The 54312-nt window shown below is 68.8% G+C and carries 60 protein-coding genes and 1 tRNA gene (2 of these 61 running past the window's edge); 35 read left to right on the forward strand and 26 right to left on the reverse strand.

Annotated features, from left to right (window positions below; all coding sequences use genetic code 11):
* Positions 1-1061 carry the 3' portion of a glycosyltransferase family 4 protein gene (locus tag NVS83_RS14430; RefSeq protein WP_258739939.1) on the forward strand. The gene continues 580 nt to the left of window position 1, outside the view, so the window shows 1061 of its 1641 coding nt (coding positions 581-1641); the start codon falls outside the window, past its left edge; it ends in the stop codon at positions 1059-1061.
* Here the strand turns inward: NVS83_RS14430 and NVS83_RS14435 are convergent.
* The 3 genes from NVS83_RS14435 to NVS83_RS14445 form a co-directional block, all read right to left on the reverse strand.
* Positions 1048-1521, reverse strand: a complete 474-nt coding sequence (locus NVS83_RS14435) for a DUF192 domain-containing protein (RefSeq protein ID WP_374115068.1) — start codon at positions 1519-1521, stop codon at positions 1048-1050. The genes NVS83_RS14430 and NVS83_RS14435 overlap by 14 nt on opposite strands.
* A gap of 28 nt (positions 1522-1549) precedes the next feature.
* Complete coding sequence (locus NVS83_RS14440; protein ID WP_258739941.1) at positions 1550-2152, reverse strand: cold-shock protein; 603 nt, start codon at positions 2150-2152, stop codon at positions 1550-1552.
* Positions 2153-2312: 160 nt separating this feature from the next.
* Complete coding sequence (locus tag NVS83_RS14445) at positions 2313-3074, reverse strand: SIR2 family NAD-dependent protein deacylase (protein WP_374115069.1); 762 nt, start codon at positions 3072-3074, stop codon at positions 2313-2315.
* 56 nt (positions 3075-3130) lie between these two features.
* On the opposite strand from NVS83_RS14445, the gene NVS83_RS14450 reads away from it, so the two are divergent.
* Together NVS83_RS14450 and NVS83_RS14455 are read left to right on the forward strand one after the other, a co-directional pair.
* Positions 3131-3553, forward strand: a complete 423-nt coding sequence (locus NVS83_RS14450) for a VOC family protein (protein WP_258733606.1) — start codon at positions 3131-3133, stop codon at positions 3551-3553.
* Between the two features lie 192 nt (positions 3554-3745).
* Positions 3746-3820 (forward strand) — tRNA-Glu (locus tag NVS83_RS14455).
* Here the strand turns inward: NVS83_RS14455 and NVS83_RS14460 are convergent.
* Positions 3808-5031, reverse strand: coding sequence for a tyrosine-type recombinase/integrase (locus NVS83_RS14460; RefSeq protein ID WP_258739942.1), 1224 nt, complete (start codon positions 5029-5031; stop codon positions 3808-3810). The genes NVS83_RS14455 and NVS83_RS14460 overlap by 13 nt on opposite strands.
* Before the next feature lie 44 nt (positions 5032-5075).
* Here NVS83_RS14460 and NVS83_RS14465 point away from each other — a divergent pair, with 44 nt between their 5' ends.
* Positions 5076-5252 carry a DNA cytosine methyltransferase gene (locus NVS83_RS14465; RefSeq protein WP_258739943.1) on the forward strand — a complete coding sequence of 59 codons (177 nt, stop codon included), beginning with the start codon at positions 5076-5078 and terminating at the stop codon, positions 5250-5252.
* Between the two features lie 10 nt (positions 5253-5262).
* Here NVS83_RS14465 and NVS83_RS14470 read toward each other — a convergent pair whose 3' ends face one another.
* The 4 genes from NVS83_RS14470 to NVS83_RS14485 form a co-directional block, all read right to left on the reverse strand.
* Complete coding sequence (locus tag NVS83_RS14470) at positions 5263-5718, reverse strand: BrnA antitoxin family protein (protein WP_258739944.1); 456 nt, start codon at positions 5716-5718, stop codon at positions 5263-5265.
* Positions 5687-5980: a HigA family addiction module antitoxin gene (locus NVS83_RS14475; protein WP_258739945.1), complete on the reverse strand. Its 294-nt coding sequence runs from the start codon at positions 5978-5980 to the stop codon at positions 5687-5689. Before NVS83_RS14475 ends, NVS83_RS14470 begins: the two co-directional genes overlap by 32 nt.
* 12 nt (positions 5981-5992) lie before the next feature.
* Positions 5993-6274 (reverse strand): type II toxin-antitoxin system RelE/ParE family toxin, encoded by a 282-nt coding sequence (locus NVS83_RS14480; protein WP_258740121.1) that lies wholly within the window; start codon positions 6272-6274, stop codon positions 5993-5995.
* A 117-nt stretch (positions 6275-6391) separates the two neighbouring features.
* Positions 6392-6652, reverse strand: coding sequence for a DUF1488 family protein (locus tag NVS83_RS14485; protein ID WP_258739946.1), 261 nt, complete (start codon positions 6650-6652; stop codon positions 6392-6394).
* Positions 6653-6709: 57 nt separating this feature from the next.
* Here NVS83_RS14485 and NVS83_RS14490 point away from each other — a divergent pair, with 57 nt between their 5' ends.
* The gene (locus NVS83_RS14490) at positions 6710-7414 is read left to right on the forward strand and encodes a DUF7146 domain-containing protein (RefSeq protein WP_258739947.1); all 705 of its coding nucleotides are present in this window, start codon (positions 6710-6712) and stop codon (positions 7412-7414) included.
* Positions 7415-7687: 273 nt separating this feature from the next.
* On the opposite strand, the gene NVS83_RS14495 is transcribed toward NVS83_RS14490, so the two are convergent.
* From NVS83_RS14495 to NVS83_RS14525, 7 genes are all read right to left on the reverse strand, one after another.
* Positions 7688-8323, reverse strand: a complete 636-nt coding sequence (locus NVS83_RS14495) for an NrsF family protein (RefSeq protein WP_258739948.1) — start codon at positions 8321-8323, stop codon at positions 7688-7690.
* 66 nt (positions 8324-8389) lie between these two features.
* Positions 8390-9025 carry an NrsF family protein gene (locus tag NVS83_RS14500; protein WP_258739949.1) on the reverse strand — a complete coding sequence of 212 codons (636 nt, stop codon included), beginning with the start codon at positions 9023-9025 and terminating at the stop codon, positions 8390-8392.
* Between the two features lie 108 nt (positions 9026-9133).
* Positions 9134-9496, reverse strand: a complete 363-nt coding sequence (locus NVS83_RS14505) for an EamA family transporter (protein ID WP_258739950.1) — start codon at positions 9494-9496, stop codon at positions 9134-9136.
* Positions 9493-10593, reverse strand: coding sequence for an NAD-dependent epimerase/dehydratase family protein (locus NVS83_RS14510; RefSeq protein WP_258739951.1), 1101 nt, complete (start codon positions 10591-10593; stop codon positions 9493-9495). The genes NVS83_RS14505 and NVS83_RS14510 overlap by 4 nt, the downstream gene beginning before the upstream one ends.
* A gap of 11 nt (positions 10594-10604) precedes the next feature.
* Positions 10605-11363, reverse strand: a complete 759-nt coding sequence (locus tag NVS83_RS14515) for a glycosyltransferase family 2 protein (protein ID WP_258739952.1) — start codon at positions 11361-11363, stop codon at positions 10605-10607.
* Positions 11360-12079, reverse strand: coding sequence for a TIGR04282 family arsenosugar biosynthesis glycosyltransferase (locus NVS83_RS14520; RefSeq protein WP_258739953.1), 720 nt, complete (start codon positions 12077-12079; stop codon positions 11360-11362). The genes NVS83_RS14515 and NVS83_RS14520 overlap by 4 nt, the downstream gene beginning before the upstream one ends.
* Positions 12080-12100: 21 nt before the next feature.
* Entirely contained in the window at positions 12101-13252 is a 1152-nt protein-coding gene (locus NVS83_RS14525) for a trans-sulfuration enzyme family protein (RefSeq protein ID WP_258739954.1), read from the reverse strand.
* 244 nt (positions 13253-13496) lie between these two features.
* Between NVS83_RS14525 and NVS83_RS14530 the strand changes: the two genes are divergently transcribed.
* The gene (locus NVS83_RS14530) at positions 13497-14090 is read left to right on the forward strand and encodes a sigma-70 family RNA polymerase sigma factor (protein WP_258739955.1); all 594 of its coding nucleotides are present in this window, start codon (positions 13497-13499) and stop codon (positions 14088-14090) included.
* Here NVS83_RS14530 and NVS83_RS14535 read toward each other — a convergent pair whose 3' ends face one another.
* Complete coding sequence (locus NVS83_RS14535; RefSeq protein ID WP_258739956.1) at positions 14091-14801, reverse strand: DUF1223 domain-containing protein; 711 nt, start codon at positions 14799-14801, stop codon at positions 14091-14093.
* Positions 14802-15019: 218 nt separating this feature from the next.
* On the opposite strand from NVS83_RS14535, the gene mtnK reads away from it, so the two are divergent.
* Entirely contained in the window at positions 15020-16285 is a 1266-nt protein-coding gene (gene mtnK, locus NVS83_RS14540; protein ID WP_258739957.1) for an S-methyl-5-thioribose kinase, read from the forward strand.
* 38 nt (positions 16286-16323) lie between these two features.
* On the opposite strand, the gene NVS83_RS14545 is transcribed toward mtnK, so the two are convergent.
* Entirely contained in the window at positions 16324-16821 is a 498-nt protein-coding gene (locus tag NVS83_RS14545) for a PRC-barrel domain-containing protein (protein WP_258739958.1), read from the reverse strand.
* A 105-nt stretch (positions 16822-16926) separates the two neighbouring features.
* Between NVS83_RS14545 and NVS83_RS14550 the strand changes: the two genes are divergently transcribed.
* The 5 genes from NVS83_RS14550 to NVS83_RS14570 all read left to right on the forward strand — a co-directional run bounded on the left by NVS83_RS14550 (position 16927) and on the right by NVS83_RS14570 (position 21838).
* Positions 16927-17571, forward strand: a complete 645-nt coding sequence (locus NVS83_RS14550) for a cytochrome b/b6 domain-containing protein (protein WP_258733618.1) — start codon at positions 16927-16929, stop codon at positions 17569-17571.
* A 10-nt stretch (positions 17572-17581) separates the two neighbouring features.
* On the forward strand, positions 17582-18370 hold the full coding sequence (locus NVS83_RS14555) for a molybdopterin-dependent oxidoreductase (RefSeq protein WP_258739959.1): 789 nt from the start codon (positions 17582-17584) through the stop codon (positions 18368-18370).
* A 44-nt stretch (positions 18371-18414) separates the two neighbouring features.
* Positions 18415-20406 carry a hypothetical protein gene (locus NVS83_RS14560; RefSeq protein ID WP_258739960.1) on the forward strand — a complete coding sequence of 664 codons (1992 nt, stop codon included), beginning with the start codon at positions 18415-18417 and terminating at the stop codon, positions 20404-20406.
* Positions 20407-20425: 19 nt separating this feature from the next.
* Complete coding sequence (locus tag NVS83_RS14565) at positions 20426-21058, forward strand: 5'-methylthioadenosine/S-adenosylhomocysteine nucleosidase (protein ID WP_258739961.1); 633 nt, start codon at positions 20426-20428, stop codon at positions 21056-21058.
* Between the two features lie 93 nt (positions 21059-21151).
* A complete protein-coding gene (locus tag NVS83_RS14570; RefSeq protein ID WP_258739962.1) occupies positions 21152-21838 on the forward strand; it encodes an SDR family NAD(P)-dependent oxidoreductase in 687 nt (228 codons plus the stop codon).
* 205 nt (positions 21839-22043) lie between these two features.
* Here the strand turns inward: NVS83_RS14570 and NVS83_RS14575 are convergent, their stop codons facing one another.
* The 4 genes from NVS83_RS14575 to NVS83_RS14590 are packed head-to-tail and all read right to left on the reverse strand — an operon-like array spanning position 22044 to position 24654.
* On the reverse strand, positions 22044-22892 hold the full coding sequence (locus NVS83_RS14575) for an alpha/beta fold hydrolase (RefSeq protein ID WP_258739963.1): 849 nt from the start codon (positions 22890-22892) through the stop codon (positions 22044-22046).
* Between the two features lie 59 nt (positions 22893-22951).
* Positions 22952-23425 (reverse strand): nuclear transport factor 2 family protein, encoded by a 474-nt coding sequence (locus NVS83_RS14580; protein ID WP_258739964.1) that lies wholly within the window; start codon positions 23423-23425, stop codon positions 22952-22954.
* The gene (locus NVS83_RS14585) at positions 23422-24054 is read right to left on the reverse strand and encodes a pyridoxamine 5'-phosphate oxidase family protein (RefSeq protein ID WP_258739965.1); all 633 of its coding nucleotides are present in this window, start codon (positions 24052-24054) and stop codon (positions 23422-23424) included. Before NVS83_RS14585 ends, NVS83_RS14580 begins: the two co-directional genes overlap by 4 nt.
* 54 nt (positions 24055-24108) lie before the next feature.
* Positions 24109-24654: a carboxymuconolactone decarboxylase family protein gene (locus NVS83_RS14590; protein ID WP_258739966.1), complete on the reverse strand. Its 546-nt coding sequence runs from the start codon at positions 24652-24654 to the stop codon at positions 24109-24111.
* 119 nt (positions 24655-24773) lie between these two features.
* Here NVS83_RS14590 and NVS83_RS14595 point away from each other — a divergent pair, with 119 nt between their 5' ends.
* Positions 24774-25739, forward strand: a complete 966-nt coding sequence (locus tag NVS83_RS14595; RefSeq protein WP_258739967.1) for a LysR family transcriptional regulator — start codon at positions 24774-24776, stop codon at positions 25737-25739.
* 178 nt (positions 25740-25917) lie between these two features.
* Here the strand turns inward: NVS83_RS14595 and NVS83_RS14600 are convergent, their stop codons facing one another.
* The 3 genes from NVS83_RS14600 to NVS83_RS14610 are packed head-to-tail and all read right to left on the reverse strand — an operon-like array spanning position 25918 to position 29475.
* The gene (locus NVS83_RS14600; protein ID WP_258739968.1) at positions 25918-27186 is read right to left on the reverse strand and encodes an ABC transporter substrate-binding protein; all 1269 of its coding nucleotides are present in this window, start codon (positions 27184-27186) and stop codon (positions 25918-25920) included.
* Positions 27183-28745, reverse strand: coding sequence for an ATP-binding protein (locus NVS83_RS14605; RefSeq protein ID WP_258733629.1), 1563 nt, complete (start codon positions 28743-28745; stop codon positions 27183-27185). The genes NVS83_RS14600 and NVS83_RS14605 overlap by 4 nt, the downstream gene beginning before the upstream one ends.
* A gap of 1 nt (position 28746) precedes the next feature.
* Positions 28747-29475, reverse strand: a complete 729-nt coding sequence (locus NVS83_RS14610; RefSeq protein ID WP_258739969.1) for a response regulator transcription factor — start codon at positions 29473-29475, stop codon at positions 28747-28749.
* 547 nt (positions 29476-30022) lie between these two features.
* Here NVS83_RS14610 and NVS83_RS14615 point away from each other — a divergent pair.
* The 22 genes from NVS83_RS14615 (at position 30023) to NVS83_RS14720 (ending at position 53789) form a co-directional block, all read left to right on the forward strand.
* Positions 30023-31330 (forward strand): transporter substrate-binding domain-containing protein, encoded by a 1308-nt coding sequence (locus NVS83_RS14615; RefSeq protein ID WP_258733631.1) that lies wholly within the window; start codon positions 30023-30025, stop codon positions 31328-31330.
* Positions 31331-31444: 114 nt separating this feature from the next.
* Entirely contained in the window at positions 31445-32320 is an 876-nt protein-coding gene (gene urtB, locus NVS83_RS14620) for an urea ABC transporter permease subunit UrtB (protein WP_258733632.1), read from the forward strand.
* Positions 32321-32365: 45 nt separating this feature from the next.
* Positions 32366-33466, forward strand: a complete 1101-nt coding sequence (urtC, locus tag NVS83_RS14625) for an urea ABC transporter permease subunit UrtC (protein ID WP_258739970.1) — start codon at positions 32366-32368, stop codon at positions 33464-33466.
* Between the two features lie 8 nt (positions 33467-33474).
* Positions 33475-34221, forward strand: coding sequence for an urea ABC transporter ATP-binding protein UrtD (gene urtD, locus NVS83_RS14630; protein WP_258733634.1), 747 nt, complete (start codon positions 33475-33477; stop codon positions 34219-34221).
* A complete protein-coding gene (urtE, locus tag NVS83_RS14635; RefSeq protein ID WP_258739971.1) occupies positions 34218-34922 on the forward strand; it encodes an urea ABC transporter ATP-binding subunit UrtE in 705 nt (234 codons plus the stop codon). The genes urtD and urtE overlap by 4 nt, the downstream gene beginning before the upstream one ends.
* Positions 34923-35104: 182 nt before the next feature.
* Entirely contained in the window at positions 35105-35545 is a 441-nt protein-coding gene (locus tag NVS83_RS14640) for a N,N-dimethylformamidase alpha subunit family protein (RefSeq protein ID WP_258733636.1), read from the forward strand.
* A 129-nt stretch (positions 35546-35674) separates the two neighbouring features.
* Complete coding sequence (locus tag NVS83_RS14645) at positions 35675-38071, forward strand: N,N-dimethylformamidase beta subunit family domain-containing protein (protein WP_258739972.1); 2397 nt, start codon at positions 35675-35677, stop codon at positions 38069-38071.
* A 69-nt stretch (positions 38072-38140) separates the two neighbouring features.
* Positions 38141-39232: a Rieske (2Fe-2S) protein gene (locus NVS83_RS14650; protein ID WP_258739973.1), complete on the forward strand. Its 1092-nt coding sequence runs from the start codon at positions 38141-38143 to the stop codon at positions 39230-39232.
* A 4-nt stretch (positions 39233-39236) separates the two neighbouring features.
* Entirely contained in the window at positions 39237-39935 is a 699-nt protein-coding gene (locus NVS83_RS14655) for a tetratricopeptide repeat protein (RefSeq protein WP_258739974.1), read from the forward strand.
* 5 nt (positions 39936-39940) lie between these two features.
* Positions 39941-40255, forward strand: coding sequence for a hypothetical protein (locus tag NVS83_RS14660; protein ID WP_258739975.1), 315 nt, complete (start codon positions 39941-39943; stop codon positions 40253-40255).
* Between the two features lie 27 nt (positions 40256-40282).
* On the forward strand, positions 40283-40750 hold the full coding sequence (ureE, locus tag NVS83_RS14665; RefSeq protein WP_258739976.1) for an urease accessory protein UreE: 468 nt from the start codon (positions 40283-40285) through the stop codon (positions 40748-40750).
* Complete coding sequence (locus tag NVS83_RS14670; RefSeq protein WP_258739977.1) at positions 40744-41427, forward strand: urease accessory protein UreF; 684 nt, start codon at positions 40744-40746, stop codon at positions 41425-41427. The genes ureE and NVS83_RS14670 overlap by 7 nt, the downstream gene beginning before the upstream one ends.
* 29 nt (positions 41428-41456) lie before the next feature.
* Entirely contained in the window at positions 41457-42140 is a 684-nt protein-coding gene (locus NVS83_RS14675) for an urease subunit beta (RefSeq protein ID WP_258739978.1), read from the forward strand.
* A 2-nt stretch (positions 42141-42142) separates the two neighbouring features.
* The gene (gene ureC, locus NVS83_RS14680; protein WP_258739979.1) at positions 42143-43855 is read left to right on the forward strand and encodes an urease subunit alpha; all 1713 of its coding nucleotides are present in this window, start codon (positions 42143-42145) and stop codon (positions 43853-43855) included.
* Positions 43852-44502, forward strand: coding sequence for an urease accessory protein UreG (ureG, locus tag NVS83_RS14685; RefSeq protein WP_258739980.1), 651 nt, complete (start codon positions 43852-43854; stop codon positions 44500-44502). Before ureC ends, ureG begins: the two co-directional genes overlap by 4 nt.
* The gene (locus tag NVS83_RS14690; protein WP_258739981.1) at positions 44499-45380 is read left to right on the forward strand and encodes an urease accessory protein UreD; all 882 of its coding nucleotides are present in this window, start codon (positions 44499-44501) and stop codon (positions 45378-45380) included. The genes ureG and NVS83_RS14690 overlap by 4 nt, the downstream gene beginning before the upstream one ends.
* 251 nt (positions 45381-45631) lie before the next feature.
* On the forward strand, positions 45632-46702 hold the full coding sequence (locus NVS83_RS14695; RefSeq protein ID WP_258739982.1) for an ABC transporter ATP-binding protein: 1071 nt from the start codon (positions 45632-45634) through the stop codon (positions 46700-46702).
* 15 nt (positions 46703-46717) lie between these two features.
* The gene (locus tag NVS83_RS14700; RefSeq protein WP_258733649.1) at positions 46718-47665 is read left to right on the forward strand and encodes an ABC transporter substrate-binding protein; all 948 of its coding nucleotides are present in this window, start codon (positions 46718-46720) and stop codon (positions 47663-47665) included.
* Positions 47666-47741: 76 nt separating this feature from the next.
* Positions 47742-49463, forward strand: coding sequence for an ABC transporter permease (locus NVS83_RS14705; protein WP_374115070.1), 1722 nt, complete (start codon positions 47742-47744; stop codon positions 49461-49463).
* Position 49464: 1 nt separating this feature from the next.
* On the forward strand, positions 49465-50565 hold the full coding sequence (locus NVS83_RS14710; RefSeq protein ID WP_258739983.1) for an MBL fold metallo-hydrolase: 1101 nt from the start codon (positions 49465-49467) through the stop codon (positions 50563-50565).
* A 158-nt stretch (positions 50566-50723) separates the two neighbouring features.
* A complete protein-coding gene (locus NVS83_RS14715) occupies positions 50724-51704 on the forward strand; it encodes a TAXI family TRAP transporter solute-binding subunit (protein ID WP_374114583.1) in 981 nt (326 codons plus the stop codon).
* A 21-nt stretch (positions 51705-51725) separates the two neighbouring features.
* Positions 51726-53789 (forward strand): TRAP transporter permease, encoded by a 2064-nt coding sequence (locus NVS83_RS14720; RefSeq protein ID WP_258739984.1) that lies wholly within the window; start codon positions 51726-51728, stop codon positions 53787-53789.
* A 44-nt stretch (positions 53790-53833) separates the two neighbouring features.
* Here the strand turns inward: NVS83_RS14720 and NVS83_RS14725 are convergent, their stop codons facing one another.
* Positions 53834-54085, reverse strand: coding sequence for a hypothetical protein (locus tag NVS83_RS14725; protein ID WP_258739985.1), 252 nt, complete (start codon positions 54083-54085; stop codon positions 53834-53836).
* Positions 54086-54096: 11 nt separating this feature from the next.
* Positions 54097-54312 carry the 3' end of an LVIVD repeat-containing protein gene (locus tag NVS83_RS14730; RefSeq protein ID WP_258739986.1) on the reverse strand. 1071 nt of this gene lie beyond the right edge of the window, so 216 of the gene's 1287 nt are visible here — the last part of the coding sequence; the start codon falls outside the window, past its right edge — the gene reads right to left on this strand; its stop codon occupies positions 54097-54099.

The raw sequence follows: 54312 nt of genomic DNA on the forward strand, positions 1-54312 counted from the left end.
ATCTGGTGGCGACCGCCGCCATGGTGCAGCAGATCACCGGGCGGCCGGTCGAGCTCAACCTGGTCGGCCGCGCCGACCCGGCAATGGGCGGCTATGCCGACGAGGTGCTGCGCCTGGCGCGCGAACTCGGCGTCTCTATCACCGACCATGGAGAGATTTCGGGCGCCGCGATCGAGCATCTCTATTGCCGCTGCGACGTGTTCCTCATGCTCTCCGAGCACGAGGGCTTCGGCCTGCCGGTGCTCGAGGCGGCGCGGTTCGGCCTGCCGGTTGTCGGCGTGCGCGCGGCGGCGACGGCGGAAATCCTCGCCGGCCACCCGCTCTGCCTCGACCGCTTCGACCATGTGGAACTCGCCCGCCGGGCGGTCGCTTCCTGCCAGCCGGCCGTGCGTCAGGCGGTGGTGATCTGGCAGCGCCAGGAGCTCGGCGCGGGCCATTCCCGCGCTCTGGTGACGCGGCAGATCGATGCCGCCATGACCGGCGCGCAGCCGCCCGAACGAGTCGGCGCCGATGCGCCGGAGGAACTGGCGGCACTCGTGGCGCAGGCGCTCGAGGCGGTGCCCGTCCCGCCGCTGCCGGAGGCGTTGGAGGCGCGCCTGCGCACGCTGCCGGCCGAGAACCCGGGACGGCTCGTCAGCCTGCACGACATCGACGCCTATTCTGCGCTGATCCGCGGGGAGCCCGAAGCCGGCGATCTCTACAAGGCGACCTGGCGGCAGGGCTTTCCGGCCAAGCGGCGCTGGAGCAGCCGCGTCTACCGGGCGATCCGGCGCTTTGCCTTCAGCCTGAACTTCGGCCTGGTGGCGGCGATCGAACGCTCGCGCCGGGACACGGACCGCAGGATCAACCACCTGTCGGAGGAACTCGGCGCGGTGAAGCAGCAGAACGCGGCCATCCTGCAGCGCCTCGACCGGATGCTTGGAACGGAAGACCGCGCAGCCGAGCCCGCCTCCTTACGCGCGCCCTCGCTCGCCACGGTGCTGCCGAACGCTCACGAGCCGGACGACGCCCCGGAAGCGGTGGTCGCGCGTAGCGCGCCGGGCGGCCTCACTCTCCGCTGAACAGGCGGTGGTGGACGCGGTCGCCGACCTCGATCCCGCGTGCCTTCGCCGTGCCGGCCGGCAGCTCCAGCACGGCGCTGACCGGCACCTGCGAGGAAATGGTTTGGGTGGAGAGCGGCACCGTGTTCGCGGCGATGCTGGCGACGCGTCCGTCCGCGCGGATGAACACCATGTCGAGCGGGATATAGGTGTTCTTCATCCACATATAGACCGGTTTCTGCACGCCGAAGTCGAACAGCATGCCGGCATCGGGCGCCAGCTCGGTGCGGTACATCAGGCCCTTGGCCCGCTCGGCCGCGTTCTCGGCCAACTCGACCTTGAAGGTCGCCTCGCCCGATTTCGTGTCGATGGTGAGGGTCTCGATGGTCGCGGCGTTCACCGCGCCGGCGGCAAGCAGAAGCACGAGGACACACGCAAAGCCGCGCATCCCCGCGGCCATCGCCCGAAAACCAGACGTCATACCGACTTGGCGCGCCGAGGCGCCTTCCCTAATGCGACGAAGGCGTCGAGGCCCCGTCCGGACGCACCTCGGCGGCCATCAGCCCTTTTGGACCTGGCCCGAAGCGCACCAGAACCATCTGCCCGGGGCGCAGTTCGGTCAAGCCGTGGCGGCGCAGAGTCTCCATGTGGACGAAGATGTCCTCCGTCCCCTCCCCGCGCGAGAGGAAGCCGAAGCCGCGCAGCCGGTTGAACCACTTCACCCAGGCCCGCTCGAACCCGCCCACGGGCTGCACCGTCACATGGGTGCGCGCCTGCGGAAGCTGGGAGTGGTGCACGGCGGTGGAGGAATCCATCGATAGCACGCGCAGGGCCTGGAAGCCGCGCTCGCGCGCCACCGCCTCGCAGACGATGCGCGCACCTTCCTGCGCGGTCACGAAGCCGCCGCGGCGCAGGCAGGTGACATGCAGCAGCACGTCGCTGCCGCCGCCATCCGGCACCACGAAGCCATAGCCCTTCGAGACGTCGAACCATTTGATGGTGCCGGCGATCTGGACGATACCGGCATCGGCCTGACGTGCGTCGCCGACCTCATTGTCCACGGGCTCGTGATTGACCAGGCCTAATCGTGGCACAGAACTGTCGGCTACCATCGGCCACCCACCTCCGGGAACGCCTCACCCCGCCATATCACATCTGGCGAGCCATGGATGATTCTCGTCGTTAGAGCATAACACCCGATTCCGCCACGAAAACACCCAAATCACGTCGCAGCGCGGGTTTGGAACAGCTTTAACCCGAGCGGCAACCCGATCAGGCGAACGGCGCGAATACCTCTCCGATCTCGTCACGGATGACGAGGTCGGCGATGTCGTCGAGCTCGGTCGGTTCGCGGTTGATGATAACGAGTATCGCACCGTTGCGCTTGGCCTCCAACGGGAAACCCGCGGCGGGCCAGACCACCAGCGACGAGCCTATGGCGAGAAAGACGTCGCAGCCCTGCGTCAGCTCCCGCGCCCGCAGCATTGCCGGCGCCGGCATGGGCTGGCCGAAGGAGATGGTGGCGGACTTGATCGGGCCGGCACACTCCTCGCAATCGGGGGCCGCCCCGCTCTCCGCCTCGAAGCGCGCGCGCACCCATTCCAGCTCGTAGCGCCGCCCGCAATCGAGGCAGGTGGCGTAGGTCGTGTTGCCGTGGAGCTCGATCACATCTTCCGGAGGCGCGCCGGAGGCCTGGTGCAGCCCGTCGATGTTCTGCGTCACGATGCCGGCGAGGCGCCCCTCGGCGAGTAGCCGGGCGAGCGCGCGATGCCCGCGCCCCGGGCGGGCCTTGGCGAACGCCTCCTCCATGGCGAAGCGCCGCCGCCATGCCTCGTCGCGCATGGCGCGGCTGGCGAGGAAGGCGTCGAAGTCGATCGGCCGGTTGCGCGTCCACAGCCCGCCCGGCGAGCGGAAATCGGGAATGCCGCATTCGGTGGAGATGCCGGCGCCGGTGAAGGCGACCCCGCGCCTCATGCCGGCCAGCAGCCGCGCCAGCGCCTCACCTTCAGGCTTGATGTCACCGACCGGCGTCATATGTTCGGCCACCCGTCCTGTCCGGCCGCCGGGCCGAAACCTTCCACGAGGTCAGCATGAAATTTCTTCATACCATGGTACGCGTGAGCGACGTCGACGCCTCGCTCGACTTCTACTGCAACAAGCTGGGGCTGGTGGAGGTCCGCCGCAAGGACGTGCCGCAGGGCCGCTACACGCTGATCTTCCTCGCCGCGCCGGGACAGGCGGGCGTCGCCGAGGTCGAGCTGACCCACAACTGGGACCCGGAACCCTATGGCGAGGGCCGCAATTTCGGCCATCTCGCCTTTGAGGTCGACGACATCTACGCGGCCTGCAAGAAGCTGCAGGACGGGGGCGTGACCATCAACCGCCCGCCGCGCGACGGCTACATGGCATTCGTGCGCTCGCCGGACAACGTCTCGATCGAGCTTCTCCAGAAGGGCAGCGCCCTGCCCCCGCAGGAACCCTGGGCGTCGATGCCGAACACCGGCAAGTGGTGATCGCTCGGTGATCGCGTGGTGATCGCGCGCTGACCGCCGCCGCGGCGGGGCCGAGGGTCGGCACCGGGCGAGCACAGCCATGCGATGACCGGCGGGTCGCCAAGGGAGAAACGGCCTGCGGCGGTGCCTGTGCATCGCTGTGGCGGAGCGCTTGTGCAAGCTGCCGCTCGCCCCTATAAGGGCCCCGCCTGCGCGCCCTTCGTCTATCGGTTAGGACGCCACCCTTTCACGGTGGAGAGAGGGGTTCGACTCCCCTAGGGCGCGCCATCTGCCTTTTTTGGCTTTGATTTTGCTGATGAATTCGGCTTTTTTCCCAAACTTCCCCGGTCAGTTTGGGAGCGTTTGTTCTTTTCCTGTTCCGAAAGGCGCTCGATAGCCGCGCGGGCGAGGCGCTTCTGGTCGGCCTCGCGGGTGTACCGTTCAACTTCGGCGAGCGTCTTGTGGCCGGTCACCGAAGCGATCTCGTTGGCCGAGCATCCGGCTTCGGCGAGGCGCCGCGCCGCCGCCTTTCGCAGGCCATGGGTGACGCACTCATCCGGCAGGCCGGCCTTGCCGATCTTCTCGGCCATCCAGTTGCCGAACCCCGCCGGCGTGAACGGCTTGCCGTACTCCGTGACGAGAATGGAGACATGCTCGCGCGGCGCTGCCGAAAGAACCCGGCGCAGGGACGGATGCAGGGGTATCCAGAGCCGGGCTCGCGTCTTGGTCTGCACCACCCGAATCAGACCATCATCGATGTCACGCCACGACATGGCGACCACGTCCGAGCGCCGCTGCCCCGTGTAGAGCAGCAGGGCGAAGGCCAGCCTCTCCCTGGTGCCGACCTTCCATTTCTTCTCGAAGGTCGCGATTTGCGGCTCGTCCCAGGTGTGAAACTCGCCGCTGCCGAAGCGCTTGATGCGCAACGTCGGATCGTCCCGGCGCCACTTGCCGTCGATCGCGAAGTGCATGAGCACCCGAATCTTCTTCAGCAGATCGTTGGCCGCGCCGGGCGTGGCGGCGCGCTTCGCCATATCGAGCCATCGCTCCATCACCCGACGGTAGGCACGCCGGGTCGATGGCGCGAGACGAAGAAAATCCGGGCTGGCGAGATAGTCGCCGACCAGCCGCTCGAGCGTGCCCTCGCCGCCTCGCACCTTCTTCGGCGCTTCCTCCTCGGCCGCGAAGGCCGCCTGATACGCCTCCATGAACACGGGCGAACCGGGAATGCCCAGGAGCATCACCCGCTTTCCGCCCGGTCGGCGGAAATAGTGGCGCGCAACGCCGTATGCGAGTTCGTCGGCTGGCATCCGGTGGACGTGCGCACCGGCAAGCCGATCGCGTCCCGCAAGGGCGAGTATTTCCACGCGTGGATCCGCACCATCCAGGCGCTCGGCTTCGAACCGGAATGGCACAAACTGAACGCGGCCGACTATGGCGACGCCGCCACGCGCCAACGCTTCGACCTGGTGCAAGGCTCTGCCGAGGGCCAGCGCCACGACATCCTGTTCCGCACGCTGGGCCGTCCGAGCGGGCGGCCGCAATGGGGTTCGACTCGGAGGAGGCGGCCTACAAATTCGCCGGCACCAAGACCGAGCAGATCAAGCAGATCGGCAACGCGGTCTCGGTCGCGAAGATGCGCGCCTGCGTCGGCGCGCTGATGGCCGATGCCGCGCCGGCCGATCGCGCTCCGGTGGAATTTCGGGAGGCGGCGGAATGATATCGTCGCCTCAGTTCTTCCCGATCGCCCGCTTCAGCGTCTCGTCGATGCGGGTCTGCCAGCCCGGGCCGGTGGCGCGGAAATGCGCCAGCACGTCGGGCGACAGCCGCAGCTTGACCGCTTCCTTTGTCGGCGCCTTCTGCCGGCCGCGCGCTCGCTTGACCGCCGCGACGAAGTCCGGCGCGACCTCGGCGCTCGGGCGCATGCGGGCGATCATCTCATCTGGCACCGGGGGATTGTCCGGGTCCGCCTCGGCGGCGGCCGTGATGGCCGCGTCTTCCTCCGGGGTGATCGCCTCCAGGCTGCGGAGCGCCCGCTCGCGCGCGGCTGCCCACTTCGTCTTCGTTTCCGGGTCGTTCATGCCATCACCCCGTCGTCGCATCGCCGGCGCGGCCGGCAGGCGCTGTACTTCTATTCCGGCGCCGCCCCTCGTTTCACGCCGCTTCGTGCGGAGCGATGTCGTCAATGTCCGGCCGCTCCTGCGCGGCGAGCGAGAGATCATAGCTCGCCTGCAGGTTCATCCAGAACTCAGGTCCGGTGCCGAGGAAGCGGCCGAGCCGCAGGGCGGTGTCGGCCGTCACCGGCGCCTCCTCGCGCGCCAGGCGCTCCACCCGCGTGCGTGGCACGTGCAGCGCCTTGGCGACGGCATAGGGGGTGAGGTGCATCGGGGTGAGGAACTCCTCCCGCAGGATCTCCCCAGGGTGGATGGGAGGGTGTGGGCCGAGCATAGCGGTCTCTCCTCAGTGATAGTCGACGATCTCGACGTCGGCGGCGTGGCCGTCGCGCCAGATGAAGCAGATGCGGAACTGGTCGTTCACGCGGATGGAATGCTGGCCGGCACGATCGCCCTTCAGAGCCTCGAGCCGGTTCGCCGGCGGTACGCGCAGCGCCTCGAGCGAGACGGCGGCGTTGACCATGGCGAGCTTGCGCTGCGCGGGGCGGACGAGATCGGCCGGGAAGCCCTTGCCGACGGTGCCGTTCCACACCGCTTCCGCCAGCTTGTTCTTGAAATTCAGGATCATCGTCGCCGAACCGCCTTCGATGAAGACAACGTATCTCATCACGATACGTTCGGCAAGGAAAAAGTATCGCGCGACGATACGTCCGCAGGCGGCGGGCGGGAGGGTGCCGTTCGGCGGCTAAAGATCGGTAGCGGAAAGGTGCACGCCGTTGCCGTCGCGCCGGTAGCGCACCGATGCGGCGAGCTCGATGGGCACGCGGTTCGTCGTGAAGGCGCGAAGCAGATTGCCCCGCGCGCCGAACTTCTTTCTCAGCGCCTCGGCCGAGATCGAGCACGTCACGTCCTGTCCCGTCCTCGTGTCCCGCATCGGAAAGCGGATCGTCATGTCGTCGTCGAACGTCGGCTCGCCCCTCACGCGCATCAGCGCCATGTCCCACATGCCCCCTGCCCCTTGGACACCCATTGTGCAGCACGGCAACAGCGGAGGAGAGGTAGCATGATCACCGCCTCCGCCCTTGACGACCTACGCGCGCGCAACCCGGTGCCGGATATCGCCGGCAGATGGGTGAGCCTGCGCCGGGGCTCGCGCGCCGGGCGCTTCATCGGCCCGTGTCCGCTACATTCCAAGGACCCGCACGCGAAGGACAGTACCTCCTTCGAATGCTGGGCGGACGGCTGGGTGTGCGCCACCTGCCAGGACGGCGGCGACGTGATCCGCCTCGTCGAGCTCTATGAGCGGCTCGACTTCCGCGCCGCGGTCCAGTGGCTCGGCGGGGCGCAGGAGGTGGACCCGGCCGAGGAAGCACGCCGTGCCCGCGAACAGGCCGAGGCAAAGGCCCGCGCGGCGCGGGACGACAACGCCTTCCGCGAGCGCGAGCGGGCGGATCTGTGGTCGCGCTGGAGCGAGGCGAAGCCCTGGCCCGGCACGCCGGTGGACGACTATCTGCGCCTGCGCCGCCTCGTCGCCCCGCCGGGCGCCCTGCTGCGGGCGCACCCCGCCCTGCCCTATGTGGTCGCGGCGCCCGATGCGCAAAGCCGCCCGGGTTGGCGGCGCCTGCATAGCGGGCCGGCCATGCTGGCGGCGATCCTTGGCCCGGATGGGCGCTTCGCCGGGCTGCACATCAGCTGGATCGACCTCGCCCAGCCCAAGGGAAAGCTGGCGCCGACCTATTCCGACACCGGTTGGCGCCAGTCTAGGTAGCAGAATCCATCGCGCGTCCGCCCCGCTCGCACCCATCGAGCGAGGCGACCATAACTTATGTGCGCCAAACGAGCATCGGAACGACTCCGCGAGCTTGCCGATAGTGAGGCCGACGGCCCTCAGCATCCCTCCCATGAGCGGGATCGGCTCGAAGCCAGACGATCGGCCGTCGTCGCAAGTATCGCGATCGCAGTTCGCGCTTTTCGACCGAAATCACGTAGCCATGCGTCGATGATCGGGTGATCGCCGGGGATGTCCGCTCGCCGGCATCGCTCACCAGCGCAGCAGCCGCTGGCCGAGGCCGTAACCGGCGGCGGCCATGACGGCGAACGCCATCGGATACCAGAAGGCGACGAATAGCGGGCTGTCGTCGTCGCAATTGGCGGCATAGAAGGTCGCGGCGATCGCGGCCGCCGTGAGGCCTGCTGCCACGCCGGCGCGCCCCGGATGCGCCGGCGCGCCCCGGCGCAGCACCGCAAGCAGGCAGGCAAGGGGCCCGAGCGACAGCAGCGGAATGAGGGTGAGGCACAGCCGGCCGTTATGGCCGATCATCTGTCCGCGCCAGGTCGCGGACGGCAGCAGCCACAATTCGCTGGCCACCGCGCCCAGCAGCAGCGCGGGCGAGGCAAGAACCCGCCAGCGCCACAGGCCGATGTCGGCACCCGGACGGGCGAGGCTCAGCAGGAGGCCGACGGTGCCGAGCGCCAGCGGCACGGTGATCACGAACTTGAACAGGAATCGCCCGGTGCGCAGCGCCCTTTCGAAATCCGGCCGCACCCCGATCGCGGTGGAGAAGACCAGGCCGGCGATCGCGACGCCGGCCAGCGTGGCGGCGAGGAACAGGGTACGGAACGCGAAGGCCGGCGCGGTGTCCTGCGCTAGAAGGTCGATAAGCTCCTCGGTCTTCACGTCGGCCTCCGCAAGCGTATCCCTCTGCCATGGATACGTGCGGGGACACCACTCCGTTACAGGGCGCTACCAGGCCAGCAGTCGCCGACCGCCGAGATAACCGGCCGCGGTCACTATGGCGATCGCCACGCTGTACCAGACCGCCACGAAGAGCGGGCTGTCGTCCGGGCAGTGCGCCGCATAGAAGGTGGCGGCAATGCCCCCGGCCGCGAGGCCCGCCAGCGCCCCGGCGCGTCCGGCGTGGGCGGGGGCGCCGCGCCGCAGCACCAGCAGGACGCACGCCAGCGGCGCGACGGCGAGCAGCGGGATCACCCGGAGGCAGAAGGCGGAGTTCTGGCCGACCAGCCGCGTCATCCAGGCCTCGCGCGGCACCACCGCGAGCTCGGCCGCGACCCCGGCGAGCAGCAGCAGCGGAGCGGCCGCAAGAAGCCAGAGCCAGGGCCCCGTGCGCACGCCCGGCCGCGCCATGGCGAGGCTCAGGCCGACGGCGCCGGTCGCCAATGTCAGCGTGATCACGAACTTGAACAGGAAGCGCACCGTCTCCGCCGCATGCGCGAAATCCGGCCGCGGCCCGATGGTCGCGAAGAATACCACCGCGCAGGCGGCGACCGCCGCAAGCAGCGCAAAGTCGAACAGCCGGCGGAACGGCCATTGCGGCGTGGCGTCCTCCGCCAGCAGCTCGATCAAGTCGTCGGTCTTCACAGTACAAGCTCCCGCCGGCAGGAACCGGCCCGGCTAGCGGACCGCCCCTTCCGACGTCTGAATTCGTCTCCGTCTCGGCAGACATAACATGGCTTTGCCGCCGTCGCGCTAGCTGCGGGCCAGGACGAGCACGCCGGCGAGAATGATTCCGATGCCGGCCATGCGTGCCGGCGGCATCGTCTCGCCGAGCCACTGCCACCCCGCGAGCGCCACCAGCACGAAGCCAAGCGCGAGAAACGGATAGGCGAAGGAAACCTCCACCCGCCCGAGCACATAGAGCCACAGCAGCAGACTCATGGCGTAGCAAGCCAGCCCACCGAGCACCGAGGGCTGGAACGCGAGTGCCAGCAGCCCGGCGGGACCCGGCTCGGCGGCCGCCCCTGCCCTCGCCCCAAGACGCAGCAGGATCTGGGCGAGCGCGTTGAGCGCCACGCTGGCGAGGATGAGGCCGACAAGGGCGAACCGGCTCATGCCCCGCCCGTCATCGCCCGTTTCATCCCGGCACCGGCCGCCTGGGGTGCGGTGTCCGCCCGGGGATGAAGGCCGGCGAACTCGGCCATCCCCTCCTCGAAGCTGACGCGCGGATGCCAGCCGAGCTCGCGCCGCAGCCGCGAGGAATCGGCGGTGATGTGGCGCACATCGCCAAGGCGGTACTGGCCCGTCACGACCGGCGGCGGACCGCCGAGCGCGTGGGACAGCGCGAGGGCCATCTCGCCCACCGTGCGCGGCGTCCCCGAGCCGACATTATAGGCGCCAACGCCCTCCCCATGCAGTTCACAAGCCAGCACGGTGGCGGCCGCGATATCGCCGACATGGATGAAGTCGCGCCGCTGGTTGCCGTCCTCGAACACCTTCGGCGCTTCTCCGCGACGGAGCGCGGAGGTGAAGATCGAGGCGACGCCGGCATAGGGCGTGTCGCGCGGCATGCCGGGGCCATAGACGTTATGATAGCGCATCATCGCCACGCAGCCGCCGGTCGCGCGGGCCCAGTTGGCGGCGTAGAACTCCTGCGCGAGCTTGCTGGTGGCATAGGCGTTGCGAGGATCGGCGGGCGTGTCCTCGCCGACGAGCCCGCTGGCAAGCGGCCGCCCGCAATGAGGACAGGGCGGCTCGAAGCGTCCTGCCGCCAGATCCCGCGCGCGGCGCGGCGCCGGACGCACCGCGCCATGCTCCGGACAGGTGGCGAAACCCTCGCCATAGACCACCATCGAGCTCGCCAGCGTCAGGCGCGACACGCCCTCCTCCGCCATGCCCACCAGCAGCTCGGCGATGCCGACATCGTTCGAGGAGGCATAGTCGGGCATGTCGGCGATATCGACACCGAGCCCGACCTTGGCGGCGAGGTGGATCACCGCGTCGACGCCCTTCACCGCCCGCGCGACCAGCTCGCGATCGCGCACGTCGCCGATCAGCGCCTCGACGCCCCGCGCCACCTGCCAGGCACCGCCATCGCGATGGACGTCCGGCCGCAGCGAATCGAGCGCGCGCACCTCATGGCCGCGCGCGAGCAGCTCGGCGAGCACATGGGTGCCGATGAAACCGGCGGCGCCGGTGACGAGGATGTGCATGCGCCTCTCCGCTAGCTGTTTCTCAAGGTCGACGCCGGGCCGGCGGGGGCCGCGCCGACCGCGCGCCGGGCGCGGGCGAGGCGCAGAAAGGTCGAGGTGATCTTGAAGGCTGCGGCAAGGCCCGCCCTCAGATTGCCCGAGACCTTCGACACGCCGCCACGCCGGCAGCGATGATCGACGGCGATCTCCCGGCACCGAAGGCCGGCGCCCGCCGCGCGCATCTGCATTTCGAGATTCCAGCCATAGGTGGTCTCGCTCATGCCGAGCGCCGCGAGCCGCTCGCGCTGCATGGCCCGCAGCGGCGACATGTCGGTGAAGCGCACGCCATAGGCGAGGCGCAGCAATACCCCGGCGATGCGTCCGGCCACGATCTGCTGGGGGGTCATCGAGCCCGGCTCACGCCGCCCCAGGATGCGCGAACCCATCACGAAATCGGCCTCGCCCGCCGCGACCGGCGCCACGATCGCCGGAATGAAGGCCGGCACGTCGCTTCCGTCGCCGTCGAGGAAGCAGACGATCCCGCAACCCGGCCCCACGCCCGCCAGCCCGGCGGCGCAGGCGCGCCCGTAGCCGCGCTGCGGCTCGCTCACCACCCTCGCGCCGGCTTCGGCCGCCCGCTCCGCGGTCCGGTCGCGCGAGCCGTTGTCGACGACGATCACCTCGCCGACGCCGACGGCGAGCACGTCACGCACGACCGCGCCGATCGCCTCCTCCTCGTCGAGGCAGGGAATGATCACCGTCACCACGGACAGGTCGCGCGGGGCGCTCATGCGGCCCTCCCGGTGCGGCGACGCTCCCGCACGAAAGCGCGGGTGCGCGGCGCCGGTGCGCCGGCCATGCCTGGCCGCGCGACGGCCGGCGGCACGCCGTCCATCTCCTGCTCGAGCCAGGCATAGGACAAGGCGTCGTCGACATCGTACCAGCCGGGCAGCTCGACCACGGGCAACCCGATCTCCCGCGCCCGCTCCAGCGTGAGGCGATAGACGTCGGCGGTGCTCCAGGGGATGTCGGCGAACAGATGCGCGTGCGGGCGCGTCAGGCCGATCAGCGTATAGCCACCGTCGGCCGCCGGGCTCAGCACCACCGGGGCGCCCGCATGCAGCGCCTCGACCGCCGCCTGCAGGATCGCCGCCGGCAAGGTGGGACTGTCGGAATTGATCAGCATGGCGCCAGCATGGCCGGCGGCCAGGAGATCGGAGATCCCCTTGTGCAGCCGGGCGCCGAGATCGCCCTCCCCCTGCAGTACCAGGCCGAAGCCGGGCGGCAGCAGCCGCCGCAGCGCCGGCTCGGTGCCGGCGGGGGTGTAGACGGCATAGCCCTGCGCTTCGGCGACCTCCGCGACCTCGGCGATGGTCGCGGTAAGATCGGCGATGAAGCAGGCGGAGATCGCCGCACACTCGTCCGGGTGCAGCGGCGGCGAGAGCCGGGTCTTCGACTTGCCCGGTGCAGGCGTCTTGCAGATGACCGCGACGGCGATCGTGCTCATGGGAGGATCCTCACTTCGTCGTCACGCCAGCAGATCGAGGGACTGGGCGAGGTCGCGGTAGAGGTCGCCTGGATCCTCGAGCCCGACCGAGAGCCGCAGCAGATCTTCGGGACAGGGCGAGCCTTCGCCCTCGATCGAGGCGCGATGTTCGATGAGGCTCTCGATGCCGCCGAACGAGGTCGCGCGGCGCCAGAGCTGCACGCGCGCCGCCACCGCGACGGCCGCCGCGCCCCCGCCGCGCACCCGCACCGACAGCATTCCGCCGAAGCCGTCCGGCATCTGCCGCGCCGCCACCGCATGGTCAGGATGGGTGGGCAGCCCCGGATAGAGCACGCCAGCGATCGCCGGGTGTCCGGCGAGGCGCTCGGCGATCAGCGCGGCGCTACGGCTCTGCTCGCGCACCCTGAGGTCGAGGGTGCGCAGGCCGCGCATCAGGAGCCAGGCGTCGAAGGCGCCGGGAACGGCCCCGTTCTGGTCGCGCATCTCCTTGATGCGCAGCCACAGGCCGGACGGGTCGGCGGTGGCGAGCGCTCCCGCGACCACGTCGGAATGGCCGTTCAGGTACTTGGTCGCGGAGTGCATCACGATGTCGGCGCCCAGATCGAGCGGCTTGGTCAGCACCGGCGTCGCGACCGTGGAATCGGCGCAGACCAGCGCGCCGGCCCGGTGCGCGATGTCGGATACCGCCATGATGTCGGTCAGCGTCCACAGCGGATTGCTCGGGGTCTCGATCCAGACGAGGCCGGTGCGTCCGGGCCGGATCGCCGCGCGTATCGCGTCGAGCCGCGACATGTCGACGAAGCTGATCTCGTGAAAGACGCTGCCGAAGCGTTCGAGCCAGACCCTCAGGCCCCAGTACATCGCCTTCGGCGCGACGATATGAGTCGGGGGCAGCGCGGCGAATACGGCGGTCGCCGCCGCCATGCCGGAGCCGAACAGCAGCGCCTCCCGGGCGTGCTCCAGCTCGGCGAGCTGGCGTTCGGCCTGCTGCACCGAGGCATTGTCCTTGCGGCCATAGACGGGGCCCGAGCTGTAGCCATTATCCGCATCGCGGGTGTAGGTCGCGCTCATGTCGATCACGGGCGTCAGCGCGGTCGGGGACGGCCGCCCGCCGCCGAGAGCCCGGGCGGCAATGGTACGCGGTGTGGGAAGGCTGGCGGGGCGGTCGTCCATGGAATCGCGATCAACCTGTGTCCGGAAACGGAGCGACCCATTCCCGGCAGGGCCCAGTGAACGTGTCATCGGCTTCTACGCGGCCGGAATGGACTTCGTTACAGCCCCGCCATGCCATCCGGTTATTTTTGCGGTCGCACGGCAGGCGGGGCGGCGCGGCACGGCTCCAGCGGCAGCTCCCCAGCTTGGGGTTTTGGATCGCCAGATATAAAATGGATCCAAGGAGGCCCACTGGGGAACATGGGTGGAAGAGTCAGCTCGCGAGGAGGAATGGGCAGCGCTGATGCGGGCCGCTCTCGCCGGTGATGCAGGCACCTACCGCCGCTTCCTCCAATCGATCACACCGTATCTGCGGCGCCTCGCCCAGCAGAGCTGCGCGCGTTTCGGCGCCTCGGCCAGCGACGCCGAGGACGCGGTGCAGGAAGCTCTGCTCGCGATCCACCTGAAGCGCGGCACCTGGGACCCCGCCCGGCCGATCACCCCTTGGCTGTCGGCGATCGTGCGCAACAAGCTGATAGACATGCTCCGCCGGGCCGGCCAGCCGGCGGTGCCGATCGACAACCTGGTCGAGGTGCTCCCCGCCGGAGAAGCGGGCTCCGCGCCGGAAGCCGGCGATATCGAGCGGCTGATTGGCAAGCTGAAGGACCAGCAGCGGAGCGTGGTGCGGATGGTCTCGCTCGAGGGCTGCTCCGCCCGCGAGGCCGCCACCCGTCTCGGCATGAGCGAAACGGGGGTGCGGGTTGCCCTGCACCGGGCACTGAAGTCGCTCGCGAGCCTCTACGAGGCGGGCGCCGGGCGGGCGATGGTGAAGCGGGCGCGCGACCCCGGCGGCGGTTGATCAGTCGGTCGCCGCCGCGAGTATCGGCCCGCCGGCGCTCTCCTGCACCAGAACCGCCGTCCGCAGGCCGTCCGGAGCCGGCGACACCTTGAACGCTCTCGCCGCGCCGTTCCAACCGCCGAGCCGAGCAAGACCATGCACCACATGGCTGTGCGGCAAGGTCCGCCCGGAATTCTCGCCGCGGCGCACCGGCACCTCGACCAGACGCGGGTCGTACCGGACCAGCCACACATCGGCGGCGCCCCGGCCCGGCCGCGCGGCCCCGATCTCGACCCGGCCCGGCCGCAGCGTCAGCGCCGGTCCGCTCTTGCGGGGACTGGCGGCGATCAGCGCCTCCATCTGCCGCCGGTCATAGCCGATCGCGCTCGCCTGCCCGTCGACCACCATCTGCGGCGTAAAGGGCCCGCTCTGGCCGAGCTTCGGCTCGTAGGTCACCTGGCGCTCGGTATATTCGGGCCGGCCGAACGCGTCCTTCCAGCCGAGATAATCCCAGTAGGTGACGCTGAAGCTCAGCGCCAGCACGCCGGGCCGATCCGCCAGCGCGATCAGCGTCGCATTGGCCGGCGGACAGGAGGAGCAGCCCTGGCTGGTGAACAGTTCCACCACCGGCTGGCGGGCGGGCGGAACGGCCTCCTCCGCCGCGAGGCGTGAGGCGGGAGCCACGAGGCCCCCGAGGGCGGCAAGCATGGCGGCGATGGCGACGCCTTTCATGGGATCACTCCGTCTGGGTTGGCCGGCGGTCCACGCGGAACCACCGACCTTCCCTTCGCGCGCGCCGGCGCCGACGTTACCGGCTCACGCGCTCGTGTCCGCCGTGATCACGAAGCCGTGAAGCGTGTAACGAGCTCTCGCTCCTCCCCGTACCCGTCCCTGCGAGGACCCGGATGGCTGACGGCGGGCCGGCTCCCCGCCAGACGCGGAGATGCCGGATGCTCACCCGACCGCCCTATGCGCCGCTCGGCGCCGACACGCTTCCCGACCGGCTCGGGCATCGGCCCGAACTGACGCGTCTTCTCGGTCCTCCCGCGCAATGGCGGGTGCGCGAGGTCGGCGACGGCAATCTCAACCTCGTCTTCATCGTCGAGGGTCGCGACGGCTCGCTGGTGGTCAAGCAGGCGCTGCCCTATGCGCGGGTGGTCGGCGAGAGCTGGCCCATGTCGCTCGACCGCGCCTTCTTCGAATACGAAGCCTCCATGCGCCTCGGCGCCCGCGACCCCGGACGCATGCCCACGCTCCACCTCTTCGACCGCGAGCAGGCGCTGCAGGTCATGGAGCACCTGACGCCGCACATCATCCTGCGCAAGGGGCTGATCGCCGGCACCCGCTACCCTGCGCTTGGCGAACATCTCGGCCACTTCCTCGCCCGCACGCTGTTCAGGGGCTCCGACTGGGCGATGGAGACCGCGCACCGCAAGGCGGACCTCGCGCTGTTCGCCGGCAATGTCGAATTGTGCGGCATCACCGAGGATCTGTTCTTTACCGACCCGTTCTTCGACTGCCCGCGCAACCGCCACAATCCGGCGCTCGACGCCGAGGTGGCGACGGTCCGCGCCGACCGCGCCCTCAAGCTCGCGGCGCTGCGACTGAAGGCGCGGTTCTGCACGGGCGCCGAAACGCTGGTGCACGGCGACTTCCACACCGGCTCGGTGATGGTGAGCGAGCAGGACAGCCGCGTCATCGACGCCGAATTCGCCACCTATGGCCCGATGGGCTTCGATATCGGATCGCTGCTGGCCAATCTGTGGATGGCGGCCTTCGCCCAGGAAGGCCTGAGTCCGGGCGACGCCGACACCCGCGCCTATCGCCGGTGGATCCACGATCTCGCCGCGCAGATCTGGCGGGTCTTCACCGACGAGTTCGCCCGCCTGTGGCGCAGCGAGCGCACCGGCATCCTCGGCGGACACGATCTCTTCGAGGCGCAGGGCGACCGCGGGGGCGCCGAACAGGCGCTCGCCGCGCGGCTTGCCGCGATCTGGCACGACACGCTGGGCTTCGCCGGGCTGGAAATGCATCGGCGCGTCCTCGGCCTCGCCCATATCGCCGAGTTCGAGGCGATCGGCGATGAGGCCGCGCGGGCCGCTTGCGAGCGGCGGGCGCTTCGCCTCGGCCGGGCGCTCGCCGTGACGCCGGAGCGCTTCGCCGATGTCGCGGCCGTGAACGCATTCGCGGTGGGACTCGCCGGGGGCGAGCGATGACCGCCCGCCCGCTCGTTCGCCGGGAGGACTCGCGCCGTTCAGCGGCGCGAGATCGCGATGCGGATGGTGTCGTCGGCCGGGATCGACGTGCCCGCCCCGTCCGCCCAGGTCGGCAGGCCCGGAAAATCCTCGCGCGGGATGTCGAGCACGTTCAGGTGCCGGGCGAGGATGGCCACGGTCTCGATCGGGACGCCGACCGGCCGGGCGCCATAGCCGAGAAAGCCGCCATACGGCATGACCAGCACGATCCGGCCGTCCGGCGTGCGGACCACCTTCTCGACATAGCCGAGAACGCGGTCGTCGTAATCCTGCATCGGCAGGCCGATCAGGTCGCCGACCCGAACCTTCTGGGGGAAGCGCCGGTTCATGCGCTCCTGCGGCGTCAGGCCGTCGGCGCGCGCGCCGGGCTGGGTATGCGCCCCGCCTTCGGCGCGCATCGGCTTGGGGTCGGGACTGGTCTCGTCGGCCCGCGCGGCACCCGCCGCGGCGCCGAACGCCAGCCCCCCGAGCAGAACGGCGCGGATGATGGTCTTCATGGCTCAACACTCATCGATGAAGGCAATAATGAGTAAATAATATCAATATTCACCTTCGTCAAACCATGAATGTAGGTAATTCTATTCGTCGTGAGGGGCAATACGATGAATACGTCCAGAAAAATGCATCCTCTCGCGATACGAATGATGCATTGGACAAACGCTATCGCCATGATCATCATGATCATGAGCGGATGGAAGATCTACAATGACGAGGTGATCTTCGGATTTCTCCATTTTCCCGATGCCGTCACCCTGGGTCCGTGGGCGCAGCACGGGCTGCAATGGCATTTCTTCGGCATGTGGATCCTGGCGCTGAACGGCCTCGCCTATCTCGCCTATGGCTTTCTGTCCGGCCGCTTCCGCCGGCTGCTCTGGCCGATCCGCCCGCGCGAGGTGATCGGCGAGGCGCTCGCAGCCCTGCGCTTTCGGCTGCCGCATGCCGACCTCACCCAATACAACGCCGTGCAGAAGACGCTCTATGTCGGCGTGATGACGGTGATCGTGCTGCAGGTGATCACCGGCCTCGCCATCTGGAAGCCGGTGCAGTTCGCCGGCCTGACGGCTCTGTTCGGCGGCTTCCAGGGTGCGCGGCTCGTCCATTTCTTCGGGATGACCGCGATCTGCCTGTTCCTCGTGGTGCATGTCGCGCTCGCGCTTCTCGTGCCGCGTACGCTCCTCGCCATGTTCACCGGAGGTCCCCGGCTCGACGAGGCCGCCGCCGCTCCCACCCACGCCTCCCATTCGTGACGGACGCACCATGTCGCTGAAACGCCCGATGTCGCTGTTCCGGCCGCGCCGCGGCCCCGACCCGTCGATCCTCGCCGAGCACCGCGCCCTGATCGAGGAGATCGACCGGCGCAAGCTGCTGCGCGGCGCGGTCAGCCTCGGCGCGCTGTCCATGCTCACCGGCTGCAACATCGCCGAGCAGCCCCAGGTGCAGAGCGTGCTGCGCGCCGTCTCCTCCTTCAACGACCGGGTGCAGGAGGCGATCTTCGATCCCAATAAGCTGGCGCCGACCTATTCGGTCGATCAGGTGGTCAAGCCGCCGCGCTTCAACGCCTATTACGAGATCGAGAATGTCCGTCCGGTGGACGTCAGCGGCTGGAAGCTGGAGCTCGCCGGCCTCGTCGCGGACAAGCGGCCCTGGACGCTCGATCAGATCTACGCCCTGCCCGAGCAGGAGGAGATCATCAAGCACATCTGCGTCGAGGGCTGGGACTATATCGGCCAGTGGTCGGGGCCGAACCTCAGGCAGTTCCTCACCCGCGTCGGCGCCGATCTGAGCGCGAAATACGTCGCCTTCCACGGCAATGACGACTATCTCGAAGTCATCGACATGCCCTCGGCGCTGCATCCCCAGACCATCCTCGCCACCAAATATGCCGGCGAGCCGATCACCGACCCGTTCGGCTATCCGCTGCGCCTGCGCACCGCGGTCAAGCTCGGCTTCAAGAACCCGAAATGGATCCGCGCCATCGAGGTGACCAACGTCTACCAGGAGGGGTTCTGGGAGAAGCAGGGCTTCAACTGGTTCAGCGGCCTGTGAGCCGCCCGCCATGCCGGCGGCGCGCCACAGGGAGCCGCTGAGCCATGTTCTCCCTCGCCACCGCCGCGCTGGCGGCTGCCCTCGGCCTCGTGCTGTGGAGCCTCGCGGGCTACAGGCTGGCGCGCCGGCTCGGCTTCGGCCACGCCTTCGCCCTGCCGGTGGCGCCCGCTCTCGGCTGGGCGGCGCAGAACGTTCTGGCGCTCGCCCTCGCCGAGGTGATCGGCTTCTCGGCCCTCGCCATCCTCGCCAGCCTCGCGCTGATCCTCGTATCGACGCTGCCCACGGCAGCGACGGACGGCGCCGAGGACGACGAACTCCCGCCCTGGTGGATCGCCCCGGCCGCCGGCCTTCTCGCCCTCGTTCCGGCGCTCGCCGTGGTGCCGAAGCACACCGCCGACGGCGTGATCCTCGCCGCCGCCGTCTTCGACCACTCCAAGATCGCGCTGATCGACGAGATGCTGCGGGCGGGCGTGCCGCCGGTCAATCCGTTCTACGGCCCGGCCGGGCAGCCGGCGGAGATATCCTATTACTATCTCTGGCATTTCGGCGCGGCGCAGATCGCCCGCCTCGCCGGCGCGACCGGCTGGGAGGCGGATGCGGCGGCGAGCTGGTTCACCGCCTTCTCGACCGCGCTGCTGATGGCGGGGCTCGCCTTGCGCCTCGGCGGCAACCGGCTGGCGCCCGCCCTCGCTCTCGCCCTGTGCGCCACCGGCTCGCTGCGGCCGCTGCTCGAGTGGCTCGCCGGCGCCGGGCTCGATCAATGGCTCGCACCCGCCACGGGCCTTGCCGGCTGGCTGTTCCAGACGAGCTGGAGCCCGCATCACGTCGCCGCCGCCGGCAGCCTCGTCATCGCGGCCCTGCTCGGCGTGCGCCTCGCGCGCCGGCCGGATGCGCCGACCTGCCTCGTGCTCGCCCTCGTGATGGCCGCGGCCTTCCAGAGCTCGTTCTGGGTCGGCGGCGTCGTGCTCGCACTGGTGGCGCTCGCCCTCGCCCCGCTGCTCGTGTGCGCCGCGCCCGCGCGAGGTCGCGTCCGCTTCGTCCTCGCGGCCGCCGTCGCCGGGCTCCTCGCCCTCGCCTTCGCGGCGCCGCTGCTGCTCGCGCAGTACCATGCCGCGCTCGGGCGCGGCAGCGGCAGTCCGGTCGCGCTGCGGGCCTATGAGGTGCTCGGGCCGATGATGACCGCCCATTTCGGCCGTGCGCTCGATCTGCCGGCCTACTGGCTGGTGCTGCTGCCGGTCGAGTTCCCGCTCGTGGTCATCGCCGGCGCGCTCACCCTGCTGTGCCGGATCTGCGCGCCCGACGCGGCGCCGCGGCGCCTCGAGGTGCGGGCGCTCGCCCTGGTCGCGGCGGTGAGCTTCGCCACGAGCTGGCTGCTGGTGAGCACGGTCGGCGACAACAACGATCTCGGCTGGCGCGCCGTGCTGCCGGGGCTGATGGTGCTGACGGCGGCGGCCGCGGCCGGCCTTGCCGGACTGGTCGCCCGGCGCGCGCGCCTCGCGCTGGTCGCGGCACTCGCCCTCTTCGCGGCGAGCCTGCCGGCCGCTGTGATCATACTGGCCGGCAATGCCGGCGGCGACGCCTCGCCCTCGGCCGCCGCCTTTGCACGGGCGCCGGCGATGTGGGCGGCGGTGCGGCGCGCCGTGCCGGCGCAGGACCGCATCGCCAGCAATCCAGCGCTGTTCGCCGACATGACGCCCTGGCCGGTCAACATCTCCTGGGCGCTGCTGGCCGACCGCCGCTCATGCTTTGCCGGCAAAGAATTGGCCATCGCCTTCGCGCCGCTGGCGCCGGCGGCGCGGGAGACGATCTCGCGTCAGTTCCTCGCCGTGTTCGACGGCCGGGCGAGCCCGGACGACGTCCATGCCCTGGCGGAGCGCTACGGCTGCCGGGCGGTCCTCGTCACCGCGCGCGACGGAGCGTGGACACGGGACCCCTTCGCGGCGAGCCCCGACTACCGGCTGGTCGAGACGGAGCCGGACGCCTGGCGGCTCTATCGCGCCACCGCGCCGGCCTCTTCACCGACCGTTCGTCCCTGAGACCCAAGGAGCCGTGCCCATGCAGGACCCCCACCGGCATCTCGCCGTGCTGGGCGGCATCACCGTCCTGCCCATCATGGCGACGCCGCACGAATATGGCCCACATCTGCGCGCCCGCATCGATCCGTTGATCTGCGGTGTCGGCCCGGTCGAGGCGGCGGCGGCGACCGCCATCGCGCTCGCGCGGCTCGAGGCCGCCGGCCGGCTGCCCGATCTCGTCGTCACGCTCGGCTCGGCCGGCTCGCGGCGGCTCGATCACGCCGCCGTCTACCAGGTCGCCAGCGTCAGCTATCGCGACATGGACGCCTCGCCGCTCGGCTTCGAGAAGGGTGTGACGCCGTTCCTCGACGAGCCGGCGGTGATCCCCATCGTCCTACGGATCGAAGGCATTCCCGCCGCCTCGCTCGCCACCGGCGCCTCGGTCGTCTCCGGAGACAGCTACGACACGCTCGCCGCCGACATGGTGGACATGGAGACCTTCGCGGTGCTGCGGGCGGCACGACGCTTTGGCGTGGAGATCATCGGGTTACGGGGGATCAGCGACGGCCGCGACGAACTCGCCCGGCTCGGCGACTGGACGGAGTATCTTCACGTCATCGATGCGAAGCTCGCCGACGCGCTCGACATGTTCGAGGCTCAAATGTCACGGTAATCGTTCGATCCGGACGTGGGCCGAGCTTCGAGACCGTCGAAACGCGCGGCGATGCGAGCTGCCGAAAGGTCGAAACCAGCAGACGGTGTTTCCATGACGGACATTCCCTACAGCAACGCTCTGATCATCGGCACCGGCCCAGGCATCAGCGCTTCGCTTGCGCGGACCCTGCGCACCGCCGGCCTTTCCGTGGTGATCGCCGCGCGCAACGTCGAAAAGCTGAAAACACTGGCGCAGGAAACGGGTGCGATGGCCATTCCGGTCGACGCGACCGAGGCGCGGCAGGTCGAGCGGCTGTTCGCCGAGACCGAGGCGCGGATCGGCGCCCCGGAAATCGTCGTCTACAATGCGAGCGGTCGGCTTCGCGGTCCGATAGCCGAGCTCGACCCCACCGAGGTCGAGCGGGCCGTCGCGGTCTCGGCGATGGGCGCCTTCTATGCCGTCCATCAGGCAGCCCGGCGCATGGTCCCGGCCGGCAAGGGCGCCATCCTGCTCACGGGGGCCACCGCCGGCGTGAAGGGATTCGCGCTTTCGGCTCCCTTCGCGATGGGCAAGTTCGCGCTGCGCGGATTGGCGCAAAGCGCGGCGCGCGAGCTGATGCCCAAGGGTATCCATGTCGCGCACATCGTCATCGACGGCGGCGTGCGCCGCGAGGCCGACCCATCGGACGGCACGCTCGATCCGGATGCGATCGCCCGGACCTATGTCGACCTGCTGCGCCAGCACCGCAGTACGTGGTCGTGGGAACTGGAGATCCGTCCCTGGGTCGAGCGATTCTGAGAAGCGACGCCCGACCGGGGATGTGCGGTTGAGACAGACGGGACAAGCCGGGGCCGCAGGGTCCCGACGCCCGCCCCGCGCGCGATGCGTCGTCAGATTTCGACGACGCGGCCCGCGATCCGGGCGCCACCGGCGAAGCAGCGGCGGCGAGACAGCTCCGCTGCCTCACGCCCCGTTGCCACATCCGTCGGCGTGAGGCCCGCGCCTAAAGAGAAGCGCGGATCGCGTCCGCGATTTCGCGCGCATGCGTCTCCAGCGCGAAATGGCCGGTGTCGAGGAGGCGGATGTCCGCACCCGGAATGTCGCGCCGATAGGCTTCGGCGCCCGCGGGAAGGAAGAACGGATCGTGCCGCCCCCACACCGCCAGCAGCTTCGGTTGATATTCCCGGAAGTAGGCTTGGAAGGTCGGGTACAGCGCGACGTTGCTGGCATAGTCGAGGAACAGATCGAGCTGGATCTCATGCACCCCGGGCCGCCCGGTGTACCAGGCATCCAGGCTGTATCCGTCCGGGGAAACCCGGGTGGTGTCGGCGACGCCATGCTCGTACTGCCAGCGGATCGACTCCGGCGTCAAAAGCCCGCGCAGCGCCTGCCGGTTGGCGTCGCTCGTGTCGCGCCAGTAGCGCTCGATCGGGTTCCAGCCATTGCTCAGGCCCTCCTGATACGCATTGCCGTTCTGCGTGACGATCGCCGTGATCCGCTCGGGATGGGCGAGCGCCAGGCGAAAACCCGTCGGCGCGCCATAGTCGAACACATAGAGCGCGTACCGATCGAGACCGATCACCTCGGTGAATCGGCCGGCCACCTTCGCGAGCTTGTCGAACGTGTAGGCGAACGCCTCCCGCGGCGGCAGGGCGGAGCGTCCGAACCCGGGAAGATCCGGGGCGACGAGGTGGAACCGATCCGCGAGCAAGGGGATCAGGTCACGGAACATATGGCTCGACGAGGGGAAGCCGTGCAGCAGCAGCACGGTCGGGTTGGCCCGGTCGCCGGCCTCGCGATAAAAGACCTCGAAGCCGTCGACGTCGACGGAGCGATAAGACGTGTCGGACATGACTTTCTCCTTGCCGTGTTCGCGCAGCCGATGGGAGCTGGATGGACGGGGCGAGCGGCCTAGAGGCCGAGTTCGCTCAGGCCGGGGTGATCGTCCGGGCGACGTCCGAGCGGCCAGAAGTAGCGGCGGTCGGCTTCGCGGATCGGCAGGTCGTTGATGCTGGCGTAGCGCCGGCGCATCAGCCCGTTCTCGTCAAATTCCCAGTTCTCGTTCCCATAGGACCGAAACCAGCTCCCGCTGTCGTCGTGCCACTCATAGGCGAAGCGCACGGCGATGCGGTTTTCACCGAAGCTCCACAGTTCCTTGATGAGGCGATAGTCGAGCTCACGGCGCCATTTGCGCTCGAGAAAGGAAATGATGGCTTCCCGGCCTTCCACGAACTCGCTGCGGTTCCGCCACGAGCTGTCGAGGGTATAGGCGAGCGCGACCCGCTCCGGATCCCGGCTGTTCCAGCCGTCCTCGGCGAGCCGAACCTTTTCGATCGCGCTCTCACGTGTGAAGGGGGGCAGCGGCAGGCGCTGGATAGCGGTCATTTTGATGTTCCTTGCGGTGCGAGCTGAGCGCGAAGCGCTGCGCATTCCGCTTCAAGGGCCTGCAGGCGGTCGCGCAGCGGCTTCACCGCCTCCGCAACCTCCAGCTCCGTGAAGCGAGGGGTTATGTGCTGCTGGCAGTTCCAATCGAACGCCTGCAGCTTCAGTCGAAATATCCGTTCGGGCCTTGCCCGATAGCCGGAAGGCGCGACGAGCTCATCGAGCTCGGGCTCCGCGCCCAGCGGGAGCACCGTGACGTGGGCGTAGATCTTCAAACGCGCACGCCTCGGATAATCCATGAGGATCAGGCAAGCGCGATCGTCCGCCGCCAGGTTGCCGACGCTGATGTATTGGCGGTTGCCCCGGTAGTCGGCGAAGGCCAGCGTGCGATCGTCCACGACCTTGAGGAAACCGGGCGGGCCGCCCCGATGCTGCACGTACGGCCAGCCGCTTTCCGAGACCGTCGACATGTAGAAGCTGTCACGCGTGGCGATGAAGGCCGCCTCGTCCGGGCTGAATCGGTCGGAAGGCCGGTTCCCCTTGAAGTCGGACCACAACCCGTCGGCGCCCATCGCCGCCTGGGCGGCGCGGACACTCGGCGTGACGGCGATATCGAGGAAATCATAGGGCATGGCAGCCTCCGCTGCGTCACGTGGCGAACCGGGGTGCGCCCAGCCCGGCCGAATTCAGGCCGCCTCGGCGGCGTGAACGACGGGGAAGTCGATGTCGGTCTTCGCGACCTCGTTGAGGTAGTTGGTGAACGTGTTCTCCACGACCAGCGCGACGATCTCGACGATCTGGGCGTCGGCGAAGCCGGCGGCGCGCACGGACGCGATGTCCGCGTCGGAAACGTGACCGCGCTCGCTCGCCACCTTCGCCGCGAAGCTCACCGCGGCATCGGCCGTCGCATCGCTCGAGCGGCCCTTGCGGTTCAGCGTGATCTCGTCGGGGCCGATCTTCGCGAGGTTGAGGCCGAGATAGGTATGCGCCGAAAGGCAATAGTCGCAGCCGTTCACCTGGGCCACGGCGAGGGCGATGCGCTCGCGGGTCTTCACGTCCAGCGCCTTGGTGAGCGGCCCGCTGAGGCCGGCATAGGCGTTGATCGCAGCCGGACTGTTGGCGATCAGGCGAAACAGATTCGTCACCACGCCGAGCGACTTGTGGATGGCATCGAGCACCGGCTTCGAGGCTTCCGGGGCGTCATCGAGGTTGGGGACAGCGAGGCGGGACATGGAGCATCTCCTCAGGGCCGAGCCGGGACTGGCTCGTGTGAGGAGGAAGATGTTGGATTTCGGTCAGAAGGATAATCCGGTATCCATGAGAAGGATTTCACCGGAAATCGGGAAGATCGATGGATCGCTTCGAAGCCATGTCGATGTTCGCCGCGGTCACCGAGAAGGGAAGCTTCTCTGCGGCGAGCCGCGCGCTCCACGTGCCCCTGGCAACGCTCAGCCGCAAGATTTCGGACCTCGAGACCCTTCTCGGCGTACAGCTTCTGACCCGGACGACCCGAAAGCTCGCGCTCACCGAGGCCGGCATCGCCTATCTGGCGGCGGCACGTCGGATTCTCGAGCAGGTGGAGGAAGCCGAGCGCGAGGCCGCGGGCGAGTTCATCGCGCCGAGGGGCGAACTGGTCATCACAGCGCCCATCTCGTTCGGTCGGCGGCACCTGCTCCCGATCGTCTCCCAGTTTCTGGCGACCTTTCCCGAGATCAACGTCCGGCTGCTGCAGTCCGACCGCAACCTTCACCTCGTCGATGACCATGTCGACATGGCGGTGCGCATTGGCGCGCTCCCGGACAGTTCGATGGTGGCGACGCGGGTTGGAAGCATGCGAACCGTGACCTGCCTAAGCCCCAGGCTCGCCGCCGGCCACGGACGTCCCACCGAGCCGAACGATCTCCAGCGCATGCCTTGCGTGGCCTTCGACATGGGCGTGCCGTCGCCGCACTGGAGCTACCGCTCGCCGGGCCCGGGACTGAGACTTGAGGTCGCCATCCAGCCCCGGCTTTCGGTGACGACGGCGGACGCTGCGGCGGAAGCGGCGATCGACAATGTGGGCGTCACGCGGCTCCTGCACTACCAGGTGGCTGACGCGGTCGACCGGGGGCAGCTGGACATTGTCCTGGAGGCGTTCGAGCGCGAACCGGCCCCCGTCCACCTCGTCCATGTGCCGCGCGGGCAGATGCCGCTGAAAATGAGAAGGTTCCTCAGCTTTGCCGCGCCGCGCCTGCGGCAGGCGCTCACCCGGTTCAGCGGCAAGCCTGCCGCCGATGCTCCCTCCGACGATGAGCCGGGGACGTCGCCGCAGGAATAGCCCCTTGTCGAATACGCTGGACCGCAATGTCGCAGCCGCACGCGGCACGGCGCGTTCCTTCCGCTGCCATCGACGCACTTCCTTGCCCCCGGAATGGATCTCCAGCCGAAACGGTCATCTAGACGTTTGCAATAGTCGCCTTCGCGGGACGATGGGCGACCCCGCCCGGCCGTTCGCCTCAGAGGCCGACCAGACCGCGTGGATTCGCCGTGGTCTGCCGCGCGGCGGTGCGCCCGCTCATCCAGGGCGGCGATATGAATCGCTCGGTGTTGTAGGGCTCCGGCGCGATCATGGAGAGCGGCTTACGGAAGTCCTGGATCTGGTAGAAGATGTGCGGCATCCCGAGCGAGGGATCATGAGTGACCACCGGATAGGGCACGACCGCCTGCCAGTCCGGGTGATAGCGGATCGTGCCGTGCACGCTGCGGTAGATCATGCCCTTGAGGGCGAAGGCGACCTTGCGGTTCTGCTCGAAATCGCCCGGCGGGCCGGAGCCGCCCGCCATCGCCGCCGCCACCGCGTAATGGTGCATGTTGCTGTAGGACTGGCAGCCGATGGTCGCCGTCGAGCCCTCGCCGAAGCGGGCGATGTAGCGGGCCTCGAATCGCTTGCCCATCTCGTCGCGCAGGAGCCCGATGACGGATGAGACGATCACCCCGTCGCACGCTTCCTGCGCGATGTCGTTGAAGGTGCGGTGCATCGCGCCGTATTGCAGATAGACTATGCAGTCCATCGGGTTGGCACGGAACTGCCGCTGGAAATGGGCGAGGTCCACCGCATAGAAATGCGTGTTGGCGAGCACGGCCGGATTGGTGGCGCGGGCCTCTTCCAGCACGTCGCGCCAGTGATGTGTCGGCGTTTGCACGATCTTCGGCCCGAACGCCACCTCCCAGCCGAAATCGGCCGCCGCGTTCGCCATCGCGTTGGCGATGACGATGCTGTAGGGCTTGGAGCCGGAAATGATGGCGATGCGGTTGGAGTGTGGCGTCCATTGGCCGGAATCGCGTAGCCAGGAAATGAACTTTATGAAGCCGGGCCCGTACCAGTAGTCGGCCGGGTCCGCCATGAAGCAGCCGAAATAGCGGTCGGGATCGCTCATCACCGTGTCGTGGTGCTGCAGCAGCGTGTTGGCGTGGACATAGATGATCCCCGCATCCGCGATCGGCTCGTATTCGGAGTTCTGCGGCCCGATATTGTAGCCGTTGACGATGGCGTGGACCTTGTGCTTCTCGATCAGCCAGCGCGCGGCGGTGACGACCTCCTCCGCCGTCTGCCGGCACGTATCGGCAAAGATCGGCTGGATCGGGCGTCCGAGCAGCCCGCCGCGGGCATTGAGCTCCTCGACGGCGAGAATCATTCCCTTGCGAAATTCCGCACCGTCCGCCGCCGACGGACCGGTCAGCGGCACCATGCTGCCGATGGGCACGGGTTCCATGCTGCTGGTCACGGGGCATCTCTCCTGGACTGGGAGGCGGGCGGTTCGGCGACGGACACCAGCGAGGGTTCGAACAGCAGGTTGTGCATCAGTACGCGCAGCCGCGGCGGGCTGACCGGCTTGATCAGCACCGGCAGACGGGCGGCGCGGATGCTCTCGATCACGCGCGGCTCGGCGTCGGCGGTGACGATCATCGCCGGCACCTCGGCGCCGATCGCCTTGCGCAGCCTGTCGACGACGTCCACGCCCATCTGGGTCTTGAGATTGTAGTCGGCCACGATCAGCCGGGGCGAGACGCCGCTCTCGATCAGCCGGATCGCCTCCCCCTCCTCCGCTGCCGCGTGCACGTCGATGCCCCAGCGGCGCAGGAGCTGGGTCATGGTCTGGCGCAGGATGTCGTCGTCCTCCACCAGTATGACCGGCGTGCCGACGAACTCGCCGGCTACGGTCTCGCTGATCTCGATCTCGTTGGCCTCGCTGTGCCAGATGTTGCCCATCGGCACGGTGACCGAGAAGATCGAGCCGCGGCCGACCTCCGAGCGCAGGCGGATCGGCAGTTCCAGCAGGCCCGCCAGCCGCTTGACGATGTTGAGGCCGAGGCCGAGGCCGCTCTTCTGCGCCCGCTGTTCCTCGGAGCGGAAGAACTCGTCGAACACGCGGTCGCGGTCTTCCGGCCGGATGCCGCGCCCGGTGTCCACCACCTCGATCCGCAGGCCGTTGGCCTCCCGCCGGCAGCCGACGACGATGCCGCCGACTTCGGTGAAGCGGATCGCATTGGCGACGAAATTGCTCAGGATGCGCTCCAGCAGCGCGCGGTCGGTCGCCACCGTGCCGTGCGGCCAGACGAAGGCGAGGCGCAGCCCCTTCTCGCGCGCCTGGTGGCGGAACTGGACGTCGAGCCGCTCGAACAGTTGCGAAAGCTGGAACGAGGTGATGCGCGGCTGGACACGGCCGGCGTCGAGCTGCCCGATCTGGAGAAGCGCGCCGAGCAGGTCCTCCATGATCGAGGTGGCGATCCCCATGGCGTGCAGCATGTCCGAGCGATGCTCGGGGTCCTCCTCGCGAATGCAGTTGTAGATCAGGATCTTGAGCGAGGCGAGCGGCTGGCGCAGGTCATGGTTCGCGGCGCGCAGGAAGCGGGACTTGGCCTCGTCCGTCGCCTCGGCGGTCTCCTTGGCGAGTTGCAGCGCGCGCTCGTTGTTCTTGATCGCGGTGACGTCCGCGAACGACATCGTCATGCCGCCATTGGCGGTCGGCGTCTGCGTGACGTTGAGCACGAGGCCGGTCGCGAACAGGTAGTCCTGGCTGCTCTCCGAGCCGAAGCTCGCGGTCTGCTCGCGCTGCCATGCGTCCCGGTCGGTCGGCAGCACGCATTCGGGCCAGTGGGCGATGGTGTCGATGAAGGCGTCGAAGCCCATGCCGACCGTCACCGGGAAATCGCAGCTTCGCCGGAAGCGGTCGTTCACATAGAGAAGCCGCTGCTCCGCTGACCAGATCAGGATGCCGAGCGGCGCGGCGTCCAGTCCGGCGAAGATGTCGCCCAGGTGCTCCGGCACGGGCACGTCGTTCACCTCAGGCGCTCTCCTTCGTACCGAAGCGGCCGATCGCGTAGTGCATGGCGGCGGAGCGGTCACGGATGTTGAGCTTGCGCATCGCATTGCCGAGATGCACGCGCACCGTCTGGCTGCTGAGCTCGAATTCCTCGGCGATCCGCTTCACCGAATAGCCGCGGCCGAGCAGGCTGAGCACGTCGCGCTCGCGCGGCGTCAGCAGGTCGAGCTCGTCGCGCACCTCGTCGGCGGCCTGAGCGGGCGCGGCCGGTGGGTTCGCCGGGGCGGGTGGAGGCGCCGGTGTGGCCGGGGCGGCGGCAGGCTCGGCCGCCAACTTCGGGGTGCCGCCGGCCGAACGCTCGATGATCCGACGCGGGAAGCTCACCTCGCCGGCCAGCACCCGCTCCAGCGCACGCTCGATCTCCGAGCCGCCGGCCGATTTCGGCACATAGCCGATGACGCCGTGCTCCAGCGAGCGCAGGACGTGGTCCACGTCCTCATGGACGGAGACCACCACCACCGGCACGTCCGGGAAGTTCGTGCGCAGCTTGTGAAGGCCGTCGAAGGCGTCGAAGCCGGGCATCACCAGATCGATGAGCATCAGGTCGATGTCGGGATGCTCGACCAGAAGCGCCGCCGCCTCGTCGAAGGTCTCCGCCTCGAAGGTCTCGAGCTTCTGTCGCAGGCGACGCATGACCTGCTTCAGCGACTGACGGACGACCCAATGGTCATCGGCGATGAGGATCTTCATATGGTCACGCGATCGCTGCTTCCGACGGTGATCGACGCCTCCCCGACGCGATCGAGCGTCAGCTTTTCCAGCGTACCTGCAATCTTAGATATGCTCGTTCTGTCACGATTACGCCATCTTTGAAAGAGGGCGCGAGAAAATACTCTAGCGGAATGGCGCGAGGCGGCATCATCAATTCGGTGCACCTCGACGAGGCTTCTAGATATCGGCATGTAGCTCACCCCTTTTGCCGCGAGTGGCCGCCACGGCCGCCGCGCCGCGGCCCGAGGCGCAACGCGGCCCGAACCCGCCCTGCTGACATAATTCGGCCGGCAGCACGAAAAACAGCCCGACATCGAGGCTCCTGCACAGTCCTTGACCGCGCATCTGCCGTCGATGCGGGCAGTTTTTAATCGTAGGAAGAAAATTTGATAACTGCGACGAAAACCGTTGACGGCCCCACAGCTAGCGACATAGCATCTAGATAATCGATCTAGCCACAATTCAAAACTTCCAGGCGCAAAGCTGAGGCCGCGAATCAACGTTCGTTGCCCGAGGGGTCGTAGATATGAACATCACACGCCGTAATATACTCAAGACGACGCTTGCCGCTTCCACTGCCGTGGCCCTGCCTCATCTTTGGCTGCCGGGCTCCGGCGAGGCGTGGGGCGCGACGCTGAAGAAGGGCGAGCCGATCAAGGTCGGCCTGCTGTTCTCCCTCACCGGATCGCTCGCGGTCCCGGAGGAGGACTCCACCCTCGTCATGCAGTACGCGATCGACGAGATCAACAAGGCCGGCGGCGTCGCGGGCGTGCCCGTCGAGCCGGTCATCGTCGATGCCAAGTCGGACTTCGCCGTCTATTCGGAGAAGGCGAAGGAGCTGATCCTGCGCGACAAGGTGATCGCGATCTTCGGCTGCTACACCTCGGCGAGCCGCAAGGCGATCCTGCCGACCGTGATGCAGCGTAACCACCTGCTCTACTACCCGACCTGCTACGAAGGCGCGGAGTGCACGCAGAATACCATCTGCACCGGCCCGCTCGCCAACCAGCATTCCAAGGACCTGATCCCCTTCATGGTCGGGAACTTCGGCAAGAAGGTCTTTTTCGTCGGCTCCAACTATGTGTGGCCGAAGGAATCGAACAAGAACGCGAAGATCTGGCTCGAGCAGGCCGGCGGCGAGCTTCTCGGCGAGGAATACATCCCGCTCGGCAGCTCGGAGTTCGGCCCGGTGCTGAACAAGATCCGCGACGCCAAGCCGGACTTCATCTTCTCGACCGTGGTCGGCGCGTCCGACATCGCCTTCCACAAGCAGTTCAAGCAGGAAGGCTTCAAGGTCGACGACATGCCGATCGCCTCGCTCACCACGGGCGAGATCGAGACCCGCGCCATGGGCGCCGAGTTCGGCGCCGGCCACTTCCTCTCCGCGCCCTACTTCCAGACGCTGGACAACCCGACCAACCACAAGTTCGTCGAGGGCTTCCTGGCGAGCAAGTACGGCAAGAACGGCGTGACCCACTACAACATGGAGGAGACCTACATCTCCGCCTATGTGTTCAAGGCCGGCTTCGAGAAGGCCGCCGCCGAGGTCGGGTTCGAGAACGTGACCCCGCGCTCCATCCGCGACCATTCGGGCGGGCTGGTGATCGAGGACGCGGTCTCGCCGGAAGGCCAGGTCTGGATCGACAAGGACAACTTCAACACCTGGCTGAAGCCGAAGATCGGCCAGTGCCAGGCGGACGGGACGTTCAAGGTGGTCAAGGCCGCCGCCGAGCAGGTCGCGCCCGACCCCTACTCGATCTATCCCGACCTCGGCGTGTGCACGGCCAACGGGCTGAAGGCCCCGGACGGCAGCATCCGCAAGAACGTCATCTGACGCCAGATGGCCCCGGGGCGCCCCCGCGCTTCCGGGGCCGTTCGCGGTCGACGCACGGGCGCGCCCTCACCGCGGCGCGCGCCCGGCGGTCTCGGGATCGAGGGATAGGGTTCTATGGATCTGGGTTCGCTCATCAACGCGCTCATTCTCGGTGTGAGCATCGCCAGCATCTGGCTGATCGCCGCGCTGGGATTGACGATCATCTACGGCACCGCCGGCGTCATCAACATGGCGCATGGCGAGCTGATCATGCTCGGGGCTTACAGCTCCTACATGCTGCAATTCTATCTCGGCCTGCCCTATCTGCTGTGCCTGCCGGTGTCCTTCGTCATCGTCGCCCTGGTCGGGCTGGCGCTGGAGCGCGGCCTGATCCGCTATCTCTACAACCGCCCGCTCGACACGCTGCTGGCGACCTATGGCGTCTCGCTGGTGCTGATGCAGGGCGTGCGGCTGATCTTCGGCAGCGACCCGAAATATCTTGCCGTGCCGGAGATCTTCCAGAGCAATGTGATGATCGGCTCGGTGTCGCTCTCCGTGTTCCGCATCGTCGTCCTGCTGGTCACGGCGCTGCTCGTGCTGGCGCTGTGGCTCCTGTTCTACAAGACCCGGTTCGGCGTGCAGGTGCGCGCGGTCATGCAGGACAAGGAGATGGCGGCCTCCTTCGGCATCAATTCCAGCCGCATCTACATGCTGACCTTCGCGCTCGGCGCCGGGCTGGCCGGCGTCGCCGGCGCGCTGTTCGGCGTGCTGGCGATCGTGCTGCCGACCATGGGGGCGAGCTACGTCGTGCAGGCGTTCCTGATGGTGGTCGTGGGCGGCGGCTCGCTGGCGGGCAGCGTGGTGGCGAGCGGCGTGACGGGCGAGCTCCAGTCCGTCTTCGCCTTCTTCACCAACGACACCTTCGCCCGCTTCATCATCTTCGTGCTGATCGTGGCCTTCCTGCGGTTCCGCCCGCAGGGCCTGTTCGCACAGGCGGGAGCCCGGCGATGACCTTCGCCGTCATCAGCAACGCCACGCCAGGACGGTTCTGAGACCATGGGCAACCTCTATCACAACAAGATTGCGCAATGGATCGTCTATGTCGTGTTCTTCGCGGCGTTGACGATCATCCCGATGACGGTGAGTGACAGCTTCCTGCTCAACCAGCTCGCCACCTACGGCGTCTACGGCATGCTGGCGCTCTCGATCAGCCTGTGCTGGGGCTTCGGCGGCATCCTGAACCTCGGCCAGGGCATCGCCTTCGGCCTCGGCGCCTACGGCATGGCGATGACCATGCAGATGCAGAGCCAGAGCGAATCCAACCCGATTCCGCCGTTCATGCTGAACAACAGCCTCGACCACCTGCCCCTGCTCTGGCAGCCGTTCCAGAGCACGGCGGTCGGGCTGGTGCTGGCGGTCGCGGTGCCCACCCTGTTCTGCGCCGCGTTCGGCGGCATCATGTTCCGCGCGCGCGTCTCCGGCCCGTTCTTCGCCATCATGACGCTCGCCATGCTGTCGGCCTTCTACACCATCATCCTTGACCGGCAGGCCTATACAGGCGGCGTCAACGGTCTGACGCCCCCCTCCTCGTTCGTGTTCGCAGGCGTGGAGGTCGACCCCTACAGCCCGACCGCCTACTGGGTTGTGCTCTGCCTGCTGGCGGGGGCCACCCTCGTGGCCAAGCTCATCACCCAGAGTTCGTTCGGCCTCGTCACCCAGGCGATCCGCGACGACAGCGAGCGCGTGCGGTTCCTCGGCTACAGCGTCGCCGGCTACGAGACGGTGATCTACACCGTCTCCGGCCTGATCGCGGCGCTGGCCGGCTGCTGCTGGGTGATGCTGGTGCAGTATGTGTCGCCGGCGCAGCTCGATGTCGGCTTCAGCCTCTCCATGGTGATCTGGGCGGCGATCGGCGGGCGGCACTCGCTGCTCGGCTCGATCCTCGGCGCCTTCATCATCCAGGGCGCGCAGAGCTATCTCGGCGACGCGTTCCTCGCCACCTGGCTGCTGATCCTGGGCGGCTTCTTCATCGTCGTGGTGCGCTTCCTGCCGAACGGCCTCGCGAGCCTGGTCGAGGCCGGGCTCGGCCTGTTCGACCGGCAGCGCCCGACCTCCTCGCCTGCGCCGGACGGCGGCAGGCCCATGCCAGCCGAGTGAGGGGCCTCATGACCGGTCTTCTCGAAATCCGCAATCTGTCGAAGAGCTTCGACACCACCAAGGTCATCAACGACTTCAGCATGGAAGTCGTGGAGGGCACCATCTGCTGCCTGGTCGGGCCGAACGGCGCCGGCAAGACCACGACGATGGATCTCATCACCGGCCGCATCAAGCCGACCTCCGGCCAGATCCTGTTCGCCACCGACGACATCACCGCCAGGCACGAGCACCTGATCGCCCGCGCCGGCATCGGCCGCAAGTTCCAGGTGCCGGCGGTGCTGCGCGACATGAGCGTGCGGCAGAACCTCGAAGTGGCCTACAGCCGCCAGACCAACCCGTTCCGCAACCTGTTCAAGTTCCGCAAGGAAGGACTGAAGGAAAAGCTCGACGAGGTGGCGACGCTGGCCGGCCTCACCGACCGGCTGAAGGAACGCGCGGGCATCCTCTCCCATGGCGAGACCCAGTGGCTGGAGATCGGCATGGTGCTGATGCAGGAGCCGCGCCTGCTGCTGATGGACGAGCCGATCGCCGGCATGACCGAGAGCGAGATCGAGAAGACCACGCAGATCTTCAAGGATCTGCGCCAGTCCGCCACGCTGCTCGTGGTCGAGCACGACATGGGCTTCGTGCGCAACATCGCGGACGTCGTCGTCGTGATGCATATGGGGTCGCTGCTCGCCCAGGGCTCGATCCAGGAGATCGAGGCCGACCGGCGGGTCCGGGACGTCTATCTCGGCGAGCAGGAGGCCGCATGAGCACGCTGCTCAGCTTCGACAACGTCACGTCCTATTACGGCGCGACCCCCATCCTGAGGGACTTCTCCTTCGAGATGGAGAAGGGCCAGTGCCTGTGCGTGCTCGGCCGCAACGGCGTCGGCAAGACGACGCTGATGCGCACCATCATGGGGCTCACCGACCGCTCGTCCGGCGCCATCCGCATCAACGGCGTCGAGCTGAGCGGCCAGGCGACCCATGTGCGGGCGAGGCAGGGACTGGGATATGTGCCGCAAGGGCGCGGCATCCTCTCCAACTTCACGGTGCGCGAGAACATCCTGCTCGGCACCTTCGCGCGTGCCGACAGGTCCGGCGACATACCCGAGATCTGCCTGCGCATCTTCCCCTACCTCAAGGAAAACCTCGACCGCCGCGCCGGCCTGCTGTCGGGCGGGCAGAAGCAGCAGCTCGCCATCGCCCGCGCGCTCGCGGTCGACCCGCAGATTCTCCTGCTCGACGAGCCGACCGAGGGCATCCAGCCGAACATCGTCCACGAGATCGGCGAGATCCTGATGATGCTCAACCGCGAGTTCGGCATCAGCCTGATCGTGACCGAGCAGCACATCAAGGTCGCCCGCAAGCTGGGCGACGCGTTCCTGATGGTCGACAACGGCCGCGTCGTCGCGCGCGGCCCGATGTCGGAGATGACCGATGAACTGATCGAACGCCACATGACCATCTAGACGTTCTAGATATACGTAGACGAAACGACGTATTTCCTTGACGAAAACTCTAGATTCGGTCACGTTCTAAACTGGAGATCATTCGATCTGATCTCCCACTCATCTATCCACCCGGCACCGTTCGTCATTATTTAACATGGCGTGCGGCGGCTATTCTTCGATCACGACGGAGAACATTGGCGATGATACCGATCCCGAAGAAGGGCACGCCCGAGCGCGAGGCCATGATCAAGGAGCACCGCGAGTGCGTCGACTCCATGAAGGGGGTCGCCGGATTCTCCGTGCTCAAATGCGCCACGCCTGGCGACACCACCGTCGTCACCGGCGGCGTGCACGAAAATCCGGACCTCCGCCGCGTGCTGCTGCGCATGCGCGGGGAGTCGCCCAAGGGCAAGCTCATCATCATCTGCACCAAGGTCGATGCCGAATGGCGCATCGGCCGCCTGTCCGGCATCCGCGGCGTTCCGCCCGAGTTCGTGACGGACAAGGTCTACACCTGCGAGCAGGAAGCCCAGCACGACATCTTCCTGATGCGCCTCGACGAGCTGCCCGAGACGGCCGGCATGCCCGAGAACTTCCAGGAAGGCTGGAAGCACCGGGACGACAACTGGCCCGTGACCTGACCCGGCGCCACGCGCAGCCACCCAGAGTTTCCCAGCTTCGCCTCGGCACTGCGCCCGAACGCGGCCCCTCGCGGGCCGCGAACGGGACCGGCGTGCCCGACGCCAGCGTTATTTTTGGAGAATCGAGACATGTGCGCCATGCGGCTGACGGGATACGCCGACAAGTTCGGCGTCCATCCGGGCGACACGATCAAGTTCTACGTCAATTGCGACGGTCCGGCCGAGTTCAAGGCCGAAGTCGTCCAGATGATCCATGGCGACACCAATCCCCGCGGCCCGGGCTTCATCGAGAAGGCTGTCGCGGCCGACTGCGACGGGACCTACAAGGGGCGCAAGCAGATCATCCATGGCGGCTCCTACGGCTATGTCGAGGACGCGCCGCAGTTTCACGTCGAGAGCTTCACGCTCCAGTGCCACATCTGGCCGACCACGCCGAAGACGCATCCGCGCTACTGGAAGCACGGCGCGCAGGGCCTCGTCACCAAGTGGATGGACGGCAAGGGCTACGGCCTCTTCATCAATGAGGAAGGCTGCCTCGAGCTGCGCATCAACGAGCACAAGGTCACGACCGGCGTGCCGATCCGCGATCACGCCTGGCACTTCGTCGCCGCCAGCTTCGACGCGGCGACCGGCGAGGTCGTGCTCTACCACGAGCCGCTGATCGTCTACGCGCTGGACCCGGTGATCGAGCCGGTCAAGACCACCATCAAGACCAGCATCGTCCACACCGACGCGCCGGTGGCGCTGGCCGCCTATGTCGAGAAGATCGGCGGTGACCCGCTCGGCAGTTCCTCGCTTCCCGCCGGCGTATGGTTCACCGGCAAGTACAACGGCAAGATCGACAGCCCGCGCATCGTCAAGAAGGCGCTGAGCCGGTTCGAGATCGAGCAGATGAAGGGCGGCGCGCAGCCCGGCCTCACCGAGCGCCGCAACTCCGGCCCGACCGGCGAGCTCTCCGCGCTCATCGTCGCCGCCTGGGACTTCTGGGACGGCATCAGCACCATCGTCGCCAAGGATAACGGCCCGTACCGCTTCGACGCGAGGCTGGTGAACTGCCCGACCCGCGCGCTCACCGGCTACAACTGGGCCGGCGAGAACTTCGACTGGAAGCACGCCAGGAAGGAATATGGCGCGATCCACTTCCACGACGACGACGTCGACGACGCCCGTTGGCAAGCCGACGTCGAATGGGCGGTGCCGAAGGAGATCAAGAGCCGCTTCTACGCACTGAAGCTGACCACCACGGACGGCGACGAGGACTATATCCCGTTCTGGATCGTGCCGCGGATCGGCGAGGAGCAGTCCAAGATCGCGGTCATGGTGCCGACCATCAGCTACATGGCCTATGCCAATGAGCACGTGGCCTGCAATGCCGGCGGCGCGGAGCTGTTCGTCTACCGCGTCCCGATCATGCAGCACCAGAACATGTTCCTCGCCGAGCACCGCGAATATGGCGGCTCGATCTACGACACCCACACCGACGGCTCGGGCATCTGCCTGTCGTCGCGACTTCGCCCGATCCTGTCGATCCGGCCGAAATACGACCACTTCCTCGCCCAGGCCCCCTGGCAGTACCCCGCCGACCTCCACCTGATCTACTGGCTGGAGACGATGGGCTACGAGTATGACGTGATAACCGACGAGGACGTCACCTATGACGGCCTCGCCCGGCTCGAGAACTACAACGTCATCATCACCGGCTCGCATCCCGAGCACAATTCGGGCACCCAGCTCGACGCCCTGCACAACTACACCCAGCGCGGCGGGCGGCTGATGTATATGGGCGCGGACGCCTGGTACTGGGTCCACTCCTACCACCCCGCCTATGACGGCGTCGGGCGTGGCGTCATCACCGAGATGCGGCGCTGCGAATCCGGCATCCGTACCTGGCGCGCCGATCCGGGCGAATACTACCACCAGGGCACGGGCGAGCTCGGCGGCATGTGGCGCTATCGCGGCCGCTCGCTCTACTCGGTCGCCGGCGTCGGCATGACCAACGAAGGCTTCGACATCTCGACCTATTACAGCCGCACGCCGGACAGCCTCGACCCGCGCGTGGCCTGGGCCTTCGAAGGCATCTCCTATGACGAGCCGATCGGCAATTTCGGCCTCGTCGGCGGCGGCTGCGCCGGACTCGAGCTCGATATCGTCGACGTCACGCTCGGCTCGCCGCCACACACGCTGGCGGTCGCGACCTCAGCGGGCCGGCACACAGAGGCCTATCTCCTCGTCATGGAGGATTTCGGCTTCAACCAGCAGGGCCTCGACGGCACCGTCCACCCGCGCGTGCGCGGCGACATCGCCTTCCACGAGACCCCGAACGGCGGTGCGTGCTTTGCCTTCTCGTCGATCGCCTTCTGCGGCTCGCTGCCGTGGAACGAGGGCAAGAACAACGTCTCCACCCTGGTGAAGAACGTCCTCGACCGGTTCTCGAAAGACGGCCCGCTGCCGCCGCCCCCGGCGGAGGCGATCAAGCATCGCGGCCGCGCGGACTACGAGTCGCCGGCGCTCGCCGCGACGTCCTGAGCCCGCCGAACGGACACCCGGCGCGCGCGGCAATGCGCGCGCCGGCCCTCCCATCGCTGGATGCCGGACATGACACACAGACGCGATCTCGGTTACCGGGACGAGGGCCACGACCTCGCGGACCCCGCCTTCTATGCGGACGCGCTCGAGCCCGAGCCGCGGGTGCTGCCGCCCGCCGCCTTCCGCTCGCTGCGCTTCAGCCAGCTCGAGGACGAGGCGGTCTGGACGCGCGACTGGATCTGCGTCGGCACCCATGAGGCGATCGCCGGCAGGGGCGACCTTCTCCCCTTCACCGTCGGCACCCACGGCATCCATGTGCAGCGCACAGAGGGCGGCATCGTCGCGCGCTTCAACAAGGCCCAGCACGGGGGATGCCGCGCCGTGCCGCTGCAGTGCCAGACCGGCGCCAAGACCAAGTGCTCCTTCACTTCCTGCGGCTATAGCCGCGACCGCGGCGCCATTCCCGCCAGCGAACTCGGCGACGGCACGCCGCAGATGCACCAGTATCTGGGCCTGCGCCCCGAGCGGCTGCTGACCGCCCATGTGCAGAGCTGGGGCCCGCTGATCTTCGTCAATCTCGATGTCGCCCCCGCCTGGCCGGCGGAGGAACTGGCGAGCCTCGGCCGCCTCGGCGGATTCTTCGGCAACCACAAGCCCGCCTGGTCGGACGAGGTGTGGCTGGAATATGCGGCCAACTGGAAGCTGATGGGCCAGGCTCTCGCTTCAGGCACGCCGGCCCATGCCCGGAGCGACGTCTGGATGCTCGCCGACACCGCCCTGTCGGACGGCACGCCCGCGCGGGCCGCCTGGCTGTTCCCCAATCTGGTGCTGCTCGCGACCGAGCGCAGCACCGCCATCGTGAACCTGCAGCCGACGGCGATGGGCCAGACGCTGTGCCGGCTGTCGACCTACGGTTCCGATCCGCGCGGCGACCGCCTTTTCTGGCGCGAGGAGATCCGGCTCCGGGCCGAGCGCGGCGAGGCCGAAAACGAGGCGCGGGCGCTCTGGGGCACCCAGCATCACCCGCACACCATCGGCGCCGCCCTGCCGAACCAGCCCGACGCGCCGGGCGCATGGATGCAGGGCGCCCTCGCCGCGCGGGTTGCGCGCATGCCGCGCGGGGACTTCGCGCAACCGCTCTACCAGAACCCGAGAGGCTGACGTCATGCTGTCGCTGGAGATCCCGGCCGAGGATGCCACGGCGCTCGGCGCCGCCATCGCCGCCTATATGCACGGCGATTATGAGGAGGCCTTCGCCAGCTTCTCGCGGCTGGCCGGAGAGGGCGACGCCGATGCCAAGACCTGGCTCGCCGCCATGTACGCCAACGGCGAAGGGGTGGAAGCCTCCCTCACCCGCGCCTTCGCGCTCTATCTCGACGGTGCCGAGGCCGGCATCCTCCTCGCCCAGACCAATGTCGGCGCCATGCTGGCCATGGGCCAGGGCACGCCGCGCGACGTCGGCGCCGGAATCCGATGGCTCGAACGGGCGGCGGAGCGTGGCGACATGTTCGCCCAGTACAATCTCGCCACCGTGCTGTCCAAAGGCGATGGCGCGCCGGCCGACCACGCGGCGGCGGCGCGCTGGTATCGCGCGGCGGCCGAGACCGGGCACTATCCCGCTCAGGCGCGCCTCGGCTTCATGTATGCGAACGGGCTCGGCGTGGAGAAGGACCGCGTCGAAGCCTTCACCTGGCTGTCGCTCGCCGCGCAGCACGGCGTGGGCGCCGCGCTGACCGCGCTGGAAGCGGTCGTCGCGCAGATGTCGGCCGACGAGAAGCAGGCCGGCAACCAGTCGGTCGGGCGCTGGCGCAACCAGACCGCCGAGGCGTCCCGCCACGCCCGCCTCAACCCGCTGCCGGGGTGAGCGCCATGGTGTTCAGCCCGCAACAGGTGAAGTTCGAATTCCTGAGCTACATCAAGGAATTCGGAGGCAAGCCCGCCGAGTGGCGCGTCGGCTGCGCGAACGACCCGACGCAGGCCCTGTTCGCGCGCCACGCGGTCGATGCGGACTACGACATCTGGCTGTGGAAGCCCACCTTGTCGCCGGCCGCCGCGCGGATCGTGTTCCGCTATCTCACCGAGCAACTCCACGTGCCCGCCGCCGACGAGGGGACGGGCCGCTGCCTGTTCCTGTTCAAGCGCACCGGCGAGCCCGAAGGGCCGGGCCGGCCCGGCCTCGCCTGACGCGTTCTCCAGATCGGGATGGTTCTCATGCTGCTTGTCGATCGCGTGCTCGGAAACCGGCTGGACGACGGCCTCGCCGACCGGCTGCACCACATGGAGCACCACGGCACGGTGGAGTGGCTGGTGCTGCCGGCCGCCGAACTGGCGCGCCGGCGCTTCCGGGCGCTGACCAGCCGGGGCGCCGAGGTGGCGGTCGCGCTGCCACGGGACGAGCCGCTGACCGATGGCGCCGTGCTGCTGCTCGAGCCGGACCGCGCCATCGTCGTGCGGGTCGATGCGGAACGCTGGCTCCGCCTCACCCCCCTCGACCTCGCGACCGCGCTGGAGCTCGGCTACCACGTCGGCAACCTGCACTGGCGCGTGCGCTTCGAGGCATCGGCCATCGAGGTCGCGCTGGAAGGGCCGGAGGAGACCTATCGCGCCCGCCTCGCCGCGCTCGGCCTCGACACCCGCGTCGAGATGCGCCTCCTCCAGCCCGACGAGGCGCCATGCTGAGCCTTTTCGCGACGCTCTGGCAGGCGGACTCGGCCTTCCCCAATGGCGGCTTCGCCTTTTCCAACGGGGTCGAGGGGCTGGCGGAGCTGGGCGAACGGCTCGACGGCGAGGGTCTCGCCGGTGTTCTCGCGATGACGCTGACCCATCGCTGGATGGGGATGGACCGGATCGCCGTCGCGCTCGCCTTCGCCGCCGGCGCGGAGATGGACCGCCTGACGGAAATCGACCGCCGCCTCGACGCCGCGACCCTGCCCGCCCCGCAGCGCACCGGCTCGCGCCGCAACGGGCTCGCTTTCCTCACCGCCCATGCCCGCATCGGTACGCCGTCTGCCGCCGAGCTGAAGAAACAAGTCGAGCGCCGCCACATGTCCGGTCATCTGCCGGTGATGCAGGGCGCGGTTTGGCGCGCCTGCGGGCTCGACGCGCAGTCCGCGCTCGCCGCCTCCGCCTATGGGGTCGCCGCCGGCATGGTGAGCGCGGCGGTCCGCCTCGGCCTCGTCGGCGCGGTGGAGGCGCAGCGCTGCCTCGGCCAGACGCTGCCGCTGCTGGCGCGGCTCGTGGACGAGGCGGGACCGGCGGACGCCCTCACCTGCGACGATTTCGAAAGCCTCACGCCGATGCTCGACATCGCCACCATGCGCCACGCCAGCTCGGACGTCCGGCTCTTCTCGAACTGATCGGCTCCCCAAACCGCAGGACGGCCCAGATGCTTCTCACCCCCACGGAACTCGAACGGCTGACGATCTTCACGGCGGCGGAGCTCGCCCGCAAACGCCGGTCGCGGGGACTGAAGCTCAACCATCCCGAGGCGGTGGCGCTGATCACCGACGAGATCCTCGAAGGCGCGCGGGACGGGCGCAGCGTGTCGGAGATGATGGGCTTCGGCTCCAGCATCCTCAGCACCGACGACGTGCTGCCCGGCGTCGCCCCGCTGATCCCGATCCTGCAGGTCGAATGCGTGTTCCGCGACGGCACCAAGCTGGTGACGATCCACGAGCCGATCCGCCCGCTGGAAGGCGCGGCCGCCGAGCCGCTCGCCCCGGGCGAGCTGCTGTCGCTCGACGGGGAGATCGAGCTCAATGCCGGGCGCGAGCGCACCGAGGTCACGGCGGTCAATACCGGCGACCGCGCGATCCAGATCGGCTCGCATTTCCACTTCTTCGAAGTGAACCGGGCGCTCGAATTCGACCGGGCGAAGGCCTACGGCATGCGCCTCGACATCCCCGCCGGCACGGCGGTGCGCTTCGAGCCGGGGCAGAGCAAGACGCTGGTGCTGGTCGCCTTCGGCGGCGAGCGGAAGGTGAGCGGGTTCAACGACCTAGCCCGCGGCGCGGCCGATGCCGCCGACCCGCTGCGCCGGGCCCGCGAGCGTGGATTCAAGGGAGCCTGAGCATGGTCACGATGCAACGCCGCGACTACGCGCACATGTACGGGCCGACCGTCGGCGACGGGATCCGGCTCGCCGACACCTCGCTCATCGCCGTGGTCGAGAAGGACCACACCGTCTATGGCGACGAATGCCTGCACGGCGGCGGCAAGACCCTGCGCGACGGCGCCGGCATGGCGGCCGGCGTCACCTCGGCCGAAGGCGCGCTCGACATGCTGCTCTGCAATGTCGTCGTCATCGACGCGGTGCTCGGCGTGGTAAAGGGCGACCTCGGCATCAAGGACGGGAAGATCGTCGGCCTCGGCAAGGCCGGCAACCCGGCGATCATGGACGGGGTCGATCCGCGCCTCATCGTCTCGCAGGCGACCACGGTGCGCGACTGCGAGGGACTGATCGCAACCGCCGGCGCCATCGACGTGCATGTGCATTTCGACAGCGCGGGACTGTGCGAGCACGCCATCTCCAGTGGCATCACCACGATGATCGGCGGCTCGCTCGGCCCGATCACGGTCGGCATCGATTCCGGCGGCCCGTTCAACACCGGCAAGATGCTTCAGGCCGCCGAGCATTGGCCGATCAATTTCGGCTTCCTCGGGCGCGGCAACAGCCATCGGCCGGCCTCGCTGGTCGAGCAGATGCGGACCGGCTGCCTGGGGCTGAAGCTGCACGAGGACTGGGGCTCGATGCCGGCGCCGGTCGACACCTGCCTGCGCGTCGCCGACGAGCTCGATTTCCAGGTGCAGATCCACACCGACACGCTGAACGAGAGTGGCTTCCTCGAAGACACGCTCGCCGCCATCGGCGGGCGCACCATCCACATGTACCACACGGAAGGGGCCGGCGGCGGCCACGCGCCGGACATCATCCGCGTCGCGGGCATCGCCAACTGCCTGCCCTCGTCGACCAACCCGACCAATCCCTACACGGTCAACACCTTCGACGAACATCTCGACATGACGATGGTGTGCCATCACCTCAACCCGGCGATCCCCGAGGATGTCGCCTTCGCCGAGAGCCGGATCCGCCCCCAGACCATCGCCGCCGAGGACGTGCTGCACGATCTCGGCGCCATCTCCATGCTGGGGTCGGACAGCCAGGGCATGGGACGGATCCACGAGGTCATCTGCCGGACCTGGCAGCTCGCCTCGAAGATGAAGGACCAGCGCGGCCCGCTGCCCGAGGACGTGCCGGGCATGGGCGATAATGCCCGCATTCGGCGCTACATCGCCAAATACACCATCAACGCCGCCCGCACCTTCGGCATCGCCGCCCATATCGGCTCGCTGGAGGACGGCAAGATGGCGGACATCGTGATCTGGCGTCCCGGCTTCTTCGGTATCAAGCCGGAGCTGGTGGTGAAGGGCGGCTTCATCGCCTGGGGCGCGATGGGCGATTCGGCCGCCTCGCTCATGACGTGCGAGCCGCTGCTGATGCGCCCGCAATGGGGCGCGTTCGGGCGCGCCGCGCCGGCCCTGTCGGCCTGCTTCGTCCACCCGCTCGCCATCGAGGACGGGCTCGCCGGCACGCTCGGGCTCTCCAAGGCGCTACTGCCGGCCAGCGGCACCCGCACGTTGACGAAACGGGACATGGTCCTGAACGCCGCCTGCCCCGACATCCGTATCGACCCGCAGACCTTCGAGGTGTTCGTGGACGGGACCCTCGCCACCTGCGAGCCCTATGACACGCTGCCTCTCGCCCAGAGGTACATGCTGCGATGAGCACATTGGACGATCGAGCCGCCGGAGGGGCGGAAGGGCGCGCCGCCGCGGCGCGCGTCGGCATCGGCGGGCCGGTCGGCTCCGGCAAGACCGCGCTGATCGAGGCCCTGATCCCGGTGCTGCACGAGCGCGGCGTCGACCTCGCCGTGGTGACGAACGACCTCGTCACCCGCGAGGACGCCGAACGGCTGCGACGCTCGGGCCTCATCGATCCGCAGCGCGTCTCGGCGGTCGAGGCCGGCGCCTGCCCGCACACCGTGATCCGCGAGGACCCGACGCTGAACATCGCGGCGGGCGACGAGCTCGAAGCCCGGTTCCCCGGCGTGGAGCTGATCCTGTTCGAATCCGGCGGCGACAACCTCGCCTCCACCTTCTCGCTCGACCTGGTGGACTGGTGGATCTTCGTCATCGACGTGGCCGGCGGCGACGACATTCCCCGCAAGAAGGGGCCGGGGACGCTGCGCTGCGACCTGCTGGTGATCAACAAGCAGGATCTCGCCCCCCATGTCGGCGTCGCCCTGCCCCGTATGGTGGAGGAAGCCCGCGCCGTCCGCGGCCAACGGCCGGTGATCCTGACCGATGCCCGCCGCGGCGCCGGCGTGGCGGAAGTCGCCGACACCATGCTGAAGGCTGTGCTGTTCCGATGAACATCGCCCCACAGGTGGCCGGACTTCGGGACGCCGGGCCGGTCGCCGCGGGAACGGCGGGCGCGCGCGACGTGCGGGCGCATCTCGGCTTCGTGCGGGGCGGCGGGCGCGCCGTCCTCGCGCGCCAGCACATGCCCTACCCGTTTCACATCACCCGCCCATTCTGGCTCGACCCGCATTTGCCCGAATGCGCCACGCTCTATCTGCAGTCGAGCTCCGGCGGAATGTATACGGGCGACCGGTTGGCACTCGAGATCGAGGCCGGCGCGGGCGCGCAGGCCCATGTCACCAGCCAGGCGGCGACGGTCGTCCATCGCACGCCGGGAAACGAAGCGCGCCTGTCGACCGCGATTCGCCTTCGCGACGACGCCTTCCTCGCGCTGACCAACGACCCCTTCATCCTGTTCCCCGACGCGCATCTGCATGTCGCCACCGAGGTGACACTGGCCGCCGGCGCGCGGGCGATACTCGCGGATGGCTTCGCCACGCACGATCCCGAGCAGCGCGGCCGCCCCTTCGGCCGGCTCCGCACCGAGCTGTGCGTGCGCAACGCGGATGGGCAGGTCATGGTGTGGGACCGCGGCACGATCACCGGCGCGCAATTCGCCGGGCCGGCCTCGCCGCTCGGGCCCTATCGCGCCATGGGCAACATGGTCGGCCTCGGCGCCCGGCGAGGCGACGTGGACGCTCCCGCCCTGATGCGGCGGCTCGATGCTCTGGGATGCCGGATCGGCGTCAGCGACCTGCCGGGCGAATGCGGCATCCTCGCGCGCTGCCTCGCGCCGACCGGCGGCCTTCTCGCGCAAGGCATGGCGGAGCTCTACGCCGCGTTCTTCGAGGCCTGGACCGGCTACGCCCCTCCGCCGCTGAGGAAATAACGCGAGGAGAAGCGGCCGAGCTTTGCCGGCTGTCGGATCGAGCTGATCGCCCCAGCGCTCAGGTTGGCTGTTCCGGGCGAGAGGGTCGCTAGGACCCTCGCCTTTCGCCTATCGGCACCGATCCTCTCTTCCCGCAGCGGAAGGCGATCACGCCCCGCGACCACGCCGGCCCCCGATACCGGCCGCATGTGTCACGCAAGTGTCATCCGGCTCGCTTAGCAGTGCCCGAAGCATTGCTAGCCGGAAGATCCATGTCCTCAACAACTCCAGCAGCGGTCTCGGTCCGCGGCCTCGGCCTGCGCTACGGCGCGGCGCGCATTCTCGACGATGTCGGGTTCGAGGTCGCGCCGGGCGAGGTGCTGGCGCTGCTCGGCCCCTCCGGATGCGGCAAGACCACGCTGCTCCAGCTTGTGGCGGGGCTGCTCGCGCCGACCGCCGGCACTATCCAGATCATGGGCGCCACCGTCGCCGACGCGTCCGGCGCCGCCTTCGTGCCGCCGGAGGCGCGCGGGCTCGGCATGGTGTTCCAGGACTACGCGCTGTGGCCGCATATGAGCGTGGCGGCGAACGTCGCCTTTCCGCTCGAGATGCGCGGCGTGCCGGCGGCGGAGCGGCGCATGCGGGTGGCGATGGCGCTGGAGCGCGTCGGGCTCGGAGCGATGGCGGGCCGGCGCCCGTCGGAGCTCTCGGGCGGACAGCAGCAGCGCGTCGCCCTCGCCCGCGCCATCGTCGCCGAACCGCCGCTGGTGCTGTTCGACGAGCCGCTCTCCAACCTCGACCCCGAGCTGCGCGAGGCGATGGTCGGCGAGATCGGCACGCTGGTCGGCCAGCTCGGCCTCACCGCGATCTATGTCACCCATGACCGCGCCGAAGCCTTCGCTCTCGCCGACAAAGTCGCGGTGATGCGTTCCGGCCGGATCGCCCAGCTCGCCGCGCCCGAAACGCTGATCGGCTCTCCGGCGAGTGCGGAGGTGGCCGAATTCCTCAATCTCGGCTGCGTGCTGCCGGCCGACCGGGCCGATGCCGAGTGGCGGATCGCGGGGACGACGATGAGCCTCGGCGATGGCGGCCCCGAGGGGCGCACTGCCCAGACGCTGCTTCCCGGCCGCAGCATAAGGCTCGGCCCGGTCGAGGAGGGCCGCCCCCATGCCGACGTGCTTCGCACGCGGTTCCGCGGCGACGGCTATCTGCTGACGCTGCGCATCTGCGGCACCGCTTTCGAGATCCAGGTTCCCAGTCCGCACCGGGCCAATGTCGGAGACGTGGTGGGGCTGTTCTGCCCGCCGCAGGACCTGCGCTGGTTCGCCGGCGCCACCGCCTAACCACAGGAGAAGACCATGCGCGCACTTCCCGTTGCCCTCGCCCTGGGCGCGTCCCTCTTCGCGACGGCCGCGATGGCCGACATCACCGTCTATTCCGCCGGCCCCGGCAAGCTGATCGACAACCTCGCCAAGGGCTTCACCGACAAGACCGGCGTGAAGGTCAACGTGTTCCAGGCCACCACCGGCAAGGTGATGGCGCGCATCGAATCGGAAGCCTCCAACCCGGTGGTGGACGTCGTGATCTCCGCCTCGTGGGATACGGCGACCGACTTCGCGAAACGCGACCTGCTGCTGGCCTATACCAGCCCGAACGCCGCCAAGGTGCCCGACTTCCTGAAGACCGACACCGCGGTGGCGCAGGGCATCTCCGCGCTCGGCATCGCCTGGAACCCGGCCTCCGGCACGCCCAAGCCGGCCGAATGGTCCGACCTCGCCAAGCCGGCCTACAAGGATCTCGTGACCATGCCCGACCCGGCCCAGTCCGGCGCCACCTTCGAGCTGGTCTCGGCGCTGCAGGCCGAGGATGGCTGGGACCTGTTCAAGAACCTCGCCGCCAACGGCGCCATCGTCGCCGGCGCCAACGCGCAGGCGCTCAACCCGGTGATGCAGGGCGCCAAGGCCGCCGTGTTCGGCGCCGTCGACTACATCTCGCTCGCCGCCAAGGCCAAGGGCGAGTCGATCGACGTGATCTTCCCGGCCTCCGGCACCGTGGTCGCGCCGCGCCCGATCATGATCATGAAGTCCTCCAAGCAGCCGGAAGACGCCAAGAAGTTCGTCGACTACGTGCTCTCGGACGAAGGCCAGAAGGCGGTCGCCGCGACCTATCTCATGCCCGCGCGCACCGACGTCTCGGCCAAGCGCCCGCTGATCTCCGAGCTCAAGATCCTCAAGGTCGACAGCGCCGCCGTCTACGGCAAGCGCGACGAGACGCTGGCCGAATTCGCCAAGGTGATGGGCAAGTGACATCGGCAGACGGAGCCGTGACGGCAGGCCGTCCCGGCGGCCGGACGCGCGCGCGGCTCGACGGGATGCGCGTGCGTTGAACACGGCCAATACCGCAGCAAGGCGGCCCGCCGGTGCGATAGCCGGCGGGCACGATCTGATCGGCTGGGTGGCGGGCGTCAGCCTCGGGCTGATCGTGGCGGTGCCCTTCGTCTTCATCGTCCTGCAGGCGATCTTCCCCGAACTCGGGCGCGGCTCACTCGCCGCGCCCCTGCGCCATCTCGGCCGGACGCTGGGCGACCCGGAGCTTTTGCGCCTGACCGGGCACACGCTGGTCCTCGGGCTCGGCGTCATCCTCGGCTGCACGCTCGTCGGCGTGCCGCTCGCCGTCGCGCGGGCGCTGTTCCGCGTGCCGCTGGCGCTGGTGTGGGACGTACTGTTCCTCGTCCCGTTCATGATCCCGCCCTATATCGCGACGCTGGGCTGGATCATGTCGTTGCAGCCGCGTGGCTATCTCCAGCAGCTCACGGGCATCAATCTCGGCCCGCTGCTGTTCTCCGTGCCGGGCATGATCGTCATCATGACGCTGAACGTGTTCCCGGTGGTCTATTTCGCCGTCTCGCGCACCATCGAGGCGGTCGGCACGCGCTATTCCGATGTCGGCCGGGTGTTCGGCGCCCGACCGGTGCGCGCCTTCTTCCGCATCACCCTGCCGCTGGCGACGCCGGGGCTGGCGGCCAGCCTGCTGCTCGTCTTCGCCCTCGCCATCGAGGAATACGGCACGCCGGCGGCGCTCGGTCGGCGCTTCGGCTTCGAGGTGCTGGTAACGGGGATCGAGAACCGCATCTCCGACTGGCCGATCGACCTGCCCGGCGCGGCGATCCTGTCGCTGCTGCTGGTCGGGCTCTCGCTGATCGCCTTCATGATCCAGCGGCGCATCCTCGTCGCGCGCAACTACGACACTGTCGGCGGCAAGCCTCACGCCAAGCTCAAGCGCCCGCTCGGGCGCTGGGCGATCCCGGTCACCGCCGCCTTCGCCGTCGTGGCGTTCCTGGCGACCGGCCTGCCGATCCTCGCCATCCTGGCGACGGCATTGTCGCGCACGCTCTCCGGCGGCCTCAAGCTGAGCAATATGGGGTTCGAGAACTTCGTCGAGGTGTTCCACAACACCGGCGGCGCGCTGCAGGCGCTGATGAACTCGCTGTCGCTCGGCGTCGGCACCGCCCTGCTCGCCGGGGCGCTGGGCGCCCTCACCGCCTACGCCGTGGAGAAGGGCCGCGGGCGCGGGCGCGTCGCGCTCGACGTGCTGGCGATGCTGCCGAGCGCGCTGCCGGGCGTGGTGGTCGCGGTCGGCATGATCCTCGCCTGGAACCAGCCGGCGCTGCCCTTCACGCCCTACAACACCGCGTTCATCCTGCTGCTCGCCTATTGCTGCATCCTGCTGCCGCAGCCGGTGCGCTACGCCACCGCCGCCTTCCAGCAGATCGGCGACAATCTCGAGGCGGCGGCGCGGGTCGCCGGCGCGGGGCCGCTGACCGTGTTCCGCCGGATCATGCTGCCGCTCATCCTGCCGAGCCTCGTCACCTCCATGCTGCTCGTCTTCGCGGTCGCCTCGCGCGAGCTCGTCGCCTCGCTGCTGGTGGCGCCGGTGGGGATGATGACCATCGCCGGCTTCATCTGGCGCCAGTTCGACCAGGGCTCGGTCGGGCTCGGCATGACCATGTCCTTCATCGCCATCGTCATCACGACGCTGATACCAATGGCACTGATCGCCCTGCTGCGCCGTTTCGCCGGTGAGCGCTTCACGGGACTGCACTGACATGAAACGCGTCACCGCCCCATCCGGCTGGGGGGTCAAGGGGCCCGCCTGCTTCCTCGTCGAGATCGACGGCCGGCGCCTGCTGCTCGACCTCGGCGAAGGCCCCGATGCCGGCCGGCGGCCGGACCTCGACGGGGTCGGGCCTGTGGACGCGATCCTCATCTCGCACGGCCATCCCGACCATGTGGGCGCGCTCGATCTCGCCGAGCATCTCGGCAACCCGCCGATCCATGCCACGGCGCCGGTGCGCGAGCTGTCGAGCGACGCGCGCCTGCGCGAAGCGAGGGACCTGCCCTTCGGCGGCGGCACGACCATCGCCGGCCTCGACATCGAGACCGGGTCGGCCGGCCATGCGCCGGGCGCGGTGTGGACGCGGATCGGCGGCGCCGCCGGCCTGCTCTACACCGGCGACTATTCGGTCGAGAGCCCGCTCTATCCCTCCACGCCGCCGCTTCCCGCCGAAGCGCTGATCTGCGATGCGAGCTATGGCGACGCGGACGAGCCGCTCGAGGTCCAGGCGGCCACACTGGTCGAGCGGCTGCGCGATCGCGCGCTGCTGCTGCCCGCCCCGCCGACCGGGCGGGCGCTGGAGATGGCCCTCACCTTCAGGCGCGCCGGCATCGAGGTCGCGCTCTGCCCGACCACGCGCGCCGTCGCCGAGACGCTGACGCACCACGCCGAGGCGGTTGCCCCGGGCCTCGCCGGCTGGCCGGCCGAGCTGCTCGCGAGCACCGCCACGCTCGCCGCCGATAGCCCGGCGCGGGGCGCGCTCATCGTCGCCGGGGCACAGGTCGAGCGCGGCCTGTCCGTCGCGCTGACGGAGCGCTTCGCCGCCACGGGCGAGGCCGACATCGTGTTCACCGGCCATGTCGCGCGCGGCTCGGGTGCCGAGCAACTGCTGCAGTCGGGCGCCGCCACGCTGCGGCGCTGGAACGTCCACCCGACCCTGAAGGGCCTTCGCGCCATCATCGCGGCGGTGCGGCCGCGGGCGATGCTGCCGGCGTTCCTGCCGCAGCCCCGCCTCGCCCCGCTGGCCGCCGCCCTCGCCGCCGACTGGCCGGACCTTGCGATCGCCGCGCAGGCGCCGGCGTTCGAGTGGTGAGCCGGCGGACAGCGCCGCACCCCTGCCAAGGCGCGTCGTCCGCGCTACCTCTCTGACCGGAGAGGCCGATTTCCCGGGATGACGGGCGGAGCCCGCGTCGACAACGGGCCTGCCTTGCCGCATCCTGCGGCACCGTCCGCCAGAAAGGGAGAAACACGATGAAGCGCTTCCACAGGATGAAATGGGTGGCTGCCGCCGCGGCTTTCGCCGCCATGACCGGCCTCGCCCTCGCCCAGCAGCCGACCTTCTTCCGCATCGGGACAGGCGGCACGGCAGGCACCTACTATCCGGTCGGCGGTCTCATCGCCAACGCGATCTCCGGCCATGGCGACAAGGGCGTGCCCGGTCTCGTGGCGACGGCGGTGGCCTCGAACGGCTCGGTCGCCAATGTGAACGCGATCGAGTCCGGCTCGATGGAATCGGGCTTCTCGCAGTCGGACGTGGCCTTCTGGGCCTATACCGGCACCGGCCTCTATGACGGCAAGGCCAAGGTCGAGGACCTGCGCATCATCGCCAACCTCTATCCCGAGACCATCCATCTCGTGGCCTCCAAGGCCTCCGGCATCAAGTCGGTAGCGGACCTCAAGGGCAAGCGCGTCGCGCTCGACGAGCCGGGCTCCGGCACGCTGGTGGATGCGCGCATCGTGCTCTCCGCCTTCGGCCTGACCGAGAAGGACATCAAGCCCGAATATCTGAAGCCCGGCCCGGCCAGCGACCGGCTGCGTGACGGCGCGCTCGACGCCTTCTTCTTCGTCGGCGGCTACCCGACCGGCGCCATCTCCGAGCTCGCCTCCTCGACCGCCATCGAGCTGGTGCCGATCACCGGCCCGGAGGTCGACAAGATGCTCGCGCAGTACAAGTTCTTCGCCAAGGACAAGGTGCCGGCCGACACCTACAAGGGCGTCGCCGCCACCGACACCATCTCGGTCAACGCGCAGTGGGTGACGAGCGCCAAGCAGCCCGACGACCTGATCTACAACATCGTCAAGGTGCTGTGGAACAAGGACTCGCGCGCCGCGCTCGATGCCGGCCATGCCAAGGGCAAGCTGATCACGCTGGACAATGCCACCAACGGTCTCGGCATCCCGCTGCATCCCGGCGCCGAGCGCTTCTACAAGGAAGCCGGCGTCCTGAAGTAACCAGCGTCGGGGCACCTCGCCATGGCCAGCAATGACGAGCACGCCGCCCCGGCGTCCGACGACATGCGCCTCGAATTCGACGAGGCGAAGGTCCGGGAGCTCGAAGAGACCTACGACCCCGAAATCCGCTTCCGGCCGCTGGCGCCGGGAGCGGGCTATCTGGTGGGCGGCCTTCTGGTCGCGCTCTCGCTGTTTCACTACTACACCGCCGGCTTCGGCCTGCTGCAGGAGCGGATGCATCGCGGCATCCACCTGTCCTTCGTGCTGGGGCTCATCTTCCTGGTGTTCCCGGTCTCGCGACGCGGCTACACGGCGCCGGTGACGGCGAGCCGCTGGCGCCCGCTCGGCATCGCCATTCCCGACTGGATCCTTGCCATCGTCGCGGTGATCGCGGTGATGCACATCCCGCTGATCCCGCTCGACGACCTCGCCTTCCGGGTCGGCAACCCGACCACGGTGGACGTCGTGCTCGGCGGGTTGCTGATCCTCGCGCTGCTGGAGGCGACGCGGCGCTCGCTCGGCGTGCCGCTGCCGATCATCGCCGTGCTGTTCATGGCCTATGCCATCTGGGGCCGGCACATGCCGGGCATCCTGGTGCACCCCGGCGCCAGCTTCTCGCAGCTCATCAATCATCTCTACCTGACGACGCAGGGCATCTACGGCGTCGCGCTCGGCGTGGTGGCGACCTACGTCTTCCACTTCGTGCTGTTCGGGGTGTTCGCCACCCGCATCGGGCTCGGTCAGCTCTTCCTCGACTGCGCCGCCTGGGTGGCGGGGCGCTATGCGGGCGGGCCGGCCAAGGTGTCGATCTTCGGCTCCGCGCTGTTCGGCATGATCTCCGGCTCCTCGGTCGCGAACACCGTGACGGTCGGCTCGCTCACCATCCCGGCGATGGTGCGCCTCGGCTACAAGCGCCATTTCGCGGCCGCGGTCGAGGCTACGGCGTCGACGGGGGGCCAGATCACGCCGCCGATCATGGGCGCCGCGGCGTTCCTGATGATCGAATTCCTCAACCTGCCCTACACCACCATCATCCTGGCGGCGGTGGTGCCGGCCTTCATGCATTTCTTCGGCGTGCTGGTGCAGGTGCATTTCGAGGCCAAGCGCAACGGCCTGCGCGGCCTCGAGCCGCACGAGATGCCGGACGTGAAGGCGGCGCTGAAGCGCGACTGGCCGACCATCATCCCGCTCGCGGTGCTGATCGGCGTGCTGATGTCGGGCTACACGCCCTACCTCGCCGCCTTCTGGGGCATCACGCTCTGCATCGCGGTCGGGCTGCTCAACCCGCGCAACCGGCTGAGCCTGTCCGACATCGCCGAATGCCTGCGCGACGGCGCGAAATACGCGCTGGCGGTCGGCGCCGCGGCGGCCACGGTCGGCATCGTGGTGGGCGTGGTGACGCTCACCGGCGTCGGCTTCAAGGTGTCGTTCATCGTCACCTCCACCGCCGCCTCGATGGCGGACTGGGTGGGCTCGGTGCTGCCGGCGATGATGGCCTCGCCGCAGACGCTGACGCTGCTGTTCACGCTGATCATGACCGGCATCGTCTGCATCCTGATGGGCTGCGGCATCCCGACCACGGCCAACTACATCATCATGGCGACGATCGCCGCGCCGGCGCTCGGCCTGCTCGGGGTCGAGCCGATCGTGGCGCATTTCTTCGTGTTCTATTACGGCGTGCTGGCGGACATCACGCCGCCCGTTGCGCTCGCCGCCTATGCGGCGGCGGGCATGGCCAATGCCGACCCGTTCCGCGCCGGCAACACCGCGTTCCGGCTCGGGCTCGGCAAGGTGCTGGTGCCGTTCGTGTTCGTGTTCTCGCCCTCGCTGCTGCTGGTGACGAAGGGCTTCACCTGGACCGATTTCGCCATCGCCTTTATCGGCTGTGTCACCGGCATCGCGTGCCTGGGCGCCAGCCTGTCGGGGTGGCTGCTGACCTATGCGCGAGTGTGGGAACGGGTGCTGCTGGCGGTGGCGGCGATGCTGCTGGTGGCGCCGGAGCTCTACTCCTCGCTGCTCGGCCTCGCCCTCATCGTGCCGGTGCTGGTCTCGCAGACCACACGGTGGCGGGCCGTCCCGGCTTAGCGCGTCCGCCCTCTCGCGGGCGTTTCACGCCTGCCGGAAAGGCTTCAGGCGGCCGCGCGGCCTTCGAGCGCGAGGAGCACCCGCGCCGCCTCGACGCAGCGCGCCATGCGCTCCATCTCGTGCCAGGCAACGGCACCGCTCATGGCGCCGAAATAGATCGCCCACGCCTCGGGCGGCACCGCCGCCCCGCCCATGTCGCCCTCGATCCGCTGCGCGGCGGCAGCGAGGCGCTCCGGCGGGAAGGTGTCCGCCGCGCCGGCGGCGCGATCCTCGTCGTCGAAGCAGTCGATGCACATGGTGCCCTCCCTCAGCTCTCGAAGGCGAGGATGTCGAGGCCGTTGTCGCGGTCGAGCAGATAGACGATGCCGCGCGGGTCGACGTCGACATCGTTGCTCTGCGGCGCGACATGGCCGGCGGTCGGGTCGGGAATGTAGTGCCCGACCTCGCGCGGGGCCACGGGGTCGGCGAGGTCGATCACCCGCATGCCGCCCGAGAACCAGCTCGCGAAGACGAGGCTGCCGAC

The organism is Ancylobacter mangrovi (genome assembly GCF_024752335.1).
Taxonomy (GTDB): domain Bacteria; phylum Pseudomonadota; class Alphaproteobacteria; order Rhizobiales; family Xanthobacteraceae; genus Ancylobacter; species Ancylobacter mangrovi.

What these genes read in the sequence shown, in the direction of transcription:
- NVS83_RS14435 (WP_374115068.1), bottom strand. Translation starts at nt 1,521, where the DNA reads ATGACGTCTGGTTTTCGGGCGATGGCCGCGGGGATGCGCGGCTTTGCG.
- NVS83_RS14440 (WP_258739941.1), bottom strand. Translation starts at nt 2,152, where the DNA reads ATGGTAGCCGACAGTTCTGTGCCACGATTAGGCCTGGTCAATCACGAG.
- NVS83_RS14445 (WP_374115069.1), bottom strand. Translation starts at nt 3,074, where the DNA reads ATGACGCCGGTCGGTGACATCAAGCCTGAAGGTGAGGCGCTGGCGCGG.
- NVS83_RS14450 (WP_258733606.1), top strand. Translation starts at nt 3,131, where the DNA reads ATGAAATTTCTTCATACCATGGTACGCGTGAGCGACGTCGACGCCTCG.
- NVS83_RS14465 (WP_258739943.1), top strand. Translation starts at nt 5,076, where the DNA reads ATGGGGTTCGACTCGGAGGAGGCGGCCTACAAATTCGCCGGCACCAAG.
- NVS83_RS14475 (WP_258739945.1), bottom strand. Translation starts at nt 5,980, where the DNA reads ATGCTCGGCCCACACCCTCCCATCCACCCTGGGGAGATCCTGCGGGAG.
- NVS83_RS14480 (WP_258740121.1), bottom strand. Translation starts at nt 6,274, where the DNA reads ATGATCCTGAATTTCAAGAACAAGCTGGCGGAAGCGGTGTGGAACGGC.
- NVS83_RS14485 (WP_258739946.1), bottom strand. Translation starts at nt 6,652, where the DNA reads ATGTGGGACATGGCGCTGATGCGCGTGAGGGGCGAGCCGACGTTCGAC.
- NVS83_RS14490 (WP_258739947.1), top strand. Translation starts at nt 6,710, where the DNA reads ATGATCACCGCCTCCGCCCTTGACGACCTACGCGCGCGCAACCCGGTG.
- NVS83_RS14505 (WP_258739950.1), bottom strand. Translation starts at nt 9,496, where the DNA reads ATGAGCCGGTTCGCCCTTGTCGGCCTCATCCTCGCCAGCGTGGCGCTC.
- NVS83_RS14510 (WP_258739951.1), bottom strand. Translation starts at nt 10,593, where the DNA reads ATGCACATCCTCGTCACCGGCGCCGCCGGTTTCATCGGCACCCATGTG.
- NVS83_RS14515 (WP_258739952.1), bottom strand. Translation starts at nt 11,363, where the DNA reads ATGAGCGCCCCGCGCGACCTGTCCGTGGTGACGGTGATCATTCCCTGC.
- NVS83_RS14520 (WP_258739953.1), bottom strand. Translation starts at nt 12,079, where the DNA reads ATGAGCACGATCGCCGTCGCGGTCATCTGCAAGACGCCTGCACCGGGC.
- NVS83_RS14525 (WP_258739954.1), bottom strand. Translation starts at nt 13,252, where the DNA reads ATGGACGACCGCCCCGCCAGCCTTCCCACACCGCGTACCATTGCCGCC.
- NVS83_RS14535 (WP_258739956.1), bottom strand. Translation starts at nt 14,801, where the DNA reads ATGAAAGGCGTCGCCATCGCCGCCATGCTTGCCGCCCTCGGGGGCCTC.
- mtnK (WP_258739957.1), top strand. Translation starts at nt 15,020, where the DNA reads ATGCTCACCCGACCGCCCTATGCGCCGCTCGGCGCCGACACGCTTCCC.
- NVS83_RS14545 (WP_258739958.1), bottom strand. Translation starts at nt 16,821, where the DNA reads ATGAAGACCATCATCCGCGCCGTTCTGCTCGGGGGGCTGGCGTTCGGC.
- NVS83_RS14550 (WP_258733618.1), top strand. Translation starts at nt 16,927, where the DNA reads ATGAATACGTCCAGAAAAATGCATCCTCTCGCGATACGAATGATGCAT.
- NVS83_RS14555 (WP_258739959.1), top strand. Translation starts at nt 17,582, where the DNA reads ATGTCGCTGAAACGCCCGATGTCGCTGTTCCGGCCGCGCCGCGGCCCC.
- NVS83_RS14560 (WP_258739960.1), top strand. Translation starts at nt 18,415, where the DNA reads ATGTTCTCCCTCGCCACCGCCGCGCTGGCGGCTGCCCTCGGCCTCGTG.
- NVS83_RS14565 (WP_258739961.1), top strand. Translation starts at nt 20,426, where the DNA reads ATGCAGGACCCCCACCGGCATCTCGCCGTGCTGGGCGGCATCACCGTC.
- NVS83_RS14570 (WP_258739962.1), top strand. Translation starts at nt 21,152, where the DNA reads ATGACGGACATTCCCTACAGCAACGCTCTGATCATCGGCACCGGCCCA.
- NVS83_RS14575 (WP_258739963.1), bottom strand. Translation starts at nt 22,892, where the DNA reads ATGTCCGACACGTCTTATCGCTCCGTCGACGTCGACGGCTTCGAGGTC.
- NVS83_RS14580 (WP_258739964.1), bottom strand. Translation starts at nt 23,425, where the DNA reads ATGACCGCTATCCAGCGCCTGCCGCTGCCCCCCTTCACACGTGAGAGC.
- NVS83_RS14585 (WP_258739965.1), bottom strand. Translation starts at nt 24,054, where the DNA reads ATGCCCTATGATTTCCTCGATATCGCCGTCACGCCGAGTGTCCGCGCC.
- NVS83_RS14590 (WP_258739966.1), bottom strand. Translation starts at nt 24,654, where the DNA reads ATGTCCCGCCTCGCTGTCCCCAACCTCGATGACGCCCCGGAAGCCTCG.
- NVS83_RS14595 (WP_258739967.1), top strand. Translation starts at nt 24,774, where the DNA reads ATGGATCGCTTCGAAGCCATGTCGATGTTCGCCGCGGTCACCGAGAAG.
- NVS83_RS14610 (WP_258739969.1), bottom strand. Translation starts at nt 29,475, where the DNA reads ATGAAGATCCTCATCGCCGATGACCATTGGGTCGTCCGTCAGTCGCTG.
- NVS83_RS14615 (WP_258733631.1), top strand. Translation starts at nt 30,023, where the DNA reads ATGAACATCACACGCCGTAATATACTCAAGACGACGCTTGCCGCTTCC.
- urtB (WP_258733632.1), top strand. Translation starts at nt 31,445, where the DNA reads ATGGATCTGGGTTCGCTCATCAACGCGCTCATTCTCGGTGTGAGCATC.
- urtC (WP_258739970.1), top strand. Translation starts at nt 32,366, where the DNA reads ATGGGCAACCTCTATCACAACAAGATTGCGCAATGGATCGTCTATGTC.
- urtD (WP_258733634.1), top strand. Translation starts at nt 33,475, where the DNA reads ATGACCGGTCTTCTCGAAATCCGCAATCTGTCGAAGAGCTTCGACACC.
- urtE (WP_258739971.1), top strand. Translation starts at nt 34,218, where the DNA reads ATGAGCACGCTGCTCAGCTTCGACAACGTCACGTCCTATTACGGCGCG.
- NVS83_RS14640 (WP_258733636.1), top strand. Translation starts at nt 35,105, where the DNA reads ATGATACCGATCCCGAAGAAGGGCACGCCCGAGCGCGAGGCCATGATC.
- NVS83_RS14645 (WP_258739972.1), top strand. Translation starts at nt 35,675, where the DNA reads ATGTGCGCCATGCGGCTGACGGGATACGCCGACAAGTTCGGCGTCCAT.
- NVS83_RS14650 (WP_258739973.1), top strand. Translation starts at nt 38,141, where the DNA reads ATGACACACAGACGCGATCTCGGTTACCGGGACGAGGGCCACGACCTC.
- NVS83_RS14655 (WP_258739974.1), top strand. Translation starts at nt 39,237, where the DNA reads ATGCTGTCGCTGGAGATCCCGGCCGAGGATGCCACGGCGCTCGGCGCC.
- NVS83_RS14660 (WP_258739975.1), top strand. Translation starts at nt 39,941, where the DNA reads ATGGTGTTCAGCCCGCAACAGGTGAAGTTCGAATTCCTGAGCTACATC.
- ureE (WP_258739976.1), top strand. Translation starts at nt 40,283, where the DNA reads ATGCTGCTTGTCGATCGCGTGCTCGGAAACCGGCTGGACGACGGCCTC.
- NVS83_RS14670 (WP_258739977.1), top strand. Translation starts at nt 40,744, where the DNA reads ATGCTGAGCCTTTTCGCGACGCTCTGGCAGGCGGACTCGGCCTTCCCC.
- NVS83_RS14675 (WP_258739978.1), top strand. Translation starts at nt 41,457, where the DNA reads ATGCTTCTCACCCCCACGGAACTCGAACGGCTGACGATCTTCACGGCG.
- ureC (WP_258739979.1), top strand. Translation starts at nt 42,143, where the DNA reads ATGGTCACGATGCAACGCCGCGACTACGCGCACATGTACGGGCCGACC.
- ureG (WP_258739980.1), top strand. Translation starts at nt 43,852, where the DNA reads ATGAGCACATTGGACGATCGAGCCGCCGGAGGGGCGGAAGGGCGCGCC.
- NVS83_RS14690 (WP_258739981.1), top strand. Translation starts at nt 44,499, where the DNA reads ATGAACATCGCCCCACAGGTGGCCGGACTTCGGGACGCCGGGCCGGTC.
- NVS83_RS14695 (WP_258739982.1), top strand. Translation starts at nt 45,632, where the DNA reads ATGTCCTCAACAACTCCAGCAGCGGTCTCGGTCCGCGGCCTCGGCCTG.
- NVS83_RS14700 (WP_258733649.1), top strand. Translation starts at nt 46,718, where the DNA reads ATGCGCGCACTTCCCGTTGCCCTCGCCCTGGGCGCGTCCCTCTTCGCG.
- NVS83_RS14710 (WP_258739983.1), top strand. Translation starts at nt 49,465, where the DNA reads ATGAAACGCGTCACCGCCCCATCCGGCTGGGGGGTCAAGGGGCCCGCC.
- NVS83_RS14715 (WP_374114583.1), top strand. Translation starts at nt 50,724, where the DNA reads ATGAAGCGCTTCCACAGGATGAAATGGGTGGCTGCCGCCGCGGCTTTC.
- NVS83_RS14720 (WP_258739984.1), top strand. Translation starts at nt 51,726, where the DNA reads ATGGCCAGCAATGACGAGCACGCCGCCCCGGCGTCCGACGACATGCGC.
- NVS83_RS14725 (WP_258739985.1), bottom strand. Translation starts at nt 54,085, where the DNA reads ATGTGCATCGACTGCTTCGACGACGAGGATCGCGCCGCCGGCGCGGCG.